The organism is Pseudomonas sp. S3(2024) (assembly GCF_036861315.1).
Lineage (GTDB): Bacteria > Pseudomonadota > Gammaproteobacteria > Pseudomonadales > Pseudomonadaceae > Aquipseudomonas > Aquipseudomonas putida_A.
This window is the reverse complement of the sequence record NZ_JAZAQQ010000018.1, coordinates 1-56,659: the sequence shown is the minus strand read 5'-3', so window position 1 is coordinate 56,659 and position 56,659 is coordinate 1. Positions and strand designations below refer to the sequence as shown.

Genomic DNA, 56,659 nt, shown 5'->3' with positions numbered 1-56,659 from the left:
TTGCCAAGTATTTTGCGTCGCGCTTTAAATTAACTTTCATGTATAGCCTGTCACAAACGTCAATCCGGGGCGCTTTGCGGCGTTGGCGTCAATGCATAAAACCCGCTGCTTTCCGTCCATTGTTGCAAATTGCAATGAATGTAGAAGTTCAGTCTTTTTAAATCGTTGAAATTGAAAGATTTATTTCGTGCTCTCGACTGGCACGGTCGCTGCAATTCATCTCGTGACGAGTTGTAACACCATTTTTCATGCCTGGAGCACTACAACAATGAATAGATCCTCTGATGGGTTTTATCCTGCCTTCGAAGGAGAGTCGAGCAACGTGTCAGGCGTGTCCTGGGGCGCGATTTTCGCGGGCGCAGCGGCGGCCGCAGCACTGTCGATGATTTTAGTGCTGCTTGGCTTCGGTTTGGGATTCTCTGCCGTTTCACCTTGGGCCGGGGAGGGCATCAGCGCCAAGGGTCTGGGGATTTCGACGATTGTCTGGCTGGCGGCGACGCAAATCATCGCCTCCGGTCTGGGTGGCTACATCGCCGGTCGCCTGCGGGTGAAGTGGGCCAACATGCACGGGGATGAAGTGTATTTTCGTGATACTGCCCATGGCTTCCTCGCCTGGTGTGTGGCCACGCTGGTCACCGCAGTATTGGTAGTCGGCTCGGTCAGCAGTGTGATCAGTGGCGGTGTGCAGGCCGGTGCCAGTGTCGCCGGTGGCGCAGCGGCTGCCGCGACTCAGGCTGCCGGTAGCGCAGCGGCCAACACTGACAGCAATCAGTACGGTTACTACATCGACAATCTGTTCCGCGATGACCGTCCAGCATCGGTCAGTGATGATGCCGCCCATGGCGCCGTAGCGCGGATCTTCGCCCAGAGCCTGGCCAACGGCCAACTCAGTCCGGAAGACCGTACCTACCTCGCGCAACTGGTCGCACAACGAACCAATCTGAGTCAGGCCGACGCCGAGAAGCGTGTCGATGAAGTGTATGCCCGCACTCAGAAGGCCATCGCCGACGCCAAAGTCAAAGCCCAACAGGCTGCCGACACCGCTGCGAAAGTTGCTGCCTGGACCTCGCTGTGGATGTTCATCGCGTTGCTGGCCGGTGCGTTCTTCGCCAGTCTCGCCGCCACCTTCGGCGGTCGTCGCCGGGATGCGGTCGAGTACGTTGAAGTCGAGACCTACGCCACCACGACCACTCTGCCTCCAGTCCGTTAACAAGGAGAATCACCATGCGCTCTCTATTACTGTTTTTCCTCGGTGTGCCAATCCCGATCATCATCCTGATCGCCCTTTTCGTACACTGATTCCAATGCTCCATTGAGGCCCATGCCTCGGCCGCTTTCACTTCACGGTGAAAGCGGCTTTTTGCTTTCTGGCGTGCACCATTCGTCTTCTTCAACCGAATCGTTGAACAATCCGACCGCTTTCACTGGCCTGGATCAATATTCGCGTTTGTAACTTCCCCTAACGTAAATGTTCCAGGCCTTCGCTGAGGTTTGAACTACAGTGCTTCACGCGCACTTTGCTGCGCTGACGAAGTACCCGCGAGCCCGCCTGTAATCGAACAATTAAACGGGCCGCACGGTGTAGAGCAGCAAGGAGCTGACGCAATACCTTCCCCCTGAACCTTTTCACGGATGAACTTCGTAATGCACTGCCTAGAACGCACTTTCGATATCCAGCCCCTGACCCAGGCGGATATGACCGTCCACATCAATGGTCAACCGGTGACGGCGGCCATTGGCGAAACCGTCCTGAGCGTTATCCAGTCCCTTGGCGTGCGCCAGGTCGCACGCAACGACCATGGCCAGATCAGCGGCGCCTACTGCGGCATGGGTGTGTGCCAGTGCTGCCTGGTGAAGATCAACGGCCGCCACAAGCGCCGTGCCTGTCAGACCGTGGTGCGCGACGGCATGCAGATCGAAACCCAGGTCAACCGCATCGACGAGCAGGAGGTCGTATGAGCCTGCAACCGGTGATCGTCGGCGGTGGTCCGGCGGGGATGGCGGCGGCCATCGAGCTGGCGCGTCATGGGGTGCGCTGCACCTTGCTCGAAGAGGCCTCGCGTCTTGGTGGCGTGGTCTATCGCGGGCCACTGCGCGACGGCGTGCAACTGGATTATCTGGGGCCGCGCTATTCCGAAGCCCTGAGCAAACTGCACGGTGATTTCCAGGAACAGTCCGGGTTGATCGACGTGCGCCTCAATCATCGCGTGGTCGGCGCCGAAGGCACCCGCGCGCTGGTGGTGCTCGACGGCGACGAGCAGCTGCACGAGATCGAATATCCGCAATTGCTGCTGGCCGCCGGCTGCCACGAACGCAGCGTGCCGTTCCCCGGCTGGACCCTGCCGGGGGTGATCATGCTCGGCGGTCTGCAACTGCAAATCAAAAGTGGTGTGGTCAAGCCGCAGGGGCCGGTGGTCATCGCCGGTACCGGGCCGTTGCTGCCATTGGTGGCAACGCAGCTGCACGCGTCCGGCGTCAAGGTCGCGGGCGTGTATGAAGCCTGCGCCTTCGGCAAGATCGCCCGCGAAAGCCTGGCGTTGCTGAACAAGCCGCAGCTGTTCCTTGACGGTTTGAGCATGCTCGCTTACCTGAAACTGCACGGCATCCCGATGAACTACGGCTGGGGCGTGGTCGAAGCCCACGGCGACGGCGAGCTGAAAAGCGTCACCGTGGCACCTTACTCGGCCAGCTGGGAGCCAGACCTGACGCGCATCGAGCGCTTCGAAGCGCAGACCCTGGCGGTCGGTTACGGCTTCATTCCGCGCACCCAGCTCAGTCAGCAGATGGGCCTCGATCACGGTTTCAGCGACGACGGTTACCTGCGCGCCAATTCGAACAACTGGCAGCAAAGCAACGAGCCGCACGTGCATCTGGCCGGTGACATGGGCGGGATTCGCGGCGGTGAAGCGGCGATGCTTGCCGGCAAGATCGCCGCGACCTCGATCCTCCTGCAACGCGGGGTGATCGAAGAAGAGCTGGCGCGGGTTCGCCGCGACCGTTACCTGGGCAAACTCAAATCCATCGTGCGTTTTCGCGCAGCCGTCGACCGTTACACCGAACGCGGTGTCGGCCAGACTGCTTTGCCGGCCGCCGACACGGTGATCTGTCGCTGTGAACATGCGACCCGCGCTGACATCGATCTGGCGCTGGAGCAAGGCGTGCAGGACATCGCCAGCCTGAAGATGCGCACCCGCGTCAGCATGGGCGATTGTCAGGGACGGATGTGTGTCGGCTACTGCAGCGACCGCTTGCGTCAGGCCACCGGGCGCAAGGACGTCGGCTGGCTGCGTCCGCGCTTCCCGATTGATCCGATCCCTTTTTCCGCGTTCCAGTCCGTCGGCACGGAGGCCGCATCCCATGAGTAAGTTCTATGACGTGATCATTGCCGGCGGCGGCGTGATCGGGGCGTCCTGCGCCTATCAATTGTCCAAGCGCCAGGGCCTCAAGGTGGCGGTGATCGACGCCAAGCGCCCGGGCAACGCGACCCGCGCTTCGGCCGGAGGCTTGTGGGCCATCGGCGAGTCGGTGGGGCTGGGCTGCGGGGTGATTTTCTTCCGCATGATGTCGGCCAACCGCAAGCGCGAAACCCAGGGCGCGGCGGTCGCGGTGGACGCCAGCACGCCGCACATCCTGCCGGAGTCCTTCTTCGATTTCGCCTTGCAGTCCAATGCGCTGTACCCGGCGCTGCATCGCGAGCTGAAGGACAGGCACGGGATGGATTTCAAGTTCGAAAAGACCGGGCTGAAGTTCGTCATCTATGACGACGAAGACCGCCTCTACGCCGAGCACATCGTCAGTTGCATTCCGCACCTCGCTGATCAGGTGCGCTGGCTCGATCAGGCGGCGCTGCGTGAAGCGGAACCGAGCGTCAGCCATGAGGCCCGTGGCGCGTTGGAGTTTCTCTGCGATCACCAGGTCAGCCCGTTCCGTCTGGCCGATGCCTACATGGAAGGCGCGCGGCAGAATGGCGTCGACATCTTCGTCAACACCAACGTCACCGGTGTGTTGCACCACGGCAGCCGCGTGACTGGCGTGCAGACGGCCGAGGAGGGCGTGTTCCACTGCAAGACCCTGATCAACGCCGCTGGTGCCTGGGCGGCGGACTTGAGTGAGTGGGCGACGGGGATTCGTATCCCGGTGAAACCGGTCAAGGGCCAGATTCTGCTGACCGAGCGCATGCCGAAGATCCTCAACGGCTGCCTGACCACCAGCGACTGCTATGTGGCGCAGAAGGACAACGGCGAGATCCTGATCGGCAGCACCACCGAAGACAAAGGCTTCGACGTCACCACCACCTACCCGGAAATCGCCGGACTGGTGCAGGGCGCGGTGCGGTGCCTGCCGGAACTCAAGGACGTCAATCTAAAGCGCACCTGGGCCGGATTGCGTCCGGGCTCGCCGGATGAGCTGCCGATCCTCGGGTCGATGCGTGGGGTGGAGGGTTACCTGAATGCCTGCGGACACTTCCGCACCGGTATTCTGACCTCAGCGATCACCGGCGTGCTGCTGGACAAACTGGTCAATCAGGAAGCGCTGCCGCTGGATATCACACCGTTCCTGGCGGATCGGTTTGAGGTGGCGCCGGTCAAGCAAGAACGTGAATTAGAGCTGGCCTGATCCAATCCCCTGTAGGAGCTGCCGCAGGCTGCGATCTTTTGATTTTGCTTATTAAGATCAAGATCAAAAGATCGCAGCCTGCGGCAGCTCCTACAGAGGTCGAGTTTGCCGATCAATTGTGTAGGAGTGAGCCTGCTCGCGATGGCGGTGTGACTGATAGATTGCAATCGCGAGCAGGCTCACTCCTACAATTGGAATTGCGCTGAAGTCAGACCTTGCGCGCTTCCTCTTCCAGTTGATCCGACTCGAACAACCGCGCCAGTTCCGCTCGGGCTTCCTGAGCGGTTTGCAGGACTTTGGCCGCGTCGTCGTAGACCGCGTGCTGGGCTTCCAGCACCTGTTCGTCATGGTGTTTGAAACGCTTGATCCGCGCATCGGCCTGGGCCTGGGTCAGACCGAGGCCGACCAGGGTACGGCGGCTCATTTCCAGGCTGGAGTAATAGGTCTCGCGAATCGCTTCGGCGCCGACATCGACCAGGCGGTGCACGTGCTGACGGTTACGTGCGCGAGCGATGATCTTCATGTGCGGATACAGCTTGCGCACGATCTCGGCAGTCTTGATGTTGGTCTCCGGATCATCCGTGGCAATCACGAAATACTCCGCCTCGCCAACCTTCGCCGCATTGAGGATTTCCGGGCGCATCGGGTCGCCGTAGAACACCGGCACGCCGCCAAAACTGCGCGACAGTTCGATGGTTTCCACCGAGGTGTCCAGCGCCACGAACTTGATGTTCTGCGCACGCAGAATCCGCGCCACGATCTGGCCCATCCGGCCCATGCCGGCAATCACCACGCGCGGTGCCTCGGTGTCGATTTCGCGGAATTTCTCCGGCACCTCCACTGGCTGCACTTTCGGGCTGACCAATCGTGCACAGATCAACAGCAGCAACGGCGTCAAGGCCATCGACAAGGTGATGGTCAGCACCAGCAAGTCATACAGGCGCGGTTCGAACAGGCCCTGATCGCGCCCGATCTTGAACACCACAAAGGCAAATTCACCGCCGGCGGCGAGCACGATACCCAAGCGAATCGCACTGACTTTGGTCAGCCCACCGGCCAGACGCCCGACCACAAACAGCAGCGGCAACTTCAAGCCGATCAGCAGCAGCGTCAGGCCCAGCACGGTGATCGGCGCACTCAGCAGCAGACTCAGGTTGGCGCCCATGCCGACGCTGATGAAAAACAGCCCGAGCAGCAGGCCTTTGAACGGCTCGATCTGCGCTTCCAGTTCATGGCGATACTCCGAGTCCGCCAGCAGCAGGCCGGCGAGGAAAGCCCCGAGCGCCATCGACACCCCGACCAGATCCATCAGCCACGCCGTACCGATCACCACCAGCAAGGCGGTGGCGGTGGAGACCTCCGGCAGACCGGTTTTCGCCACTACGCGAAATACCGGGCGTAGCAGATAACGTCCACCGACTACCACCACGGCGATCCCGCCGAGCACTTGCAAACCGTGGTTCAGGCTTTCCGCGTTGCTGCTGGCGTGGGCGCTGCCGGCGAGCATCGGCACCAGCGCGATCAATGGGATCGCGGCGATGTCCTGAAACAGCAGAATCGCAAACGCCAGTCGCCCGTGGGGGCTGGTCAGCTCCTTGCGCTCGGCCAGGCTTTGCAGGCCGAATGCGGTGGACGACAGCGCCAGGCCAAGACCGAGCACAATCGCACTGTTCAGCGGCTGACCGAACACGTACAACGCCAGCACGCCGATCACTGCCGCCGTCAGCAGCACCTGCGCCAGACCTACGCCGAACACCGACTTGCGCATCACCCACAAGCGACGGGGTGACAGCTCAAGGCCGATGATGAACAACAGCAACACCACGCCCAGTTCGGAAATATGCGCAACGCTCTGCGGATTGCCAATCAGGCCGAGCACCGACGGGCCGATGATCACCCCCGCCAACAGATAACCCAGCACCGCGCCCAGTTGCAGACGCTTGGCCAAGGGCACGGTGAGCACGGCTGCGAAGAGAAACACGACAGCGGCTTGTAACAGGTTGCCTTCATGGGGCATGGGTTGACTCCTGACAGCGGTACGGCGGGGGGTGACAAGGATAAGGGCTGCGCCGCTCGTCAATCCACCACAAAACCCTGTGGGAGCGGGCTTGCTCGCGAAAGCGCTGGTTCAGTCGATGTTGATGGCGACTGTGACACCGCATTCGCGAGCAAGCCCGCTCCCACAAGGGCGATATCATCAAATCTGTAATAAATTGCATCATTTGGTTACATTGATAGCCTTCACGAATCAATCTTTTCGAGTCCGCCATGGCCATCAACTTCGACCTCAACGACCTGCAAGCCTTTCGCGCCGTGGTCGAGCAGGGCAGTTTCCGCAAGGCCGCCGACACCGTGCGCCTGTCACAACCGGCCCTGAGCCGACGCATCGAGAAGCTTGAAGACGCCCTCGGCGTAAAGCTGTTCGAGCGCACCACGCGCAAAGTCAGCCTGACCCAGGCCGGGCGTGGCTTCATGCCCAGCGTCGAGCGTTTGCTGGATGATCTTGACGTGGCGCTGCTGGGCATCAGTGAAGTCGCATCGACCCGACTCGGTCATGTCACCGTGGCTTGCGTACCCTCGGCGGCGTACTACTTCATGCCGCGGGTGGTCGCTCGCTATCACCAGCAGTTTCCGCGGATCAAGGTCAAAGTCCTCGACTCCAGCGCCCACGATGTGCTCAGCGCAGTGGTCAACGGCGAGGCGGATTTCGGTTTGAGTTTTCTGGGCACGCAGGATGCCAAAGTCGATTTCGAACCGCTTGTGCAGGAGTGCTATGTCGTCGCTTGCCGGCGCGATCACCCTTTGGCCGGACGCAGCAGCGTGACCTGGGACGAGTTCTATCAGCAGGATTACATCTCGCTGGACAAGACGTCCGGCAACCGTTTTCTGCTCGATCAGGCCTTGAGCCGTGTGGTGCCGCAGCGCCCGAGCATCTGCGAGACGCGGCATGTGACGACCATGATTGGTCTGGTGGAGGCGGGGCTTGGCGTGGCGGCGGTGCCGCTGATGGCGATGCCCGGGCCGGATCATCCGATCCTGACGCGGGTGCCGCTGACCGATCCGCAAGTGATGCGCAGTGTCGGCATCCTCAAGCGCCGGGGTCGCACGTTGACCCCGGCGGCATTGGAACTGGAGCGGCTGGTAGTGGAAATGAAAGTCCAGCCGCCAACGCTTAGCGCTTGACCGAATCCAGCCCGGTGGCTTGCACGTCAGCCTGGGCGGCAGGCGCGGCGAGGTAGTCGAGCAGGGCCTTGGCCTCTTTTGGATGCTGCGCGCCGACCGGGATGCCGGCGGCGAAGCGCGTCACCGACTGCACCGACTCCGGAATCTTCCCGACAAACGTCACCCCCGGCACCGGCAGCAATTCGCTGACCTGCTGGAAGCCCAGTTGATAATCGCCGGTGGCAACCACCGAGCCGACCGGGACTTTCGGGATCATCTTCGCTTTCGGTTTCAGTTGATCCTCGACACCGAGTTTGTTGAACAACTCCTTCTCGATGTACACGCCGCTGGCGCTGTCGGAGTAGGCCACCGATTTTGCGTCGAGCAGGGTTTTCTTCAGGCTTTCGACGCTGCTGATGTCCGGCTTCGGCGCGCCTTCACGCACCACCAGACCGATCCGTGAATCCGCCAGTTCGACCCGCGAGGCCGGGTCGACCTTGCCCTGTTTGATCAGGTCATCGAGGGCGTAGCCGACCATGATCACCACGTCGGCGTGCTCACCGCGAGCGAGGCGATTAGGGATGGCTTCCGGCGCCTTGCCCATCGACGGGCCGAGTTGGGTGTCGAGGGTGTTGCCGGTGGCGGCCGCGAATTTCGGGCCGAGGATTTTGTAGGCGGCGGTGAAGCCGCCCGACGTCATCACATTCAGCTGTTCAGCATGGGCCAGGGCGCTGAAAGCGAAGAGGGCGATGGCGCTGAGATTGATCAGTTTTTTCAAGGTGATTGCTCCTTATGCGGCAACCGGTTGCAAACGGCCGCCTGCGCGGCGATAGAGGTACAACGTGGCGCACAACGCACACAGTGCGCCGACGCTCATCCAGTAACCCGGCGCCGCTTTGTCGCCGGTGTACTGGATCAGGAAGGTCGACATCGCCGGGGTGAAACCGCCGAAAATCGCGGTCGCCAGGCTGTAGGCGAGGGAGAAACCGGCTACTCGCACTTCCACCGGCATGATCTCGGTCAGCGCCGGAATCATCGCGCCGTTGTACATGCCGTAGATGAACGACAGCCACAGCAGCGACAGCAACATATGGCTGAAGCTCGGCGCCTGCACCAGGTACGACAGCGCCGGATAGGTGGTGGCCAGTGCCAGCAGCGCCATGGCGATCAGCACCGGGCGCCGGCCGATACGGTCGGACAACATGCCGCCAATCGGCAGCCAGAAGAAGTTCGACACGCCCACCAGCAAGGTCACCAGCAACGCATCGGAAGTGCTCAGGTGCAGCACGGTTTTACCGAAGGTCGGCGCGTACACGGTGATCAGGTAGAACGCGGTGGTGGTCAGCGCGACCATCAACATGCCACCGAGCACCACGCCCCAGTTCTGGCCAAGCGTGCGGAACACTTCCTTCATGCTCGGGCGGTGTTTGCGTGCGGCGAACTCTTCAGTTTCCGCCAGGTTACGCCGCAGGAAAAAAATGAAGGGCACGATCATGCAACCGACGAAAAACGGAATGCGCCAGCCCCAATCGGCAACCACATCCGGCGCCATCCACGCGTTCAGCGCATAGCCCAAGGCTGCCGCGACGATGATCGCCACTTGCTGACTGGCCGACTGCCAGGCAGTGAAGAAACCCTTGCGGCCCGGCGTGGCGATTTCCGACAAATACACCGAAACACCGCCCAGTTCCGCACCGGCGGAGAAGCCTTGCAATAGCCGTCCGACCAGCACCAGCGCTGGCGCAAACAGACCAATGGTCTCGTATCCGGGCACCAGCACAATCAGGATCGTGCCGCTGGCCATGATCGACAGGGTGACGATCAACCCTTTGCGCCGACCGACGTCATCGATGTACGCACCCAGCACGATCGCCCCCAGCGGACGCATCAGAAAGCCTGCGCCGAATACGGCAAAGGTCATCATCAGGGAAGCGAACTCACTGCTCGCCGGAAAGAACACAGCCGCGATCTGCGTGGCGTAGAAGCCGAACAGAAAGAAGTCGAACTGTTCGAGGAAGTTGCCCGAGGTGACCCGGAAAATGGCGCCGGCCCGCGAGCCGCCGTGTGGGATTGAGGCTGTCATAGAAAAATCTCCACCGCTTTTATGACGTGCGCGACGTGGAAGCGGCGCACGGTTGTTATTGCGGCGGATGGTCGCGCAGCTGTAACAGGATGTTAATTGCATTGTTGGCATGGATTGATGCGCAAAGCGGATCAATCCAATTCCTCAAACGAAAAGTGGTGCGTCGGTTCGACGTGCTAACCCGAAGCAATTTGTCAGGCAGAAGTTTTAATTGAAATTGGCCGATTACTAGGCAAGTGCTAACTGCGTAAGTGCAGTTAACGTGGAGCTCGACACCCTTATGTTCTCTTCGGTATAAATTCAGAGAAGGAGTCCTATGAAACCCTTCTCTGAATAACGAATGCTATCGCTAATGACGCTCTTGCTGACGATCAGGGCGCCAAAGGTGTAGCGAATACTCTATGCCCTCTAAAAGAAGACTTAGAAATAAGTTAATTTATATTATGGAAGCTATTGAAGGACTCTCTAATGCGAGTGGAGAAATCGCCGCCGTGCAAATGAATGCCAATTTCCGAAAGTTGATCTCCTCGAGATGATGCGGATAGCCAGTTCAGGCTTGTCACAACTAAGTCATGCGAGTCCCACGTTAAAAATTTTGCATGTACCTGGGGATTGTTTGCTCTAAACATTTCAAATCCGTCCTCTTCAAGCTCATTTTCAAGGCGTTTCGATTCTTGGGTAGTCATTGGCATGCTACTTCGACCATAGCAAACCTTTATCGAAATTGAAGGAGTGCTACGCTTTGCTGCTTTTAATGGAGTAAAAATAGGGCGATCACCGGCATAGCTCACTCTATGGCTGCAAACTAAAATTTCTTCCTTCGCGTTTTTACAAGCTGACTTGGCTAGAGTGTGGTGGTCTGAGGCTGTAAGTAATTTTACCTCAATATTATTTTTATCATGTTTTTCACTCTCAAGAGCGGTCGGTAAGTTTTTTAATCTGGCAGATTGAACTGCAAAATCCCGACTTAACGGATTAGCTAATCCTTTACTTCCAATGGCTAAGGATGAGCAGATGTCGAAAAACTGAGAGGCTATAATGTTGTCTGTAATGCAGGCGGAGGACTCAAATCTGTTAAAGTTAGAAGATAACCAGTTGCAGGAGCCAATAGTGACGCGCCAATTGTCTTCGGCTGTGTCGCTAATTATAAATTTGGCATGAGAGTTGGTTGGCTGGCGATGGATTCTAAACTGTGTTCCTAGTCCAAGCATGCCAATTTCATTTTGAATTTTAGATATGGAGTCGGAAGTGAGTTTGTAGGTTGCCAGTCTGTCTTCAGATTCTGGTGGCGTCTGTCCCCACATGATATCAATCCGAACGGAACGTCGTGCGGCTTCAACTAAATTTTCGAGAACGTCTCGAAGGCACGATTCAGTAATAAAAGTGGAATGGATTATGAGTCGAGATCGTGAGTTATTAATTTCAGATAAAAAGTGTGATTTGTGCTCGTCGGGTTTCCCTATGATTTTTATATTGTGGTTCTGAATGGTCGCTGGTGTGAAAGCTTTTTCTAAAGAATATATTTTATGTACTGTGTGGGTGATACTGGAGTCTGCAATGCCTCCGATAAGCTTAATGAATTCCCTTTGGGTATTAGCTGCACTAATTATCTGTTCGCGAAGTTCATTTGAGATTTCCGGTACGCCAGTAATGCAGTCATTTTCATCTGCTCGCGCGATTGTATAGCGAATATTGTCGGCATAACTGCGCTTAACAGTGTCGCTTTCGAATCCATGTACGTCTTCGTCATCATTTGCAACGCAAGACAGTATGTCAGAGATGTCCGGCTCAAAAACAGGTTTCTCAATTTGTAGCGTTGTTGAAAAGTTACCATATTGAGAAAGCAATCTGTCAGCTTTCCCTTTGGGATAAATTTGATAGGTTTGCCTTTTTTTTCTATCTACTCTATAGCACTGTTGAGTTATGGGGTCGACTATAAAGTTTCTTGTTCTAATGAGCGGCTCTTTGTTTACTGGTAGATCAATTTGCGTTGCGGCTGCTAAACCTCTCTGTGTTACTTGAAATTGATAGTCTTGTTTGGTGCTTAAGATTTCCACCCAGCCTGCCTTCATTAAGGGGATGATTATTTCAGTTATAAGCTGTTTTGGAAGAAGAGTTTTTTCTGATAATTGATTAGATGTTAATGATTCTACTGCTAGGGTTTGCAGTATTAGGTGGTCAACAGCTCCCCAATTGAGGCGTTTCATGATCTTGAATTTGTGAAAGCCATGACCAAATGGGACTTTTACAAAAATAATAGGTTTTCGGTTGTTTATATTTTGTTCGGTCATTCTGGTCTTCTCATTGAGCGCTGAGTAACTGGGTGTGTTTTACGGTTACAAATTTTGATTGCGCAGAAAATAGGTTAAGCTTTTGCATCATTTTTACGAGAAATTGAAAATCTTCGTTGCCATGATATATGCGTTCTTTTCTTATTTTTTGTTCCCATATTTTCAAGAATTCATACGAGCCAACTATCACAAGTTGGAATTTTGCTCTGCTGAGGAGTACGTTCATTCTGCGGCTGTCGAGTAAAAAACCCAGTGCCCCAGAGGCATACGATTCGCCATTGTTTCGAACGAGAGATACAATTACTACATCCGCTTCCGCTCCTTGGAAACTATCCACCGTTTTGCAGAAGCTTGATGCGTCGTCAGGTCTCGAAAATGCACTAATGTTTGGTAGTTGATCAGAATTGTTGGCTATGTCACGCTCAAGTAATCGAACTTGTTGTGAGTAAGGAGAGAGAATGGCAAGTTTCGGTGCTTTTTCTGTATCATTTGTACGTAATTTTTTTAGTAATTTTAGTACGCACTTTCTTTCGAGGCTATTGTTCCATGTTGGCCTCTCTTCGTGTCCGTGGGAACGCAGATTCGCTTGAGCGTCTGGGATTTCAATCCAAGTTATCGCGGCTCGATTTAGTTTTTTGGCTGTCTTGCAAGAACCTTCAAAGAAGAATGGTTTTGGTGTTTTTTTGTAATAATCGATCTTGGCTGGAAAAGTTTTTAGCTTATCATCGTAAAACGCATGCGAGATTAGGTCGGCTATGTCTGGATGCATCCGGTGTTGAAGTAGTAGCGGGCTCGCAATTGGTCTATGCCACAGTTCAGTACCATATCTTTGGAGACTCCTTTGTTTTACGGATTCTTCTTCGTTAATTAGAGTTTCAAATAGTAAGTGAAGTCGTAGGGCCTCGTGGCTGATCTTTTGTAGCTGTTGGTCGTCTAGGTTTTTTATAAAGTTAGGCGTAAATGTTTCTTTGATGAATTCGCCTTTTATTAGGCTGTTATTTACTTCTGTTGAAGTTTCAATTGCTCCCCGTAATTTAGACAGGTTGCTTAGTGTCTTGCGCATTTCGGATGAAGCGTACGGAGGGAGTTGCTTGTGATCCCCAATCATTAGCCGGCGATATGAAAGTAAGAGAGGACTCAATAATTCTATGCCTGTAGCTTTTCCTGTTTCTTCCATTACTGTCCAATCAAATTGGGCTCGCGATTTTATTAGGTCTTCTACCTGTCTGGAGTTTGTGGTAGTGAATACAAGGTTTGCCGCTTTTAAAATTTGGCTCATCAATGAGAAACGCATCGCTCTATTGGATGGTTTCGCGAGCTCTAAAATTCTATCTTTTGTTGATTCGGCAGGAGCTTTCTCAAAAGCTTCGCTTTTGACTAAATTCTCAAGGTTCTGTCTCGAAATGTCATCAAGCTGTGTTGTTGCATCTCGTTCTTCATCTCCGCTTCCCTCTTTTATGCAGCTTACTATCAAAGGTTTTGAATGCTGATCTTCAAGAGCACCTTTAACTTCTTGATATAGATGCTGAACAGTCGAGTGGCTTTGTGCAGTTAATAAAATCCTAGTGTCGGGTTCTGCATCGAAGGTCTGCCTCACTAAAGTTGTCACTAAGTGAGTCTTGCCCACTCCTGGAGGACCTTGAACGAGATGCAATGGGATTGTGGATCTTATCCTTTTCAAGGCTTCTTGTTTGGATGAGTCAAGATCTTGGTAGGCAGCATCTATGATGTTTTCGTCGTGGGAATCCATGCTCGATAGATGAGGGTTTTCAAGCATTGCTATCAATTCTGAGTGTTCGCTGAGAGCATCAATTGATCCAGCTCTTCTGCTTAATTGTTTTGTTGTTCCTTGAGCAGAACCTGGGATTAAATAATAGTTCTGATACTCGGGGTCTGGAGTCATTGCCTGGAACTCGAAAATGTCTTCGCCAGATAACTCTTGATGTTGTTGAAAGATGAGCAGTACTTCCTGCTCTTCTTCGTTGAAGTTTATATTGCTTACGAGGAACCAATTTGGCTCGATTGATTGTGAGTCAAATAGGATTTTTTTTAATCTTTTTGCTGGGCTTTCAATGCCAAGTCCTTGCGCGATATCATCAATGCTATTATCTGATCTACTTTTCAAACGAATAATATTTTGACTAGGATCTTCTCTATCAGGATTGTAAGATAGAATTTCGACAGGGTAGATTTGGGATTTTGCGTAAGCTATTTCTGCCAAATGGTAGGCTGAGAATCCTAGTAGAAGTGTGCGTGAATCTTGGGTGGTCTTAAGTGTGTTACGTAATTCAAGTATTGTGTCTGCCCAAGAATCATATACCTTAGAAAGTTTGCTGCGATCATTATGCGTGAAGCATGAAATTGAGGAGTCGATTTTCTTTGAGGGAACAGAGCCGTCAATTTTTCGGGGGGGAGTGATGTATGCGTGTGTGCAGTAAGCACACTCCCAAGTGCCTTCAGTGTCAGTTCTATCTTTTTTATTTTTCGCTAGAATATAGGTCAGGCTTGATCCCATGAGTACAATTTCTTCTTGTCCTCTGTCATTTTTAAAAATACATAGTATAGGTGATTCCTGTAAGTCATCTTGTATGAATTGTAGAAATTCAGCTATGTTTTGATCAGATATAGGAATGCCGTGGATGCCATAAAATGCCATCTGTACGGCAGAGAAAACGGACATTCGTACGGCACTAGCCGCTGGTGGTGAATTGGGGGGGGTTAGACGGAAAGCAATTCCTAATGCTTCTTCTTGTGATGCGTTTATTTCATCTAGTTTTTTAATGATAGATTGGATTTTTGGTTCTATTATGTCGTGGTTTATTCCTTCGTTTGATATGTTTGTGTCTAGTCGAATTCGTCCTGCAAGTCCACGGATTATATTGATCTCGTCTAGGGTGAGCTCTGTTTTTTCAACTAGTTCTTTTATTGGATAATTTAAATCAAGTACTGATTCAATATCAAGCCTGAGGATTTTTGCGATAAGAACTCCCAGATCTTGCCAGTCACTCAGAAATGAAAAACACGTGGGCTCAAAAGGAACGTTAGTGGAGAATTCTAGGTTTGATTTAATGCGGTTAACTCGAATGGACCATTCAAAGCCAGTTAGTTGAAAGTCATCTTCATCGCTTTCAGCGTTTGTAAGTATTGAATTTAGGTCTAAATTTCTGTGCAGAATGCCTTGGGAGTGGAGCAGTTGAAGTGCTTGTGATATACGTATTATATTTCGCCAAAATCTCGATCTGTTTTTCTTGTTTTTCAGGTTGTTAATCCAGTGACGTATTGTTAGGGTGCCTTCTAATTTTTCAGGGAAGTGAACTTGAAGTGGTTTTCGTTCTCCAGCGCCAAGAACTAAATAGAACCCTTGGTCATCTTGGCTTGACGACATTATTGGGGCAATGAAATCACCAACTCCAGGGCAGCCTCTCAGTCGTTGAAGTTGCCGAACTTCGTATAGCCAAATTTCGTGAAGAGTCCTTTGCGCATCTGGATTTGTTTTTGGCCAAAATTTGATTAATACTGGCGAGTCATTCAACTCTGCTTCTATTAGCTTTTGAGATTCTGCGTCAGATCTTTTGTCTGGTATTTCTCTTAAATTTTGAAATTTTTCTAGAAACTTGTTTTCGGTGCTTGTATGCATATCCTATCCTTAGGCTGACGGTTGAAAAAATCAGGGCGCGCTTAGATTTTGAAGTGCTATATGCCGTTAATAATTTATTACTAAGCAGATTGAGAGGGAGCAAAGTAAACATTTTTCGGCAATCCGTGCGCGTGATGGCTAGATGCTACTCTAGGTTTCTTTTACTGTCATTGCCTTCACTGAGGCTGAAATCACGGATTATCGGCAAACGATTGCACTGAACATGCAGTAGCTCATGGCACAAGGATTTATTCATATGAGCGCGTTGTGTGTTGGCTCCATTGCCGTCGAAGCAACCCTCGCTTCATCAGACGTACGCCAAAAAGGGGGGGAGGAGTTAAAGGATGGGGGCCTGCCAGCCAACGACAATCCCCAGCCAGCCTAGAAAAAAACAAGGAATGATTCCCTGACTCATCAGTCGGAGTACAGGCATTACCCATCTGAAGGAGGTTCACCGATGAACAGCAAAACCCTAATCGCCAGCCTGGCCCTTGTTGCCGGCATTGCCGGGATCAGCCCACTTGTTCAAGCGGCGCAAACCTCAAGCGAACCCACCGTCCAGTCCCCGACCAGCGACCGTGAATTGAAGGTCAACGACCGCGCCCCGGACATTTATCAGCGCAGCGACAAAGCGCTGAAAAACTGGAAACAGAAAGGTTTGAAAGCACCGATCGACCAGGCGCAGTGGGTGCAGATCAACGACAAGTACGTGATGGTCATGATCACCAACGGCACCATCGTTGAGATGCAGCCTGTCGAGCGTTAAGTCTCCCGACTCAAAGGCCCTGCGCATGCACTCGTGCAGGGCTTCCCACCCCGAAATCCTGCTGTGTCTGGCGTTCTCCATTGCAAGATCTGCAATCCGCGGAGTAATAGCATTGCTCTGCGCCATCGGCTTGCCAATCACCGGCATTTCTGGGAAAACGGCCGCCAGTTAAGCAATCGAGTGAATGTCATGACGGATGAACTGCAGGTAATCGATCTCCAGGTGGGCGAGGGCAAGGCTGCCGTCAAAGGCGCGCTGATTACCACCCATTACATAGGCTGGCTGGAAGACGGCAGCGAGTTTGATTCTTCCCACATCCGTGGCAAACCTTTCCAGTGCGTGATTGGCACGGGCCGGGTGATCAAGGGCTGGGATCAGGGGCTGATGGGCATGCAAGTGGGCGGCAAGCGCAAACTGCTGGTGCCGGCGCATTTGGGCTATGGCGAGCGGACGATGGGCAAGATTCCGCCGCATTCGAATCTGGTGTTCGAGATTGAGTTACTAGAGGTTTTGACGCGGGAGGATTGAGGGGGCGAGTGTTGAGACCGTTCGGATGAGGGGCTAAGACCCTCATCCCAATTTCAGTAGTTTGAGCGTTCGTTCGACGGGTCAGGCGAATGTGTCGATATCGTCAAGCGTGTCCTCAATGATTCCCCTCAGAGCAGGGAACTTCCTCTGAACGATTTCGAGTGCGGGCAGAACGGTTTGGATATCTAGCTCGCCATGGCGTCGAGCGATGTGACCAAGAGCGGTGACGGCAGACGCTACAATCGCTTCAGTTTTGTTGGTGAGATATTTCAGGCAGGTGTCTTGAGCCCAGGCCCTGTCGCTTTCATTCAGACCGATAGACACCAGCGCGCAAATGACATTCTCGTCCAGGTCGCTGGCAAGATGTCTTATGGCTTCATCATGGCTGAGTGATGGGTCTTGATAGATGAGGCTCATTTTTTTGCTCCGAGGATATTGCCTTTGTTGTCTACTTTTTTGGCTTTGATCAGTGCATTTTTCATATCTTGATGAAGTTTATCCCATGCCCGTACGTGGCCGTGGTAGACATCTCCGCCCGTGCGGTCAAATACAACTAGCTCATTTGTGTCCGGATCGACACCAATGCGGCGTGGCGATGTGGGTTTTACCTGAACAGAGTTTTCCAGCGTTTCCCGGCCATTAGTAGGTCCCTTACTTTTGACGGGTGTATCTTTTTTTCCGTGGTAACTGGCCGCGTCGAATTCAAGCGCCAGGACAATATAGAGCGGTTTGATGCCTGAATTGGCTGGGAACACCAGAATGAAGTCCTGATATTCCGGTGGATAAACCGGATTAACAATGATTTTGTCCGCCTGTTCTGTCGGCGGATAAATCCATATCTGTGGCGCTTGCGGAGCGCTTTCCAGTGGCGGGATCCCCGTGGTACTGGAAGGGTCAACAACGGGAGTCCAGATCAGTGCTGCCCCATTACCGAAGTCCGCAACTTGTTGGGTTCCTTGCTCGACGAACTTTACGACAGGAATCATCTCCCAATCACTGCGCGTTTGGGTGTTGTATCCGTACCCTTTCAGAGTGCCGTCTGGCTGTTGTGCTACGTGTAGTCGGACACGAGTTCGGCCTTTGTCGAGTGATTTGAGTTGTTCTTCTGTGTACAGAGAACTGTCGCCCAAACTCGATGGCCAAAGCAGTGCGACTATTCCGAGTAGTACTCCTGCGCCAACACCTCCCGTCGCCACGGCTGCACCGCTCACTGCGCTACCACTTGTGTTTGCTGCGGCAGTCAGACCAAGAGCAAGAGTTCCTGCTGAGTTGGGCAAGTGGCTGCCGTAGATTTTTTTCAGCGGTATGTTTCCGACGGCATCTCGTTCGCGGCCGCCTAACAGGGAAAACTCTCCAAAGTCGGCTAGCCTCTCTACTGGTATAAACCCGGCGGTGCTTGTGTGATTAATGACACCATCCGGAAGTTTGCAGCTTTTGGTAAACACACAGCCTTTAACATCGCGCTGATACTTTAGCGGTTGTTTGATCAATCGATTCTCATACGCCTGCTGCCTAGCCAGCATATCGTCATAAGCAGTTTGTCTTGCCTCCCTCTCCGCCAGTTCGCTGGTTGTCATGTAGCGGCTGGTAATGTGGTGACCGTCACCGGCCGGTGGGTTTTGAACCCGGGGTATATCCTTTTTACTGGCCATCAGCGTCCTTTTTACATCGATTCTGAAAACGATGCGGACGCTATATCAAGGGGCTTTTGATAGCTGTAGGACGGGTCTGAAACTTTAGCGATTGTTACAAGTGTAAAAGAATCAGGCTAGGGACATCGCTAGGTTGGCTAATTCACCCAGAGTGGAATTATCGATCTTGCCGTTAAGTAAATTGTTGAGGCGTGGCTGAGTAATTCCCAAGCGCTTGGCAGCATCCTTCTGGGGAAGCTCCCAGGCACGGATTGTCTCGCAAAGCCTGCGCATTAGTTTGGCCCGCAGGCGCATGTTGGCGGCGTCCTGCGGCGTGTCTTCCAGTGCGTCCCAGACGCTTGTAAAGCGCCTGGAATCGGGTGGGTGATTTTTCATGATTAGTTTCTCTTCCTGGGTTTGTTATTAGAAATCCGTTAGCGGAAAGGGCGCCTTCGCGAGCAGGCTCACTCCGACAGATGATTGCTGGCTCTTGGAATTCGAGTACACCGCCGATCCAATGCAGGAGCGCGCCTGCTCTGAAGAACGATGACGCGATTAATCAGGCAACCGTCGCAATCTCGCACAACGTTTCTGCCACCGTCCGTTCCAGTACAGGAAACCGGCATTTCACACGTTGCAGCGCTGGCAGCACAGCCTCCATTTCAAGCCCATCAAGTTTCCCTAAAGCGTTCACGGCCAAGGCCACAATTGTTTCCCGCTCGCTTTCAAACAACACCAGGCATGCGTTCTGCGCCCAGCGTCGATCCCGTTCGTTGAGGCCCATGGCGACTAATGCGGCGACGACGTGGGCATCTGTTTTATTGGTCATGTGAAATTCTCCTTTGCGCCGTTTTCCTTGTGGCGAGGGAGCTTGCTCCCGCTGGGTTGCGAAGCGACCCCAAGCCCCATCGATCCGGTTCGGATCCGGATTTTCGACTGCTGTGCAGTCGAGCGGGAGCAAGCTCCCTCGCCACGGGGACGCTTTTTCAATTGCTGATCGGGGGCTCGAGGTTGTCGAGGGCGCGGTTCACGGCGAGTTCGCCGAGCATGACTACTTGCTGGATGCCGAGCACGGTGTTGCGGTAGGGCGTGTCGAGCAGGCCGGCGAAGTCGCTGAGCATGATGCTGGCCGAGGCCATGGATTCGCAGGCGTGGGCCAGCAGTTCTTCGTTGTCCATGTTCGGGGCGACGACGAACATGTGGCTGGGTTTGCGCTCGGGTGTAGCCTGCGGTTTCAGGTAGTGATCGAGGGCGCGTTCGGCGGCTTCGTGGAGTTTTCTGGAATTGGGGTCGGAGTAGGGGGACGTTGATTCTGGGTCAGGTATTGCGTCCGCTTCAGGCGGATTTGGCGTCACTTTAAACATTTGCTGGGTAACCTCAATGAGGCTGACACGCACTTGCGACTAAACAATAGGTGGCAGCTGTACGCAGGTTAGTCGACCAGTACCCAAGCATTACCGGCGCGCCCGAAGGCGCCCTGCGCACAGCCGCCATTGAGCGCAGGCGTAGAGATGCCTGACTGAATAACAGCTTGCGAACTTGAGATAACACCGAGCGACTAAACCCGATCACTGATCATTCAGTGACGCGAGCCAAGTTACCGATGCCCCCCAAACCGCACAAGCCGGCGGATTCTGGCGTACTTGTAGGCAAAGGCGCAAGGCGATGTAGCCTTGTGGATGATGCCGAAATGATGCTGCGTTTTTCAGTCCGCCATCGCCAGCAGGCTGACTCCCTCAGGGGATTTGTGATGGGCGATGAACCTGAGCACACCACCGGACAATTGTGGGAGCGGGCTTGCTCGCGAAGAGGCCGGCACATCCAGCATCTATTTCATCAGACACACCGCTATCGCGAGCAGGCTCACTCCTACAACGGGAGTGAGGTCGCTTTCAGTTCAGCATCCCGTTCATCCCTTGAATGCTCACCGAACTTGCGATTGCCCAAGCCATCGGCGACCATGCCTGCCATATAGGGGTAGGGGGTATAGGTATGTCGCACATTCATGAACACAAAGACGAGCTGCTCAACCGTGTACGACGCATTGCCGGGCAGGTGCAGGCGGTGGAAAAAGCGCTGGAAGGCGATGCCGATTGCGCCAAGACCTTGCATCTGGTGGCGGCGATTCGCGGGGCGGTCAATGGGTTGATGGAGCAGTTCATTGAGGCTCACACCCGTGAGCACGTGGCGCATCCCGATCTCACCGACGAACAGCGCGCTCAGGGCGCCGAAGATCTGCTGCAAGCCATCCGCCGTTATTCCAAATAGAGCATCCGTATCATGAGCCTGACCCCAAGCGCTGAGCGTTTCAGCCACGATCACCAATTCCTCGGCGCGTCTCACGACGAAAACGCCCGCCGCACCCTGTGGGTGGTGGCGCTGACATTTGTGATGATGATCGGCGAGATCGCCGCCGGTTATTTCACCGGCTCCATGGCCCTGCTGGCCGACGGTTTCCACATGGCGACGCATGCCGGGGCGTTGGGCATTGCTGCTGCGGCCTACGGTTTCGCCCGGCGCAACGCCAACAACCGCCGCTTCAGTTTTGGCACCGGCAAGGTTGGCGATCTGGCCGGTTTTGCTTCAGCCATGGTGCTGGGGCTGGTGTCGCTGGGCATTGCCGGCGAGTCGATTTTTCGCTTGTTTGAACCAACTACCGTGGCGTTCGGCGAAGCGACCGTGATCGCGATTGTCGGGTTGGGCGTAAACATCCTCAGCGCCTTCCTGCTGATTGGCCATCACCGCCACGACCATGGTCATCAGCATGATCACGCGCACGGCCACGATCATCATCACCATCACGACAACAACCTGCGCTCGGCCTACGTCCACGTGCTGGCCGATGCCCTGACCTCGGTGCTGGCAATTGCCGCGCTGCTGGCCGGCCGCTATCTCGGCTGGGTATGGCTGGACCCGGAGATGGGGATTGTCGGCTCGATTGTCATCGCGAAGTGGGCCTATAACCTGATGCGCGACAGCGCTGCGGTGCTGCTCGACACCACCGACGAACCGGTGGCGGCGGAGATCCGCGAGCTGCTGGAAACCTCGGACGACGTGCGCATCAGCGACCTGCATGTCTGGCAGGTCGGCCCGCAGGCGCGGGCGGCGATTGTCAGTGTGGTCGCGGCGGCGGGCGTGACGGCGGAGGCGATCCGCGAACGGCTGGCGCCGGTGCATGAGCTGTCGCACCTGACCATTGAGCTGCGCAACGCTTAAGGCTGCACCGCGCTGAACAGTGGAATCCGCCCATTGAGCGATGGGCGGTAATGCCACGTCAGTTGTTGCAGATTCATACCCTGATCAAGGATTTCTCTGACAGTCGCAGCGGCAATGTTCAACGCCAGCGTCTGCCCCGGACACTGATGCCGGCCGCTGCCAAAGCTGAAACTGCGCCGGTCAGGACGATCCAGCAGAAACCGCTCGGGCTCTTCATTCAACAAAGGATCGCGGTTGGCCGAGGCCAGCAGCACCAGAATCACCTCACCGGCCTCAAGCCGCACGCCATCGATCTCGCAAGTCTGTGCGACAAAGCGCCGAGTGTTCTGCACTGGAGGATCAAAGCGCTGAACCTCGGCCAACAGTGCGTCCACAGAGGCGTCACGCAACTCGGGCTGACGTTGCAGCGCTATCAGTGCATTGCCGATCAGTCCCGCACTGGCCTCGAACGTCTGCGAACAGAGACCGATCAGGTTGGCGATCAGGGTTTCTTCGTCTCCTGCAAATCGCTGCTCGATAGCCTTGAGCAACTCGCTATCGGCTTCGGCCAGCAACTCGATGAAATAGCCGTGCAATTGCTCCGCCGCCGCATGCGCCGCCGCCAGTTGCAGGTCATTGCTCAGCGGCGACAGGCAGGCGACGAAATCCGCGGTCAGTTCACTGATCGCCCGGCCTTGCGCCGGGGTGAAGCCGAGCAGCGCCGCGACCACGCACACCGGGCCGCGAAACATCGCCTTATATAAGCCGTCGGCGTCCGCTGTAATCAGACGCGCGGCCACCAGTGCGCGTACTTGCTCGTCATCTATCAACTGCAGAGACGGCTCGATTGCCGCACGCGGACAGCGCTGACGTTCGCCATCGTTCATCCGCATCAACTGCCCGAACACCTTGCCGGCCAGCCCCGAGGCAATCGCCTTGGGCACCGGTTCCTGCAACGGTCGCACCCGACAATCGGCATGCGTCAGCACCGCACGCACCGCTCGGGCGCTGCTGGCGACCCATAGCTTCAATCCATGATCAAAGGTCAGTCCGCCCTCGGCGCGCAGTTTGGCGTAGTAGGGGTAGGGATCGGCATGCGTCGCAGCGATGATCGGGTCCATGGTTCACAGCCTTGTCGTCGGGAAAGTGATGCGAGTATCTTCAGTTCGCAGCGGCGACGATTCGTCGGGGAGCGAAATATGCACGCAGAACATCAAGACATCGGCGTTTCGCAGGTGGCGGCCGCCATCGCCGAACCGGCACGCACGAAAATTCTCTGCTCGCTGATGGACGGCCACGCCCGCACCAGCACTGAATTAGCGGCCGTGGCGGAAGTCAGCGCCTCCACCGCCAGTGCACATCTGGCCAAGCTCAAGGATCTGGCACTGGTGCGCCTGCATGTGCAGGGCCGCCATCGTTATTACAACCTCGCCGATCAGCGCGTGGCTCAGGCGCTGGAAGCGTTGATGGTGATCGGCCAGAACGCCGCGCCGATCTTCAAACCGCACACCCCGGATCGCCTGCAATTCGCTCGTACCTGCTACGACCACATGGCCGGCACGCTGGCGGTGTTGCTCCACGACCGTATGCTTGAGGCGGGGTGGCTGGTGGAAACCGATGAGCGGGCTTATCGCTTGAGCGGCACCGGCGACGCGTTGTTGGCGAGCTTGGGGATTGAGGTGCAGGACTTGAGTACCTTGCGCCGCAAGTTTGCTTGCCCGTGCCTGGACTGGAGCATGCGCCGGCCGCATTTGGGCGGTTCGTTGGGGGCGGCGTTGTTGCAGATGGCGTTGAAACGCAAGTGGGTGACGCAGGATCTTGATAGTCGGGCGTTGGCGCTCACCGTGGCGGGGCGAAAGGAAATGGGTAAGCGGTTTGGTCTTGAGTTGCCGATAGACGCGAAGATCAAAAGATCGCAGCCTGCGGCAGCTCCTACAGTAAGTCCGTACACCCGATAAATCTCGACCCTGCCCAATCCATGTAGGAGCTGCCGCAGGCTGCATCCTTTGATCTTGAGCTTCTGCCCGACGAGGTGCGCTTCTGGCACCTTGTAACCCCGTGCTCGGACCTATACTGTATATCCACACAGTAAAGAGCCCGCGCCATGCAAATCATCGACAAGCTCAGCATTCTCGCCGACGCCGCCAAGTACGACGCCTCCTGCGCCAGCAGCGGTGCGCCCAAGCGCAGCTCCGAGGGCAAGAGCGGGTTGGGCTCGACCGACGGCATGGGCATTTGCCACAGCTATACACCGGACGGTCGTTGCGTGTCGCTGCTGAAAATCCTCCTGACCAACTTCTGTCTCTACGACTGCCAGTATTGCGTCAACCGCCGCTCCAGCGATGTGCCGCGTGCACGTTTCACCCCCGAGGAAGTGGTCACGCTGACCCTGGATTTCTACCGGCGCAACTGCGTCAGCGGGCTGTTCCTCAGTTCGGGGATCATCCGTTCGGCGGACTACACCATGGAACAACTGGTGCGCGTGGCGAAGCTGTTGCGCGAGCAGCACGAGTTTCGCGGCTACATTCACCTCAAGACCATTCCCGAGGCCGATCCGGCATTGATCGAGGAGGCGGGCCGTTACGCCGATCGTCTCAGCGTCAATATCGAACTGCCCACCGACGCCAGCCTGCAAACCCTGGCGCCGGAGAAGCAGATCGGTTCGATCAAGCAGGCGATGAACACCATTTACACCGGCGTACAAACGGTGCTCAACGAACCGCGTTCGGCAAAATTCGCTCCCGCCGGGCAGAGCACGCAAATGATCGTCGGCGCCGATGACACCGATGACAGCACGATCCTGCACAGCGCCCAGTCGCTGTATGGCAACTACCGCTTGCGGCGGGTCTACTATTCGGCCTTCAGCCCGATCCCCGACAGCCCGAAAAGCGTGCCACTGGCCGCACCACCGCTGATGCGCGAACATCGTTTGTATCAAGCCGATTTCCTCTTGCGCAGCTACGGCTACAGCGCCGATGAGTTGCTCAAGGGCCCGGGTAATCTGGCGCTGGATATCGATCCGAAACTGGCTTGGGCACTGCAGAATCGCGAGGTGTTTCCGCTGGACCTGAACCGCGCCGAACCGGCGCTGATCGCGCGCATCCCGGGCATTGGCCTGCGTACCACCGAACGTCTGGTGCAATTGCGCCAGCAACGGCGCATTCGCTACGAAGATGTGGCGCGCATGCGTTGTGTGCTGGCCAAGGCCAAGCCGTTCATCATCACCAGCGACTACCACCCGCAACAGGCCGAAGTCACCAGCCACATGCTCTATCAGCAACTGCGCGACCGGCCGCAGCCGCAGCAGATGGGGTTGTGGGGATGATCAATCTCGATTGCGACGACCTGTTCGACACCTGGCGCCAGCAGGCACGCTGGCTGCTCAGCCATGAAGTCGACCCGAGTCTGGTGAGCTGGGCGTCGGACGGGGTGAGCGATCTGTTTGCCAGTGACGTTTCGGTGCCCGAGGGACAAGGGCCGTTTCAGGCACGCATCCCCCGTGCACTGCTCGACACCCTGGAGCAAGCCGCGCGCTACCGGGGCGACCAGCGCTGGAGTCTGTTGTATGAAGTGCTGTGGCGAGTCAGCCATGGCGATCGCACGGCGATGATGGCCGGCGACAAACTCGGCAGCGAGTTGCAGCGGCGGATCAAGCAGGTGCAGCGCGAAGCCCACCATTTGCATGCGTTCGTGCGTTTCATCGAACGCCCGCAGGATCAGCCAGGCCCGCAATACGTCGCGTGGCACGAACCGGCCCACGACATCCTGCACAGCGCCAGCGAACATTTCGTCAGGCGCATGGGCCGCCACCGCTGGTTGATCGCCACGCCGCGTGACGGGGTTTATTACGATGGCGAACAGTTGATTCATCAGCGCCAGTGCCCGGTGGAATGGCAGCAACTGGCGCAGAACGTCGATGACCCGCATGGCGAGCTATGGCTGACCTATTACAGCCACATCTTCAACCCGGCGCGATTGAACGAGAAGGTCATGCAAGGGCATTTGCCGGTGCGTTTCTGGAAGAATCTGCCTGAGGGCGAATTGATTCCCGGGTTGATCACCCAGGCGCGGATGGGCAAACAGCAAAATGGTCAGGCCAGCGGGATTGCCGCGCGAGCCGGCAAGCGAATTGCCTTGAAACAGGATGAGCCTGAGCAGGTCGATCAGCGGGTTGCCGACGCCATCAGCAGACCAAAACCGGCAAAGGTCACCCCCGAGACTTTCGCCGCCAGCCAGGATCCTTTCGGGCTCGACAGCCAGCCTTTGGCCGCATTGGCGAGCAGGGCGTAGCTGCCGTGCACCAGAATTACCAGCACCGCGTAAGAGGCCACCAGTTTGAAGAACTGCGGGTAAAAAAGCTGTTCAGTGTCGATGAACTGCGGGAATACGGCCAGAAAGAAGAAGATCGCTTTCGGATTGAGAAACTGCAGGGACGCGGCTTCGAGAAAACGGTAGCCCGGACGAGAAGGGCGAACCTGCTGCAGGCTACGGAAACGATCTGAACGCCAGCTCTTGAAGCCCAAGTACAACAGGTATGCAGCTCCGGCGTATTTCAGCACGGTAAACGCCTCGGCCGAGGCGCTGAGGATCAAGCCGACGCTGGTGGCGCTGAGGGCAGCCACCACGAAAGCGCCCGAGGCGATCCCTAGAATGCCGGGCACTGCGCCGCTCCAGCCCAGGCGCACGGCGTTGGACAGTGTCAGCACCACGCCCGGCCCGGGGCTCAAAATGGTCAGGGCGGCGAACAGTACAAAGAGTCCGTAACTGTGCAAGATGTTGCTCCGTCGATTCGCGTATCTGCGTGCGGGCAGATTGGCGTGGCGGCGACGCGCTGACAAACGCTTTAAATGCAGTGCATATGTGACTAAATTAGACCCATGAAAAATTCACTTCCCCCACTCAATGCGGTTCGCGCCTTCGCTGTGGCTGCTCGTCATCAGAGTTTCAGCCTGGCGGCCGACGAGCTGCATGTCAGCCATAGTGCGGTCAGCCGCCACGTCAAATTGCTTGAAGAACATCTGGGCGTTTTGTTGTTTGAACGGCGCATCAGGCAGTCGCTGCTGACGCCGGCGGGTGAGCTTTTTTATCAGCAAGTCAGCGCCGGTCTGGCGCAGATTGCCGACGCCGCTGCCGAGTTGAGGCGACAGGCAGCGCGACCGACGATCACGATCAATGTCCGGCCGTCCTTCGCCCTGTTATGGCTGACGCCTCGTTTGGCGGACTTTTCGGTGCAGCATCCGCACATCGACACCCAGGTCGTCACGCAGACCCAGTCGCCGGATCCGGCCCGCGACGATTTCGACATTGTCATCCGCCGGGGCCGTGACGATTGGGCGCCGACGCTGGAGGCGCACGCGTTGTTCGAGGATGAATTGGTTATGGTCGCGGCGCCGGCATTGATTGAGCGACTGCCGCTGACAAATCTCGCCGGCCTCAGTGTGCATACCTTGCTCACCGTCAGGGCGCGGCGTGAAGACTGGCACCACTGGGCGAGGCATTTTGGCCAGAGTCAGAGCAGTAGCCAGGTGATCCGCCAGTTTGATTACATGCACCGGGTGCTGGAAGCGGCCGTGGCGGGCGAGGGCATCGCGCTGTGTCCGACTACTTTGCTCGGCACACATTTGTCGAGTGGTCGCCTGATCTGTCCGTTGCCGGATCTGCGCATGCCGCTGCCACGCTATTACTACGGCGTTGCCCCGCAAGCGTCGGCGCACGCCAAAGTGTTGATTGAGTGGCTACAGCAACAGCGCCCATGAAAAAGCCCCCATCGATCACTCGATGGGGGCTTTTGTGCATCAGCAGCCGTCAGATCAAACCTTGACGATCCAGCCTGCTGGCGCTTCGATGTCGCCGGTCTGCACGCCAGTCAGCTCTTTGTAGAGCTTCTGGGTGACCGGGCCGACTTCTGTTTCGCTGTGGAACACGTGCAGGTGGTCGTTGTAACTGATCCCGCCGATCGGGGTGATCACCGCGGCGGTACCGCAGGCGCCGGCTTCCTTGAAGTCCGACAGTTTGTCGATCAGCACGTCGCCTTCAATCACTTCCAGACCCAGACGGGTTTTCGCCAGTTCGATCAGCGACAGACGGGTGATGCCTGGCAGCACGGATGGCGAGTTCGGGGTGATGAACTTGTTGTCGTGGGTGATCCCGAAGAAGTTGGCCGAACCGACTTCCTCGATCTTCTTGTGGGTCAGCGGATCCAGGTAGATGGCGTCAGCGAAGTGCGCTTTCTTGGCCTGGGAGCCCGGCATCAGGCTGGCGGCATAGTTGCCACCGACCTTGGCCGCACCAGTGCCTTGTGGGGCGGCGCGGTCGAAGCTGGAGATCTGGAAGTTGTGCGGAGTCAGGCCGCCCTTGAAGTAGGCGCCGACCGGGATCGCGAACACCGAGAAGATGAACTCCGGCGCGGTGCGCACGCCGATGTTGTCACCCACGCCGATCACGAACGGACGCAGGTACAGCGCGCCGCCGGTGCCGTATGGCGGGATGAAGCGCTCGTTGGCGCGAACCACTTCCTTGCACGCTTCGATGAACTGCTCGGTCGACACGTGCGGCATCAGCAGGCGAGCGCAGCTGCGCTGCATGCGCGCGGCGTTCTGGTCGGGACGGAACAGGTTGATCGAGCCGTCCTTGCAACGATAAGCCTTCAGGCCTTCGAAGCACTGCTGGCCATAGTGAAGGGCAGTCGAGCCTTCGCTGATGTGCAGCACGTTGTCTTCGGTCAGGGTGCCTTTGTCCCACTCGCCATTGCGAAAGTACGACAGATAGCGTTTGTCGGTCTTGATGTAGTCAAAACCCAGCTTGTCCCAATTGATGCTTTCGTTACCCATGACACCCTCTATCACTGAACAACCGTCGAAACGGTTCAAGGCTTCTGACGTTTTTTTTGATGGGCACAACAATACTTCATTCTTGAGCGGTTTCGCAGCCCGGACTATCGGATGACAGGCAGATAAATCGTGTCGGCCTCAAGAATTCGCGAGCAAGCCCGCTCCCACAGGGGGAATGCATTTCCCTGAAGAAGCCGCTCCCACATTTTGGAATACATTTCCCTGTGGGAGCGGGCTTGCTCGCGAAGAGGCCACCACTGCCACCATCCATCACAGGTGCAACGCATGCCCCAAAGCACGCAACGCCGCTTCCTGCGCCGCTTCACCCAGGGTCGGATGCGCATGAATGGTGCCGCCGATGTCTTCGAGGCGCGCACCCATTTCCAGGCTTTGCGCGAACGCGGTCGACAACTCCGACACGCCAACCCCGACCGCCTGCCAGCCGACAATCACATGATTGTCGCGACGCGCGACCACCCGCACGAAGCCGCTTTTTGATTCCAGGGTCATCGCCCGGCCATTGGCAGCGAACGGGAAGCTGGAAACGATGCAGTCCAGCCCGGCAGCCTTGACTTCGTCCGGGGTCTGGCCGACCACCACCAGTTCCGGGTCGGTAAAGCACACGGCGGCAATGGCGGTCGGGTTGAATTCGCGGGATTTGCCGCTGATCAGCTCGGCAACCATTTCACCCTGAGCCATGGCGCGATGGGCGAGCATCGGTTCGCCGCTCAGGTCGCCGATGGCGTAGACGTTGCGCATGCTGGTCTGGCAGCGGCTGTCGATCTTGATCGCCGAGCCGTTCATGTCCAGGTTCAGCGCTTCGAGGTTCCAGCCGTGAGTATTTGGCTTGCGCCCGACTGCCACCAGCACCTGATCGGTTTCCAGATTGAGGGTGTCGCCGTTCGGGTCACGCACCTGCAAGGTGCCGTCGAAACCCAGCACGCTGTGCTTGAGATAAAGCTTCACGCCCAGTTGCTTCAGTGCTTCGTGGACCGGTTGGGTCAGCTCGGCGTCGTAGGCCGGCAGGATGCGATCCTGCGCCTCGACCACGCTGACCTCGGCGCCGAGCTTGCGGTAGGCAATGCCCAGCTCCAGACCGATGTAACCGCCGCCGACCACCACCAGACGTTTGGGCACGGACTTCGGTGCCAGCGCTTCGCTGGAGGAGATGATCGGCCCGCCGATTGGCAGGATCGGCAGGTTGACGCTGGTCGAACCGGTGGCCAGCACCAGATGCTCGCACTGGATCCGCGTGTCGCCGACCTCGACGGTTTTGCCGTCAACCACCTTGGCCCAGCCATGGATGACCTGAACCTTGTTCTTTTTCAGCAACGCGGCGACGCCGGTGGTCAGGCGATCAACGATGCCGTCCTTCCACTCGACGCTCTTGCTGATGTCGAGGGTTGGCGCCGAAACGCTGATACCCAGCGCAGAATGCTGACTGTGATGTTGTGTCTGGTGAAACTGCTCGGCCACGTGAATCAACGCTTTGGACGGAATGCAGCCGATGTTCAGGCAAGTGCCACCCAGCGATTGGCCCTCGACCAGAATCGTCGAAATGCCCAGTTGCCCGGCGCGAATCGCCGTGACGTAGCCGCCGGGGCCGCCGCCGATGATCAGCAGCGTAGTGTTCAGAGATTGCATGCGAGCCTTACTCCACAAACAAAGTGGCAGGTTGTTCGATCAAGCCACGGATGGCCTGGATGAAGAGCGCCGCGTCCATGCCGTCGACCACGCGGTGATCGAAGGAGCTGGAGAGGTTCATCATCTTGCGGATCACCACCTGGCCTTTGACGACCATCGGCCGTTCGACGATTTTGTTCACGCCGACGATCGCCACTTCCGGCAGGTTCAGCACCGGGGTGCTGACGATGCCGCCCAACGCACCGAGGCTGGTGAGGGTGATGGTCGAGCCGGACAATTCGTCGCGGCTGGCCTTGCCATTGCGTGCGGCATTGGCCAGACGCGAGATTTCCGCGGCGCTGTCCCACAGGCTGCGTGCTTCGGCGTGACGCACCACCGGCACCATCAGGCCCACATCGCTTTGCGTGGCGACACCGACATGCACTGCGCCGAGGCGGGTGATGACCTGGGCTTCGTCGTCGTAACGGGCGTTCATCTGCGGGAAGTCACGCAGGGCGACGACCAGGGCGCGGACGAGGAACGGCAGCAAGGTCAACTTGCCCCGGCTGGTACCGTGTTTTTCATTCAGATGCGCGCGCAGCTCTTCAATCGCGGTGACGTCGATTTCCTCGACGTAGCTGAAGTGCGCGGCGCGCTGGGTGGCGTCCTGCATGCGCTGGGCAATCTTGCGGCGCATGCCGATAACCTGAATCTGTTCTTCATCGTGACGCTGAGCGTATGCGGCGGCTGCCGGTGCCGAAGCGTTCGACTGACCTTGCGCCAGATAGGCCTCAAGGTCCTCGTGCAGCACACGGCCGGCCGGGCCGGAACCGCGCACCAGACGCAATTGAATGCCCAGATCCAGCGCATGTTTGCGCACGGCCGGCGAGGCCAGCGGACGTTCATCGGCCTCGCGGGCAACCATCGGGCCCTGGCAAACCGGTGCCGGGCGCGGCCCAGCAGCAGCGGCAGGTTTGCTCTCGGCAACTGCTTCAACTTTCGGAGCAGCAGGCGGCTCTTGCGCAGCAACCGGTGCTGGCGCGGCGGACTCTTTCAGATTCCCGGCGCCTTCAACTTCAATGCTGATCAGCACACTGCCGACCGCCATCACTTCACCCGGCTGACCGCCGAGCGCAATCACCTTGCCGTGCACCGGCGATGGAATATCGACCATTGCCTTGTCGGTCATCACATCCGCCAGCACCTGGTCTTCAACCACCAGATCGCCAACCTTGACGTGCCACTGCGACAGTTCGACTTCTGCGATGCCTTCGCCGATGTCCGGCATCTTGATAACGTGCGTGCCCATTCAGACCTCCATAACCCGTTTCAACGCCGCGCCCACTCGGGACGGCCCTGGGAAATACGCCCACTCTTGCGCGTGCGGGTAGGGGGTGTCCCAACCGGTGACGCGTTCGATCGGCGCTTCCAAGTGATGGAAGCAATGCTCTTGCACCAGTGACACCAGCTCGGCGCCGAAACCGCAGGTACGAGTGGCTTCGTGCACCACCACGCAGCGGCCGGTTTTCTTCACCGACTTGACGATGGTTTCCAGGTCCAGCGGCCACAGGCTGCGCAGGTCGATGACTTCGGCGTCAACGCCACTTTCTTCAGCAGCGACTTGCGACACGTAAACGGTGGTGCCGTAGGTCAATACGGTCACGTCCTTGCCCGGACGAGTGATCGCGGCGACGTCCAGCGGCACGGTGTAGTAACCGTCCGGCACCTGGGCTTGCGGGTGTTTCGACCACGGAGTTACCGGACGGTCGTGGTGGCCGTCGAACGGGCCGTTGTACAGGCGTTTCGGCTCAAGGAAGATCACCGGGTCATCGTTTTCGATGGAGGCGATCAGCAGGCCTTTGGCATCGTACGGGTTGGAGGGCATCACGGTGCGCAGGCCGCAGACCTGAGTGAACATCGCCTCGATGCTCTGGCTGTGGGTCTGACCGCCGTAGATGCCGCCGCCGCATGGCATGCGCAGGGTCATCGGCGCGGTGAACTCGCCGGCCGAGCGATAACGCAGGCGCGCCGCTTCGGAAATGATCTGGTCGGAAGCCGGGTAGACGTAGTCGGCGAACTGAATCTCGGCTACCGGACGCAGACCATAAGCACCCATGCCGACAGCTACGCCGACGATGCCGCTCTCGGAGATCGGTGCGTCGAATACCCGCGAGGTGCCGTACTTGGTCTGCAGGCCTTCGGTGCATCGGAACACGCCGCCGAAGTAGCCGACGTCCTGACCGAACACCACCACATTGTCGTCACGCTCAAGCATCACATCCATGGCCGAGCGCAGGGCCTGGATCATGGTCATGGTGGTCGTGGTCATGGCGGTTTCCAACTGAATATTGTTGTTGTGATCGTTCATGTCAGATCCCCAACTGCTGACGCTGGCGCTTCAAGTGCTCCGGCATCTCTTTGTAGACGTCTTCGAACATGGTTGCGGCGCTTGGAATCTGCCCGCCGGCGAGGGTGCCGTACTGTTCGGCCTGTTTCTGCGCGGCAATCACTTCGGCTTCGAGCTCGGCGCTGACGGCGGCGTGCTCTTCTTCCGACCAGTGGCCGACCTTGATCAGGTGCTGCTTCAGGCGGGCAATCGGGTCGCCCAGCGGGAAGTGGCTCCAGTCGTCGGCAGGCCGGTATTTGGATGGATCGTCGGAGGTCGAGTGCGGGCCGGCGCGGTAGGTGACCCATTCGATCATGGTCGGGCCGAGGTTGCGCCGGGCGCGCTCGGCAGCCCAGGCGGAAGCGGCGTAGACCGCGTAGAAGTCGTTGCCATCGACCCGCAGCGAGGCGATGCCGCAACCGACGCCGCGTCCGGCGAAAGTGGTGGCTTCACCCCCGGCGATGGCCTGGAAGGTCGAGATCGCCCACTGGTTGTTGACCACGTTGAGGATCACCGGCGCGCGGTAAACGTGAGCGAAGGTGAGGGCGGTGTGGAAGTCCGATTCGGCGGTGGCGCCGTCACCGATCCAGGCCGAGGCGATTTTCGTGTCGCCCTTGATCGCCGAGGCCATGCCCCAGCCGACGGCCTGAATGAATTGAGTCGCGAGGTTGCCGGAGATGGTGAAGAAACCGGCGTCCTTGACCGAGTACATGATCGGCAGCTGCCGGCCCTTGAGCGGATCGCGCTCGTTGGACAGCAACTGGCAGATCAGGTCGACCAGCGGCACTTCGCGGGCCATCAGGATGCTTTGCTGGCGGTAGGTCGGAAAGCACATGTCGTCGATGTTCAAGGCCAGGGCCTGGGCGCTACCGATGGCTTCTTCGCCAAGGCTTTGCATGTAGAACGACATTTTCTTCTGACGCTGGGCGACCACCATGCGGTTGTCGTAGATACGCGTCTTGAGCATGGCGCGCATGCCCTTGCGCAGGATTTCGACCGGCACGTTTTCAGCCCAGGGGCCGAGGGCGTTGCCCTGATCGTCGAGCACACGAATCAGCCCGCGCGCCAGGTCGGCGGTGTCGGCAGGTTCGACGTCGATGGAAGGTTTACGCACCGTGCCGGCATCGGTCAGATGCAGGTAGGAGAAGTCGGTTTTGCAGCCTGGGCGGCCCGAGGGTTCAGGGACGTGCAGACGCAGCGGTTCATACGCTTGGGTCATGGCTTCTACGCTCGATCTTGTGAATTTCTTGTAGTGAGCTGGCAATCATTCTTGGGTGAAAGAAATCTTGTCCTACAACAATCATAGGCCCGGCCAAGAAGAATATTTCTCTCTGTTTCGTTGCGCTGGAGACGATTTGCAGATAGAAATTCTGCATAAACATAAAAAACAGGTGGTTTTGTCTCATGCGCAAACTGGACCGTACCGACATCGGCATTCTCAACAGCCTTCAGGAGAATGCGCGCATCACCAACGCCGACCTCGCACGCTCGGTGAACCTGTCGCCGACGCCGTGCTTCAACCGGGTCAAGGCGATGGAGGAATTAGGGCTGATTCGCGAGCAGGTGACGCTGCTGGATGCCGATCTGCTGGGCCTGCATGTGAACGTGTTCATTCACGTCAGCCTGGAGAAACAGGTCGAGGAGGCGTTGCAGCATTTCGAAGAGGCGATTTCCGACCGCCCCGAGGTGATGGAGTGCTACCTGATGGCCGGCGACCCGGACTATCTGATCCGGGTGCTGGTGCCGACGATTCAGTCGCTGGAGCGCTTCATGATGGACTTTCTGACCAAGGTGCCGGGGGTGGCGAATATTCGGTCGAGTTTTGCCTTGAAGCAGGTGCGCTACAAGACGGCGTTGCCGTTGCCGGCGAATGGGTTGACGCTGGGCACCTAGCGCTGACACTTTCGCCGCCTCTGGATCAATACCTTATTGCGGGGAAAGAGCTGAAACTCCGGATGTTTCGTGATCAGTCCACTTTTTGTAGCATCCAGATTTAAGATCGGCATACCCCGAAGCATTACTTCCGCTTTGTTTGGTCGTCGCGGTGACCTCGCGGTCTACCAGCCAATGACATCTGAGTTCGGCGCGAGTAATGCCTACGTAAGCTAAACGCAGTGCCTCATCTGATTGAGCGTTGTCATAAGGCGCTGGAGATTTGTCGCCCAGTTGGGTGAGGTTGTAAATGTCGTTGCGTTTGGATTTCGTCGGGTTATAGAAGCAATCACCGATAACGAAAACAGATTGCGCCTGCAATCCTTTGGACTTGTGAAAGGTCATCAGTTTGACGTTGCGCTGTTTTTTTTGCGCTTCGTGCAATAGGCCTCGTAGGGCTGTTCTGTATGCTTTTTCAACATCGCCAACGCGAAACACCATCAATATGCTATGACCGTCGTCATAGGCTTGTCTGACGAGTCGCAGAATCGTTTCGTCCGGCTCGACGATTTTTTTATCTTTAGCCACGTAGTGCATGTATACGGGTGTCTTTTGATTAACGACTTTTCCGTTCGCTGCAATCCCATGCTTGGCTTTATCGGTTGTGGTGGGACGGACAATTTGTTCGGCAGCATCAATGATTGTCTGATGGGAACGGTAGTTGTTCTGCATGTACAGAGTGTTGCGCGTATGGGCGTGGAAATGCTTATGGAAGTCCATCAGATACTGGGGTGAGCTACCGCGCCAGCCATAGATACTTTGCCAGTCGTCGCCGACTGCCATCAGGCTGTTGCCCAATCCGGGCAGGCCTTGATTACGATTACGGATCTCTTTGCAGCATTGCCGGACCCAGGAAATATTCAAGCCGGACACGTCTTGGAACTCATCAATCATGAGGTGTCGCATGCCGTCTAGCTCGGCTGTTGGAATGCGCTTAATATTTTCCGGATTGTGTTCGCCAAACAGTGCGAATGCCTTGTTGAAGGTAATCAATCTTTTGGGCGACATGCTTTCCAGATAATCATGAAAGCCGCGCCAATAGATCTGCAAGGCGAGGTAGAAAGGCTCGCGTGGGTCGCCCGGCGTAAAATCTAATGAACCGATCGCCTGGACGACATCCAACCCCAGGTTCTCGATGTAGTTGGCTTCGGCAAAGAACACTTCGGTCAGCTTCGTTTCCTTGATAGTCGTGCCCGGCAAGTGATAATCAAAACCGGCATCCTGAACGATCATGTGCTCGGCATTGCCCATCAGTGTCTTTGCGGCCATAACGTTATTGATGAGAATGTATTTTTTCCCCCGATAACATTCTCCAATCATCGCCTGGCGGCTCCAGCTCTCTTGTTTGAGATTCACTGTCTGGCCTTCGCGCCTAGGAATTTCGCCCGACTGGTTTTTCGTGTCCGGCCAACCAAGAATTACCAGTGTTTCCAACTCTTCCAAGTAACCGTGGGCTATGAAGGGTTTTCTTTCGATGTTGAACGTTCGACGCTCGGCCACACCTGGAATTGGCCATAGACCCAACTCTACCCATGCGGCCTCAATTTCATCGCAGACAGCTTCATCCTTATCGGACATCTTGCCGAGAATCTGATTTTTTTTGTTTCGCATGGACTCAGACATAGGATCCGGCTTGACGAAGACGATCGATTGGTAGAGATCCAGGATGTGCTTTTTGAACGTCAGGTCTTTCTCGTAAAGGCTATTGAATACTTGGGAAAGAACCAATCCTTGCTCATTCGTGATCTTTGACGAGAAGGGGTTTTCCAGCTCGTCCTCATCCTCACCTGATTTTTTTGCGCCCAAGAAATCGAAATAGTCGATAGGCGCATCCGAGAACGCTTTCATGAAGCCGAATACTTTGCTGTGAAAGGTGCGTACCAAACTCTTAGTTTGATTCTCACTCAGGTCTTTGCCCCACGATTTGAAAATCTTCACCATCTTTTTCTGCAAGTCTTTTTTAGACTCAGTGGTGAAAGTAGTCACCTGCATGTGATGAAGGGGGATGCCCAGGTGAAAGTGTTTAAGCACAACACGCAAGGCTAACGTCGTGGACTTCCCGGAGCCCGCGCCAGCGATCACTGAAGTACAGGTCGTGTCGGCAAAGATCATTGCCCACTGCTGATCGCTCGGTTGTTCTTTCTCATCAAGTTTTTCCCACACCTCGTCGCGCATTTTCTGCTTGATATCATCGGTGATGGGCATGAGTTCATTGTCAAAAAGGGAGTGATCCTCTCCTGGCAAGGATGCGGCTGAGCGCAGGTCGTTGATCTCTAGAATGGCGCGCCCCTCTGCATAACCCTCAGCGTAGCCGAGAACCTTTCCGGCAAGCAGGCCCGCGTCATTGCCAAGCTTGATTCCTTCTTCTCTACCCTCGAAGAAGGATCGCCCGTCAATGGCTTTGAGTGCCTCAAGGACTTTGGATGACAAGTAGGCGATTGCGCGACGAGAAATAGAAAGGTGGCGATTGAATGTTTCAGGTTCCAGTTTAGGGGGTTGCCCCTGTGGAGAAGTTTGACTCATGGTTTCCCTGCAAAAAGTCTTCTCGACGAAGTGTGACTTCGACGATGTCCGTGTTATTGCTCACCTGCGCATTTGTAGTCGCAGGGAGTCTCCCGTAGCGGTTTAGGTTTCCGGATATTACACGGTAGTGGCATTTTGGCTAGGGCACGGTCCAGAGCGCTCCTTTAAATGAGGGAGCGAATAATCATCTGGGCAATTGAACTCACATTTTGTTGATCGGAATCTTCAGGTAGACAACGCCATTACCTTCCGCCGGCGGCAGGTTGCCGGCCCGCACATTGACCTGAATCGCCGGCAGCAACAGTGTCGGCATGCCCAACCCGGCATCGCGTTTGGTGCGCATCTCGACAAACGCCGCCTCGTCGATCCCGTCATGCACATGAATATTGCTCAGACGCTGCTCCCCGACGGTGGTCTGGCACTGCGCAGCGCGGCCCTCGGGCGGGTAATCGTGGCAGACGTAGAGTTTGACACTGGCGGGGAAGGCCAGCAGTTTGTGGATCGAGTTGAACAGTTGGTGCGCGTTGCCGCCGGGGAAGTCGCAGCGGGCGGTGCCGACATCGGGCATGAACAGCGTGTCGCCGACCAGAATCTGTTCGCCGTCGATCAGGTAGGCCATGTCCGCCGGGGTGTGACCGGGGACGTGCAGGGCGGTGGCCTTGAGGTTGCCGATCTTGAACGATTCGTTCGGTGCGAACAGGTGATCGAACTGCGAGCCGTCAACGCAGAATTCCGGTTCCAGGTTGAACAGCGCCTTGAACACGTTCTGCACCTTGCTGATGGACTGGCCGATCGCAATCTTGCCGCCCAGTTCGCGGCGCAGGTACGGCGCGGCGGACAGGTGGTCGGCGTGGGCGTGGGTTTCCAGCAGCCATTGCACCTGCAAGTGGTGTTCTCGGACGAAGGTGATGATTTTGTCGGCCTGCTCGGTGCAGGTGCGACCGGCAGCGCCGTCGTAATCGAGTACCGGATCGACGATTGCACACTGCCCGCCATCGGCTTCATAGACCACGTAGCTGTAGGTCGAGGAGGCGGGGTCGAGGAAAGCTTCAATCTGCGCGGGCATGGTCACCAACCTGAACCAGGGAAATGGGTTGCAACACTTTATCTAAAAACATAATGTTCGCAGCTTAAGTGACGTTGAAGGCATCGTGCAAATGCAATCCAGTCTGACCGAATGTGAAGTCGCCCAGTTGCGGGCGTCCGCCTCCAAGGCCTGCGCGCTGCTCAAGGCGCTGGCCAATGAGGATCGCCTGTTGATCCTGTGCCAGCTGACCCAGGGCGAGCGCAACGTAGGCGAGCTGGAAAAAATGACCGGCGTGCGCCAGCCGACCCTGTCCCAGCAACTGGGCATCCTGCGTGATGAAGGCCTGGTGGCGACCCGTCGCGAAGGCAAATACATCTTTTACGGTCTGGCCAGTCCTGAAGTGATTCAGGTGATGAAGACCCTGTCCGGGTTGTATTGCGGAGCGGTGCTGAAAAGCCTGGGCCATCAATAAATGTCAGCCACCACACAATCTCTGTAGGAGTGAGCCTGCTCGCGATAGCGGTGTATCAGCCAATATCTTCATAGACTGACATACCGCTATCGCGAGCAGGCTCACTCCTACAATGGATTTATGTGAAGGCCAAGAAATCCTTGCATGCAGCAATAAGGAACAAGCAATGAACGATCAACACTGGGGCCCATCCATCAGTGCCGATATCGTGGTCATCGGCGGCGGCACCGCCGGCATCGGCTTCGTCGCCAGTCTGCTCAAGCGTGATCCCACTCTAAAAGTGACCGTGATCGAGCCAAGCGCCCAGCACTACTACCAACCGGCGTGGACGCTGGTCGGCGGTGGCGCCTACGACGTCAAGGACACCGTGCGGCCGATGAGCAAAGTGATGCCGCGTCAGGCCACCTGGATTCAGGCGGCGGTGACTGGCATCGATCCCGATCAGCGCCAGTTGACCCTCAACGATCAGCGCACCGTCACTTACCAGAACCTGATCGTCTGCCCCGGCCTGCGTCTGGCCTGGGAGAAGATCGAAGGCCTGCAGGAAAGCCTTGGTCAGCACGGCGTAACGTCCAACTACAGCTATCAGCACTCGCAGTACACCTGGAATCAGGTGCAGAAACTGCGCGGCGGCAAGGCGCTTTTCACGCAGCCGGCGATGCCGATCAAATGCGCCGGCGCGCCGCAGAAGGCGTTGTACCTGTCGTGCGATCACTGGCGCAAAACCGGCGTTCTGAACAAGGTCGAGGTTGAATTCAACCTGGCCGGCGCCGCGTTGTTCGGTGTCGCGACCTTCGTCCCGCCACTGATGAAGTACATCGAAAAGTACAACGCGCAACTGGCCTTCAACTCCAACCTGGTCAAGGTCGACGGCCCGGCGAAAACCGCCTGGTTCGAGGTCAAGGATCCTGACGGCAACCTCACCATACAGGCGAAAACCTTCGATCTGCTGCACGTGGTGCCGCCGCAAGTCTCGCCGGATTTCATCGCCCAGAGCCCGCTGGCCGACGCTGCCGGCTGGTGCGAAGTCAATCCACACAGCCTGCAACATCCGCGTTACCCGGAAGTGTTCGGCCTCGGTGATATTTGCGGCACCAGCAATGCGAAAACCGCTGCCGCCGTGCGCAAGCAGGTCGTGGTGGTCGCGGAAAATCTACTGGCCGTGCGCAAGCAACAACCGCTGCCACTGAAGTACGACGGCTACGGTTCGTGCCCGCTGACGGTGGAGAAGGGCAAGGTGATCCTCGCCGAGTTCGGGTACGGCGGGAAGTTGCTGCCGACCTTCGCCCTCGATGCGACCGTGCCGCGCCGCTCGGCGTGGTTCCTCAAGGCGACGCTGCTGCCGTGGTTCTACTGGAACGGCATGCTCAAGGGCCGCGAGTGGCTGACCGGTTTGTCCAAAGTCGACTGAGAACTCCCTATGCTGCTGGCAAGTCTGTTTGGCGTATTGATGGGGCTTATTCTCGGGCTGACAGGGGCGGGTGGCGGAATTCTCGCGGTGCCGGCGCTGGTGCTTGGCCTCGGCTGGAGCATGACCCAGGCCGCGCCCGTGGCGTTGTTCGCCGTCGGCAGTGCGGCGGCAGTCGGGGCGATCGACGGTTTGCGTCATGGCCTGGTGCGCTATCGCGCGGCGTTGCTGATTGCCGCGCTCGGTGCGCTGTTTTCGCCGCTGGGCATTTATTTCGCGCACCAGTTGCCGGAGAAGATCCTGATGATCCTCTTCAGTCTGCTGATGGTCATGGTGGCCTGGCGCATGCTGCGCCGTGAGCGTGCGCAAGAGGGGCCGAGCGACCATGGCCACGCGAGCTGGGGGCAGAAAAACTGCATGCTCAATGAGCAGACCGGGCGTTTCGACTGGACCGCCAAATGCACCGCGACCCTCGCGGCGCTGGGTGCGGTGACCGGTGTGGTTTCGGGCTTGCTCGGCGTTGGCGGTGGCTTCCTGATCGTACCGGCGTTCAAGCAACTGACCGATGTGCAAATGCGCGGGATTGTCGCGACGTCGCTGATGGTGATCAGCCTGATTTCGGCGATTGGCGTGATCGGCTCGTTTCACGCAGGTGTGCGGATTGATGCTCAGGGCGCGGCGTTTATCGTGGCCAGCATTGTCGGCATGATCATCGGGCGCAAGCTTTGTGCGCGGGTGCCGGCGCGGACGTTGCAGGTGGGGTTTGCCAGCGTGTGTCTGGTGGTGGCGGGGTATATGTTGTTGCGTGCCTGAATGTTGGCAGATCAAAAGATCGCAGCCTTCGGCAGCTCCTACAGGAATCGCATTCCCATGTAGGAGCTGTCGAGTGAAACGAGGCTGCGATCTTTCAGGCTGTTACAACACCAGATGCGGCAACCACAGCGAAATCGCCGGAATGTAGGTCACCAGCATCAACACCAGAAACAGCACCGCATAAAACGGCAGCAGCGCCTTCACGGTGCTCTCGATACTGACCTTGCCCACCGCCGAACCGACAAACAGCACCGCGCCCACCGGCGGTGTGATCAGCCCGATCCCGAGGTTGACCAGCATGATCATGCCGAACTGCACTGGATCGACACCGATGCCGAGAATCACCGGCATCAGGATCGGCGTCAGAATCAGAATCAGCGGCGCCATGTCCATCACTGTGCCGAGCAACAGCAGCATGACGTTGATGCACATCAGGATCACGTAGCGGTTGTCCGACAGGGTCAGGAACAGCGTGGTGATTTTCGCCGGAATCTGCATCAGGGTCATGATGTAGCCGAAGCTCGCGGCGAAACCGATCAGGATCATCACGATGGAAATGGTGCGTACCGTGCGGTGCATCAGCTTCGGCAGTTCCCGCCACTTGTAGTCGCGGTAGATGAACATGGTCACGAAGAACGACCACAACACGGCGATGGCCGCCGATTCCGTGGCGGTGAAAATCCCCGAGAGGATACCGCCGAGGATGATCACCATCGCCATCAGGCCCCAGAGGGCTTCGCCGACGATTTTCAACGCCTGGCGCATCGGGATGACTTCACCTTTGGGGTAATCGCGTTTTTTCGCGAAAATCAGGCACAGCACCATCAGGCAGGCGCTCATCAGCAACCCCGGCACGATGCCCGCCATGAACAGCGAGGCAATCGAAACCGTACCACCGGCGGCCAGGGAGTAGAGCACCGAGTTATGGCTTGGCGGAGTGAGCAGGGCTTGCACCGAGCCGCTGACGGTCACCGCGGTGGAGAAATCCCGTGGATAGCCTTTGCGTTCCATTTCCGGAATCAGTACCGAACCCACCGACGCGGTGTCGGCCACCGAGGAACCGGAGATCGCGCCGAAAAAGGTCGAGGCGACAATGTTGACCAGCGACAGGCCACCGCGCACGAAACCCACCAGCACCCCGGCACACGCCACCAAACGCCGCGACATGCCGCCTTCGGCCATGATCGCACCGGCCAGGACGAAGAACGGAATGGCCAGCAGCGAGAACTTGTTCACCCCCGACGCGACCTGGATCATCACCGCCTGGAACGGGATGTCGATCCACCATGCACCGATCAGCGCGGCGGCGCCCAGCGCATAGGCGACTGGCATGCCGATGAGGATCAACAGGATAAAACTGCCCAGCAGAATCAGAGCGTCCATTAAGCGCCACCTTCACTTTCTTCAACCAGATCGAACTGCACGACCCGCCGTTTGCTCTGGTCACCGAGCAAGAGTTTTTCCAGGACGAAAACCAGTGTCAGCAAGCCGCCCACGGGAATCGGCAGATAGGTCACGCCAACCCGCAGATCGGGCAGGGCCGCCATGAACTGGTTCCAGGTGGACAGGCACAACTTGGCGCCCCAGATCGTCATGAAAATGCAGATCGACGCCATGAGCAGTTGCGAGAATATCGCCGCCGCAGATCTCAGCCGGGGTGGCATACGGTCGGTGAGCATGGCCACGGCCATGTGCGCACCGGCGCGGTAACTGGCGGCGGCACCGATGAAGGTGAACACCATCATCAGCAGGATCGCCGTCGGCTCTGGCCAGCTCGAACCGGTGCCCAGCACGTAGCGGGCGAACACGCCCCAGGGAATCATCAGGGAAATCGCCAGAACGGAAAGGCCGGCGACCCAAATGCACGTCATGTAGATCTTGTCGTTGATACGCAGCAGTAGATTCTTCATCGGGTTCCACCGTAACCGGGCGCGCCTGTGTCATCAGGTGCGCCGGGCCTGGTTAATGAGGACGGAGCGGGAGGCGTTACTGAACGGCTTCGATTTTCTTGATCAGGTCGGCGTACTTCGCACCGTACTTTTCCCGCACCGGTGCGGTGGCGTCGTAGAAGGGTTTCTTGTCGACCTCGATGAACTCGACGCCAGCGGCCTTGAGTTTTTCTTCGCTGGCAGCGGACTTCTTGTCCCACAGCACGCGCTCTTCAGCCTGGGCAGCCTTGGCGGCGGTCTTGACAAGCGCCTGTTGATCCGGGGTGAGTTTTTCCCAGGTGATTTTCGACATCACAATCGGCTCTGGCAGGATCAGGTGACCGGTCAGGCTGTAGAACTTGGCGTTCTGGAAGTGGTTGTGTTCGAGCAGGGTCGGCGGGTTGTTTTCCGCGCCGTCGATCACGCCGGTCTGCAAGGCGCTGAAGATTTCCCCGGTGTCCATGGCGATACCGTTACCGCCCATGGCGTTCATCATGTCGATGAACATTGGGTTGCCTTGCACGCGAATCTTCATGCCCTTGAGGTCTTCGAGCTTGCGCACCGGTTTCTTGGTGTAGACGTTGCGCGTGCCGCCGTCCATCCAGGCCAGAGCCACGAGGCCGAATTCGGAGTTGGTGATTTTGTCGAGGATCTCGTCGCCCACTGCGCCATCGATGACGTTACGCATGTGTTGATGGTCGCGGAAGATGAACGGCATGTTGAACACGTTCACGTCCGGCACTACCGGGCCGACGATACCCAGGCTGACGCGAGACAGCTGTACCGCGCCGACTTGCATCTGCTCGATGACTTCCTTTTCAGAACCCAGCACGCCGCCGGGAAAGTATTGGAAGGTCAGCTCGCCGTTGGTCTCCCTGGTCAGGGTCTTGCCCATGTTTTCTTCGGCCACCACGGTTGGATAACCGGCGGGATGGATGTCAGCGAATTTGAGTTGCAGGGCCTGGGCGGCGCCAGTGAAGGTGAACATCAGCGGGAGTGCAGCGGCCAGCAAGGTGCGTTTGAAGTTCATGGGGGTGAGTCTCCAGTCTTGTTATTGTTGTGTTCAAGGCGCAGCGGTGCAGCAGAGGCGGGTGTTACAGGGAATCGTCGAACAGCGGTTCTTCCAGGCCTTTGACCCCGGGGTTGAGGGCGAACACGCCGCCGGCCAGGGATTGCGGGTCGTGATCGTCGCCGGGACGAATCGAGGTCACGAAGAGGGTGTCCAGGCGGCTGCCGCCGAAGGCACACATCGTCGGTTTCTTCACCGGCACTTCAACCGAGAAATCGAGGCGGCCGTCCGGGGCAAAACGGTGAATCAGTCCGGCGTCGTTGGCGCAGATCCAGTAGCAGCCTTCGGCATCCACGGCAGCGCCATCCGGTCGGCCGGGGAAGTGGTTCATGTCAACAAAGATCCGCCGATTCGACGGTGTGCCGGTCTCGGTGTCGTAATCGAAGGCCCAGATCAATTGCACGTGCGGATGTGAATCGGACAGGTACATCGTCTTGCCGTCAGGGCTGAAGCCGAGGCCGTTGGGCACGATGAACCCGTCGAGTTGCGCTTCGATCACACCAGACTGCCCGGCGCCGTAGCGGTAGAGCCGGCCTTCGGATGCGTTCAGGCCCATGTTCAGCACCATGCTGCCGGCCCAGAAACGGCCCTGGCGGTCGCAGCGACCATCGTTGAGGCGCATGTCACGTCGGCTGTGCTCGACGGCGGCGAGCCATTCGCTGTCGAGGCTGCCATCGCTGTGCGGGTGCAGATGAAAAAAGCCGCTCTCCATGCCGGCAACCCAGTCGCCACTGCTGTGACGGGCGATGCAGGCGAGCATTTGCGGGGTTTTCCAGGCATGCACATGGCCGGTGTCAGCGCTCCAGCGTTGCAGCCCGCCGTTGGGAATATCGACCCAATACAGCGCGTTTTCCTGCGGCACCCAGACCGGGCTTTCGCCCACGGCGTTGCGCGCATCGACGATCAATTCGGCTTGCATACTCATTCCTTTGCGTCGTTGGCAGAGTGTTCAGTCGCCGAAGGGGCCGGCCGCGACGAACGCGCCGCCCTGATAGACCCGCGCCGGGTCATCGGCGGCGGGCATTGGCTGCGCTTCGACTTTTTCGCGGAACACTTCGGAGTTGTCCTTGGCTTCAAAACCGAGGTGGCTGGCGAAGCGGTTGTCCCACCAGACGTCCTTGTTGGCGGACATTCCATAGACCACGGTATGGCCAACGTTTGGCGTGTACAGCGCGCGCTCGAGCAATTGGGTGAGGTCGTCGAAGCTCAGCCAGGTGTGCATCATTCGGCGGTTCTGCGGCTCGGGGAACGAGGAGCCGATGCGGATGCTGACGGTCTCGATGCCGTAGCGATCAAAGTAGAAACTGGCCATGTCTTCGCCGTAGGACTTGGACAATCCGTAGTAGCCGTCGGGGCGGCGGGCGCAGCTGGCGTCGAGCGGCTCGTCCTGTTTGTAGAAGCCGATGACGTGGTTGGAACTGGCGAAGATCACGCGCTTCACACCATGGCGGCGTGCAGCTTCGTAGATGTGAAATACGCCGCAAATGTTGGCGCCGAGGATTTCTTCGAAGGGCCGCTCCACGGAGACACCGCCGAAGTGCAGGATTGCGTCGACGCCTTCGACCAGTTGGTGCACCGCCTGTTTGTCGGCAAGGTCGCAGGGGACGATTTCTTCGCGATCATCAATGGCTGGGGCGAGGGCGGCGATGTCCGACAGGCGCAGGACATGGGCATAAGGGCGCATACGTTCGCGCAGGACTTTGCCCAGGCCACCGGCAGCGCCGGTCAGCAGCAGACGGTTGAACGGGGCGCGGGGAATAGAGGTAGACGTCATGGCAATCCCTTACACGTTGTTATTAGGTTTGTTGTAGGTTGTCGTATGACTTCGCTGAAGTATCGGTAGGGTTTCCGGAACTTGTCAACGCGACTTTTGGGGTAAATGACGGAAGGGGCTCATTCACTTTTCAATCACCGCGACGCCTTCGTTGCAATGCAATCCCCTTGTGGGAGCGGGCTTGCTCGCGAAAGCGGTGTGTCATTGAAAGATGAATTGACTGACCCGACGCATTCGCGAGCAAGCTCGCTCCCACAGGGAAACCCGGTGTGAGGACTGGCTTTACAACAACGAAATCGGATAGCTGACAAAGATCCGGTTCTCGTCGAACTCATTGGTGCTGAAGTCCCGGCGGATCGTCGCGTTGCGCCATCTCACGTTGAGGTTTTTCAGCGGCCCGCTCTGCACGGTGTATCCCAGTTCCGACTCGCGACCCCATTCCTTGCCGTCGGTGATCGTCCCGGTGTGCACGTTGTCGCCGCTGATGTAACGGTTCATCAGGGTCAGGCCGGGAATGCCGAGGGCGACGAAGTTGTAGTCATGACGCAACTGCCAGGAGCGCTCTTTGGCGTTGTCATAACTGGCGTTGTAGCTGTCGTTGGCCAGGGTGCCGCCGCTGGTGCCGTTGACCCGCATCCACGCGTCGTCGCCGCTGAGTTTTTGCAGGCCGACATAGAAGGTGTTGCCGCCGTAGCGGGCCGACAGCATGGCAAATGCAGTCTTGTTATCGAGGTCGCCGGCCTGGGCGCTGCCGTCTTCCTTGCCGGTGAAGAAACCGAGGTTGGCGCCCAGCGTCCAGTCACCCAGCGGCTGGCTGTGGCTGAGGTTGAAATACTGCTGCTGGTAGATGTCGCTGAGTTCGGCGTACCACACGCCGACCAGGGTGCGCTTGTCGTTGAAGGTGTATTCGCCGCCGCCGAAGTTGAAACGGTCGGAGGTGAAGGCGCCGCGGCCGTTCATCGACATGTCTTCCATGCTGGCATCGTTGCGCGGGCTGTTGCCACGGAACTGCCCACCGTAGAGGGTCAGGCCGTTGATTTCGGTGGAGGTGATCTGGCCACCGCGAAAGGTCTGCGGCAACGAGCGGCCATCGTCTGAGCGCAGGATCGGCAGCACCGGCATCCATTCGCCAACCTTCAATTCGGTCTTCGACACCTTGGCCTTCAGCGCCACGCCGAGGCGACCGAAGTTGTCCGCCGGACGCCCGTCATCGTGAATCGGCAACAGTTGCGTACCGCCGGTGCCCTTGCCGCCATCGAGTTTTTGCGAATACATCCCCAGCACATCGAGACCGAAGCCGACGGTGCCTTGGGTGAAGCCGGATTTGGCATCAAGGATGAAGTTTTGCGTCCACTCTTCAGCCTTGCCCTGCGGGTAGTTCGGGTTGACGAAGTTGCGATTGAAGTAGGCGTTGCGCAGGTTCAGCGTGGCTTTGCTGTCTTCGAGGAAGCCTTCGGCGTCTGCGCTCATCGGCAAAACCAGGGCGAGGCTGCTGCAGCCGATCAAACTCAGGGTGGAACACGGGCGGGGGAAGGAAATACGGGACGTGCGAACGGAATTGCAGACGAATGTGCTCACTGTGACGCTCCCTGTTGTTGTTTTTATTATTTGTCATACGTCGTCGTACAACATGGTTGCGGATAGTTGCGAGGTTTTGCGCAAAAGTCAACAGGGCTTGTTACGATTATTTTGCACGATTTGGCAGCCCTCCAAATGCTGCGAAGAGGGCTGTTTTCGGCGGGTTTACCGGTTATAGAGCGCCTCTGTGTTGTCGATCAGCGGGTTTTTCTCGGTCAGGACGATCCGGGCGATCTGGTCCTTGCGCATGAATGTCACTTTTGGATGGGACTGCGCATAGCGGATAAAACGTTCCATCGCCTCGACCATCGCCGGGGTGCCGCCGATGCGGTCGTGCAGACTCACTGACATCATCCGCCGCTTGCTCGCGCCCTCGGCGTACAGGCGATCAAATTCCAGCACCAATTGCTGATAAAACTGCTCGGCGGAGAAATGCCGACCCTCGATCAACACGATGTCGTTGTTGCGCAAGGTATACGGCACCACGGCGAATTTGCGCCCACGGACCATGGTCACGAACGGTTCGTCGCGGCTGACATCATCGATGTGGTAGCTGAAGTTGAGGTCTTGCAGGACCTTCAGCGTGTTGGCGCTGCGCCGCAACCAGTTGGCGTTGTAGCCCACCGAGCGCTGGCCGGTAAGTCTCTCGACCGCGTTGACACCGTCGCCGATGAACTGTTTTTCCTGGTCGTAACTCATTTTGTAGGAATCGGCCCAGCGCATGCCGTGGGCTGCCAGTTCGTGGCCGCGCTCGGCAATCGCTTTCGCCAGTTCCGGGTGCTTGAGCGCCGCTTCGCCGACCACATGCGAGGTGACCTTGATCCCGGTGCGATCCCACAGGTCGAGCATCCGCCACAAGCCTTCCTTGTAGCCATAATCAAACCAGGTCTGCGCCGGCAGATCAGGGTAACCCTTGGGCAATGGGCTGCCGGAAAACGGACTTTCCGCACCTTCGGGCTGGCCGCCGGTTTCGAACTGCATCGACACCGAGATCACCAGTTGCGAGCCGTCCGGCCACGGGCGTTCCTGGGCGAAGGCGAGGGCGGGCAGCAACAGGGCGGCGGCCAAAAGGTTTTTCAGCAGGCGTGGGGAGCGTTGCCAGTGGGGCGTGGTCATAACGGGCACCTTGCAGGTTGAGAAGGGCTGCAAGGGTGGCAGTTGCCCGGCGCGGGAAAAATCCGTTGCGGGCGAGAGGACCTTTAAACAGAATTTACGAATCCACCGCCAACCCTGTGGGAGCGGGCGTGCCCGCGATAACGGTCTGCCGGTCACCCTGTTGCCGAGCCGACTGCCGTCATCGCCGGCAAGCCAGCTCCCACAGGATTGTGGGTTTGCCGCAAGATTTGCGGCAAACTCCCGGCAACACAAGCACAAGGCCTTTCAATGGATCGATATGCCCCGCGCGACTGGCAGCCTCACGAGAAGCCCAGTCTGCCCGGTTCCCCCTCGACGCCGCTACACTCCAACCCCAAGCGCCTGGCCTATGCGCTGGTCGGGTTGCTGGTGGCGGTGACCGGTGGTTTGGGCAACTCGCTGGTGGTCGCTAACCTGCCTTACCTGCAAGGCGCGCTGGGCGCGACCACGGCGGAGATGGCCTGGCTGCCGGCTGCGTACGTGATGACCAACGTGTCGATGAACCTGCTGCTGGTGAAGTTTCGCCAGCAGTTCGGCCTGCGCGCGTTCACCGAAGTGTTTCTGGTGCTGTATGCGCTGGTAACCTTCGGTCATCTGTTCGTCAACGACCTGAGCTCGGCCATCGCGGTGCGGGCGGCGCACGGCATGGTCGGTGCGGCGCTGAGTTCGTTGGGCCTGTATTACATGATCCAGGCATTTCCGGCCAAGTGGCGGCTGAAGGCGCTGGTGCTGGGCCTCGGCGCTTCGCAATTGGCGTTACCGCTGGCGCGATTGTTCTCCGAAGACTTGCTGCAGATTGCCGAATGGCGCGGCTTATACCTGTTCGAATTGGGCATGGCCTTGCTGTCGCTGGGCTGCGTGCTGCTGCTCAAGTTGCCGCCCGGTGACCGCTTCAAAACCTTCGAGCCGCTGGACTTTCTGACCTTCGCCATTCTCGCCAGCGGCGTGGCACTGCTTTGCGCGGTGCTGTCGCTGGGGCGGATCGACTGGTGGCTGGAGGCCAACTGGATCGGCTATGCGCTGGCGGCCTCGATTGCCCTGATCCTCGCGGGCTTGGCGATCGAACACAATCGCAGCAATCCGATGCTGATGACCCGCTGGCTCGGCAGCGGCACGATGATCCGCCTGGCGCTGGCGGTGACCCTGATTCGCATGGTCACCTCGGAACAGTCCACCGGCGCCGTCGGTTTCATGCAGAACCTCAACATGGGTTATGAGCAGTTGCACAGCCTGTATGTGGTGATGCTGATCGGCAGCGTCGCGGGGCTGGCGACCAGCGCCCTGACCATCGACCCCAAGCACCTGCTGATGCCGTTGATCATCTCGCTGGCGCTGATGGCCACCGGTTCGGTGATGGACAGTTTTTCCAACAACCTGACCCGTCCGCAAAACCTGTATTTCAGCCAGTTCCTGCTGGCCTTCGGCAGCACGTTTTTTCTTGGGCCGACCATGGTTTTCGGCACCCGCAACGTGCTGACCAATCCGCGCAATCTGGTGAGTTTTTCGGTGTTGTTCGGGATCTGCAACAACCTCGGCGGCCTGCTCGGCGCGGCGTTGTTGAGCACGTTCCAGATCGTGCGCGAGAAATTCCATTCCAGTCACCTGGTCGAGCACCTGACGCTGTCCGATCCGCTGGTGGCCGCCCGCGTACAGAGCGGCGGGTCGGCCTATGGCTCGTTGCTGGCCGACCCGAGCCTGCGCAATCTGGCCGGGATTCGCAGCCTGTCCAACGCGGCCACTCGCGAAGCCAACGTGCTGGCCTATAACGATGTATTCATGCTGATCGCCGTGATTGCGGTGCTGACCATGATCTGGCTGTCCATTCGTGCGCTGTGGCTGATGAGCACCACCAAAGCCGTCGACCCCGCGCCTTCCGTACCTCCTGACGGTGCTTCCAATTCATGACCGAACCCACCACCACAACCACCAATGCCATCGCCGCCACCCCGGAAGGCGTGGCACCGCCGTCATCACCGAACACCGAGCCGCGCTCGTTGCGGGTGCGGATCATCTCGTCACTGGGCTTTGCCGCGATTGCCATCGTCGGTGTGCTGATCGTGCTCTACGCCTGGCAGTTGCCGCCGTTCAGCAGTGCGGTCGAAACCACTGAAAACGCCCTGGTGCGTGGCCAGGTGACGATCATCGGCCCGCAGCTCAGCGGTTACGTGTTCGAGGTGCCGGTGCAGGACTTCCAGTACGTGAAGGCCGGCGACCTGCTGGTGCGCCTGGATGACCGGATTTATCAGCAGCGCCTCGACCAGTCGCTGGCGCAACTGGCGGTGCAGAAGGCCGCGCTGGCCAACGTGGTGCAGCAACGCAACAGCGCCGAAGCGACGATCAAACTGCGTCAGGCGGTGGTGGCCGACAGCGAAGCACAGTTGCGCAAAAGCGAGGCGGATCTGCGGCGTAACAAGGAGCTGGTGAGTGACGGCTCGGTGTCGAAACGCGAGATGGACGTGACGCTCGCGGCCAATGCGCAGAGCATTGCGGCGGTGGCGCAGGCCAAGGCCAATCTGGAAATCGCCCGGCAGGATCTGCAGACGGTGATCGTCAATCGCGGTTCGCTGGAAGCCTCGGTGGCCAGCGCTGAAGCAGCGGTGCAACTGGCGCGGATCGACTTGTCGAACACCCGCATCGTCGCCCCGCGCGACGGCCAGCTCGGACAGATCGGCGTGCGCCTCGGCGCTTACGTCAACTCCGGGGCGCAACTGATGGCGTTGGTGCCGAACCAGAAATGGGTGATCGCCAACATGAAGGAAACCCAGATGAACAATGTGCGCGTCGGGCAGCCGGTGCGCTTCACCGTTGATGCGCTGAACCACCGCAAGTTCACCGGCCATGTGCAGCACATTTCGCCCGGCACCGGTTCGGAATTCGCCCTGTTGCAGGCCGACAACGCCACCGGCAACTTTGTGAAAATCGCCCAGCGCGTGCCGGTGCGGATCACCATTGATGAGGGGCAGCAGGAAGAGGAACGCTTGCGTCCGGGGATGTCGGTGGTGGTCAGCATCGACACCGCAGCGGGCGACACACAACCGCATTGACCTGCGCAGATCAAAAATGTGGGAGCGGGCTTGCTCGCGAAAGCGGTGTGTCAGGCGATATTTTCGTATCTGATACACCGCCTTCGCGAGCAAGCCCGCTCCCACAGTCTAATTGGGTTTATCCAGCAATCATCGGCGGCAGGGTACCGAGCAGGGAGACCGCAGCAACAGCCCCCATCCCCAACAACCACTCCAGCACCACACTGCGCTTGAGCGCGCCCATCCGCTGTTCGCAATCATCAATCCGCAAGCGATTGAACAGCGCCAGCGCGAGCATGCCCAGCACCAGCAAGGCCTTGATCAGCAGAATCAAGGCAAACCCTGCAAAGAGCGGCGTCGGCCACCATTGCCCGGTCAGCACGCGCACGTTGATCAACCCGGTGATCAGCAGCCCGCCGACGATCGCATAACCGACACCGCTGAAGCGCTGCAGGATCCGGCTCATCGCTTCACTCGGTTGACGCAGGATCAACACCAGCAGCAACAGCCCGCCGAGCCACGCCGCCACGCATGTCAGATGAACGATCTGATTGAGAATCAGCAGTTGCCCGCTGAGGCCGTCGAGCATTGCGCCGTGACCGACCGGCGCCAATGTCGCCAGCAATAGCGCACTCAAGCCTAGGCGCAGCAGCACATTCGAACGCCACGGCGTGAACAGCAACGCCAGCAACAGCGCGTTGATCAGCAGATGCCAACGCCAGACCTGACCGAAAAACGTATTGCCCAGCACCACGCCAATCGTGTCCGGATCGAACGCTGCCGCCGCCGAACCGGCCATGCTCGCGGTGATCAACAGTGCCCAGGTGACACCGCTGACCAACGCAATCGCGGTCAGCCAACGCGCCAGTCGCGCCAGATGCCGATCCAATGTCGGCACTGGTGCCTTGAGCAGCAGCGGCCGGAACAGCCAGGCGCCGAACAGCATCAACACCGCGCTGAAATGCACAAAGCGGCACAGCACCAGCGCTTCACTCATGAATTACTGGCCAACCTTGAACTGGTAGGCGCCTTCGCTCTTGTGTGTGTCGACCGACACTGCGTGCCATTCGACCTTGTACTCACCGGCACTCAGAGGTGCGGCCGGGGTGACGATCAGGGTTTTCTTGTCGGCTTCGGTGGTCAGCGGTTTGATCGCGACCGGGGCGCCGTCGTGGGTCAGGCTGACTTTGGTGAAACTGGCTTCGACGCCTTCAGAAAAGGTCAGGCGCAGATCGGCCGGCGTGGCGACGGTGCTGTCGGCGGCCGGGGTGGCACTTTTCAGGTGGGCGTGGGCGAAAACCGAAGATGCGGCGAACAGCGAAGCGAGCAGGGCAGTGGTGGTCAGGACGTTCTTGAACAGCATCGCGGATACCTCTGAGGCAGGACAAAGAAGCGCCAGTTTAGCCATGCGCCGACCTTCATACGAAGTTTTGTTTGCAGCGGTCGCCCCGAGGCCAGAGCGGATGCTAGTCTTCAACAACGTCGTCGTCAGGGAGCCCTCATGGGCAATCACAAGATCGAGATCCGTCGCAGTAACGTCGAGAAAATCCTGTTGGCGGCGGAAAAAGTCTTCGCCGAAAAAGGTTTCGGCGGCACCGCCATGGCCGACATCGCCGCCGAAGTGCAGCTGCCGCGTTCCAACCTGCATTACTACTTCTCGACCAAAAGCGAACTGTACAGCGCGGTGCTGTTCGACCTGCTGGAAGTGTGGAAGCAGGACGCACTGTGCTTCGAGATGTTCGATGACCCGCGGGTGGTGCTCAGCAGCTACATCCGCGCCAAGATGAACCATTCGCGCAGCCGGCCGCACGGCTCGAAAGTCTGGGCCAACGAGATCATCCACGGCGCCCCGACCTTGGGTGAAGCGCTGGATCTGAGCCTGTACGACTGGGCGAAAATGAAGGAAGCGAAGATCCGCCAGTGGGTCGAGGACAAGCGGATTCTGCCGGTGGAGCCGTCGAGCCTGCTGTACATGATCTGGGCTTCGACCCAGCATTACGCCGACTTCGACCATCAGGTGAATATTCTCAACGAGCATCAACCGCTGTCGGACATGCAGTTCGAGCGGGCGGTGCAGACGGTGACCAGTGTGATTTTGCGCGGGATCGGGTTGGAGCCCTGAAGCAAGAGCTGACCCTCACCCCAACCCTCTCCCGGAGGGAGAGGGGGCCGACCGAGGTGTCTTGCGAGTTACATCGACCTGAAAAATCCAGTCGAATATGGACTCAAAAAGCCGTCCGAGCATGTGCATGCAACGATTTTGGATTCAAAGCCGTCCGTGCCTGTGCATGTATCGATTATGGATTCAAAGTAAATCGCTCAAGTCGGTGGATTTCTGAAATATCCCCCAATCAGTCCCCTCTCCCTTTGGGAGAGGGTTAGGGTGAGGGGGCTGTTGGATCAGCCGGCGATCTAGACGGCAACGTGGTAAGGATTCCTCGGATCATGATTCCAGTCCAGAAACGGCTTGCCGGTCTCCATCGGCACCATCTCGATACAGTCCGCCACCGGACAAGTGATCTGGCACAAGTTACACCCCACACACTCCTCATCGATCACTTCATATTTATGCGTCCCGTCAGCCTGTTTCAAGCTGCTGATCGCTTGGTGTGAAGTGTCTTCGCAAGCAATGTGGCAGCGCCCGCAACCGATGCACGCGTCCTGGTCGATCTTGGCGATCACCTGGTAGTTGATGTCGAGGTACTTCCAGTCGGTGGTATTGCCCACTGCGCGCCCGGAAAACTCGGCGATGTTGGCGTAGCCTTGGCTGTCCATCCAGCGCGACAGCCCGTCCTTCATCTCCTCGACAATCCGGAAACCGTGGAGCATCGCCGCCGTGCACACCTGCACCGCGCCACTGCCCAGCGCGATGAACTCCGCCGCGTCACGCCAACTGCCGATGCCGCCAATGCCGCAGATCGGCAGGCCTTGCGTCTGCGGATCACGGGCGATCTCGGCAACCATGTTCAACGCGATCGGCTTGACCGCCGAGCCGCAGTAACCGCCGTGTGTACTTTTGCTGCCGACGGTGGGCAGGGCGACCATGTGTTCCAGGTCGACGCTGGTGATCGAGTTGATGGTGTTGATCAGCGACACCGCATCGGCGCCACCGCGATGTGCAGCACGGGCGGCGACGCGGATGTCGGTGATGTTCGGCGTCAGTTTGACGATCACCGGTAGCGAGCAATAGGTCTTGCACCACCGAGTGACCTGCTCGACGTACTCCGGCACCTGACCGACCGCCGCGCCCATGCCGCGCTCGGGCATGCCGTGCGGGCAACCGAAATTCAGCTCGATGCCGTCGGCACCGGTGGCTTCCACCAGCGGCAGGATGTGTTTCCACGATTCCTCGACGCACGGCACCATCAGCGAGACGATCAGCGCACGGTCCGGCCAGTCCTTCTTGACCTGTGTGATCTCGCGCAGGTTGATTTCCAGCGAGCGGTCGGTGATCAGTTCGATGTTGTTGATGCCCAGCACTTCGCGGTTGTTGCCGTAGTGCGCCGAGTAGCGCGACGAGACGTTGACCGCTGCCGGGTCCTCGCCGAGGGTTTTCCAGACCACGCCACCCCAGCCGGCCTCGAAGGCGCGGACCACGTTGTAGGCCTTGTCGGTCGGTGGCGCGGAGGCCAGCCAGAACGGATTGGGCGCTTTGATACCGGCGAAGACTATCGAGAGATCGGCCATTTACGCAGCCTCCACGTTGAGCATCAGTTGCGCGTTGATCGCCTCGGCGGCGAGTTTACCGTGCTGTACGGCTTGCACGGTGAGGTCCTGATCGAGGCTGGTGCAGTCGCCGCCGGCATACACGCCGGGAATGCTGGTGCGCAGGTTGTCATCGACCTGAATCCGTTCGCCCTGACGTTTGAGTTCACGGGCCAGCGGGTCGGCGAGGGCGCTGCTGTCGAAGGCCTGACCGATGGCTTTGAAGATCGCGTCGGCGGCCAGTTCGAAGGTCTCGCCAGTGGTTTGCAGGCGACCGTCGACCAGTTGTGTACGGGCAAAACGCATGCCGCGCACCTTGCCTTGCGCGTCGAGCAGCACTTCCTCCGGTTGCGCCCAGGTCAGCAGGCGCACCTGATTGGCTTTGGCGATGTCTTGTTCGTGACCGGTGGCGCCCATGTCCGCCGCGCCCCGGCGATACACCAGATTCACGTCACGCGCTCCGAGGCGGGCCATTTGTACGGCCATGTCGATCGCGGTGTTGCCGGCGCCAAGGACGATGCAGCGTTCGGCCAGTGGCAGTTGCGTCAGGTCATCGGCCTGGCGCAGTTCACGGATGTAGTCGGTGGCGGCGAGCAGGCCGGGCGCGTCTTCGTGGGCCAGACCGAGCTGTTTGCTGGCGTTGAGGCCGAGGCCGAGGAACACCGCGTCGAACTGCTGATGCAGCTCGCTGAGGGTCAGATTCTCGCCGAGTTTCTGCCCGTGACGGATTTCGATGCCGCCGATCTGCAGGAGGAAATCCAGCTCCTTCTGCGCGTAGTCGTCGACCAGTTTGTACTTGGCGATCCCGTATTCATTGAGGCCACCAGCCTTCTCCCGTGCTTCGAAAATCACCACGTCATGCCCGTGCATTGCGCTGCGGTGGGCGCAGGACAACCCCGCTGGCCCGGCGCCGACCACGGCGATGCGCTTGCCGGTGCTCGCCGCACGCTGGAACGGGTGCTCGGTGAAGTGCGCGTTGTCCACGGCGTAGCGTTGCAACAGGCCGATCAGCACTGGCGCGCATTCCTGGGCGTTGTTGCGCACGCAGGCTTGCTGACAAAGGATTTCCGTCGGGCAGACCCGGGCGCAACTGCCGCCGAGGATGTTCGCCGATAGAATTTTCTGCGCCGCACCGGGCACGTTGTCCTGATGGATGTTGCGGATGAACGACGGAATGTCGATCTCGCTCGGGCACGCGTTGACGCACGGCGCGTCGTAGCAATACAGGCAGCGCGAGGCTTCCAGATGCGCCTGCCGGGCGTTGAGCGGTGGCGCCAGATCGGTGAAATGACCGGCGAGGGCTGCCGCGCTTTCGTGCGGATGCGGGAGATGGTTCAGGGTCTCGATCACGGTTTTTGCCTCACGGTTATTGAGGTTCTCTGCCTCTGATGGGCAGTGGTTTTTGTGGTGTCTGAACTGGCGCTATCGCGAGCAGGCTGTAGTGGTTCAGTTTTTTTAAACCACTCCGTAGGAGTATTAGGCCGCCTGCTGCTCAAACAGCGCAGGCGGCAATTGGTTCGAGGC

Annotated in this window: 49 protein-coding genes and 1 pseudogene; 20 read left to right on the top strand and 30 right to left on the bottom strand. The window is 58.0% G+C overall.

Annotated elements, in window-relative coordinates:
• Window positions 1-268 precede the first annotated feature (268 nt).
• From VLA07_RS26590 to hcnC, 4 genes are all read left to right on the top strand, one after another.
• Window positions 269-1,210 carry a hypothetical protein gene (locus tag VLA07_RS26590; protein WP_027613238.1) on the top strand — a complete coding sequence of 314 codons (942 nt, stop codon included), beginning with the start codon at window positions 269-271 and terminating at the stop codon, window positions 1,208-1,210.
• A gap of 434 nt (window positions 1,211-1,644) precedes the next feature.
• Complete coding sequence (gene hcnA, locus VLA07_RS26585) at window positions 1,645-1,959, top strand: cyanide-forming glycine dehydrogenase subunit HcnA (protein WP_333992542.1); 315 nt, start codon at window positions 1,645-1,647, stop codon at window positions 1,957-1,959.
• Window positions 1,956-3,365, top strand: coding sequence for a cyanide-forming glycine dehydrogenase subunit HcnB (gene hcnB / locus VLA07_RS26580; RefSeq protein WP_098968199.1), 1,410 nt, complete (start codon window positions 1,956-1,958; stop codon window positions 3,363-3,365). Before hcnA ends, hcnB begins: the two co-directional genes overlap by 4 nt.
• On the top strand, window positions 3,358-4,617 hold the full coding sequence (gene hcnC, locus VLA07_RS26575; protein ID WP_333992539.1) for a cyanide-forming glycine dehydrogenase subunit HcnC: 1,260 nt from the start codon (window positions 3,358-3,360) through the stop codon (window positions 4,615-4,617). Before hcnB ends, hcnC begins: the two co-directional genes overlap by 8 nt.
• A 208-nt stretch (window positions 4,618-4,825) precedes the next feature.
• Here hcnC and VLA07_RS26570 read toward each other — a convergent pair whose 3' ends face one another.
• A complete protein-coding gene (locus tag VLA07_RS26570) occupies window positions 4,826-6,634 on the bottom strand; it encodes a monovalent cation:proton antiporter-2 (CPA2) family protein (protein ID WP_096795893.1) in 1,809 nt (602 codons plus the stop codon).
• A 251-nt stretch (window positions 6,635-6,885) separates the two neighbouring features.
• On the opposite strand from VLA07_RS26570, the gene VLA07_RS26565 reads away from it, so the two are divergent.
• On the top strand, window positions 6,886-7,800 hold the full coding sequence (locus VLA07_RS26565) for a LysR substrate-binding domain-containing protein (protein WP_204894768.1): 915 nt from the start codon (window positions 6,886-6,888) through the stop codon (window positions 7,798-7,800).
• Here the strand turns inward: VLA07_RS26565 and VLA07_RS26560 are convergent.
• From VLA07_RS26560 to VLA07_RS26545, 4 genes are all read right to left on the bottom strand, one after another.
• Window positions 7,790-8,557 carry a substrate-binding domain-containing protein gene (locus VLA07_RS26560; protein WP_027613232.1) on the bottom strand — a complete coding sequence of 256 codons (768 nt, stop codon included), beginning with the start codon at window positions 8,555-8,557 and terminating at the stop codon, window positions 7,790-7,792. The two genes, VLA07_RS26565 and VLA07_RS26560, sit on opposite strands and share 11 nt — an antisense overlap.
• Before the next feature lie 12 nt (window positions 8,558-8,569).
• Window positions 8,570-9,862, bottom strand: coding sequence for an MFS transporter (locus VLA07_RS26555; RefSeq protein WP_330207943.1), 1,293 nt, complete (start codon window positions 9,860-9,862; stop codon window positions 8,570-8,572).
• A gap of 431 nt (window positions 9,863-10,293) precedes the next feature.
• Window positions 10,294-12,153, bottom strand: coding sequence for a phospholipase D-like domain-containing protein (locus VLA07_RS26550; RefSeq protein ID WP_225138574.1), 1,860 nt, complete (start codon window positions 12,151-12,153; stop codon window positions 10,294-10,296).
• A 10-nt stretch (window positions 12,154-12,163) separates the two neighbouring features.
• Window positions 12,164-15,790 (bottom strand): AAA domain-containing protein, encoded by a 3,627-nt coding sequence (locus tag VLA07_RS26545; protein ID WP_333992534.1) that lies wholly within the window; start codon window positions 15,788-15,790, stop codon window positions 12,164-12,166.
• Between the two features lie 457 nt (window positions 15,791-16,247).
• Here VLA07_RS26545 and VLA07_RS26540 point away from each other — a divergent pair, with 457 nt between their 5' ends.
• A complete protein-coding gene (locus tag VLA07_RS26540) occupies window positions 16,248-16,556 on the top strand; it encodes an RcnB family protein (RefSeq protein WP_007965617.1) in 309 nt (102 codons plus the stop codon).
• A 189-nt stretch (window positions 16,557-16,745) separates the two neighbouring features.
• On the top strand, window positions 16,746-17,084 hold the full coding sequence (locus VLA07_RS26535) for an FKBP-type peptidyl-prolyl cis-trans isomerase (protein WP_333992533.1): 339 nt from the start codon (window positions 16,746-16,748) through the stop codon (window positions 17,082-17,084).
• 81 nt (window positions 17,085-17,165) lie between these two features.
• Here VLA07_RS26535 and VLA07_RS26530 read toward each other — a convergent pair whose 3' ends face one another.
• The 5 genes from VLA07_RS26530 to VLA07_RS26510 all read right to left on the bottom strand — a co-directional run bounded on the left by VLA07_RS26530 (window position 17,166) and on the right by VLA07_RS26510 (window position 20,079).
• Window positions 17,166-17,501, bottom strand: a complete 336-nt coding sequence (locus VLA07_RS26530; RefSeq protein ID WP_333992531.1) for a hypothetical protein — start codon at window positions 17,499-17,501, stop codon at window positions 17,166-17,168.
• The gene (locus VLA07_RS26525) at window positions 17,498-18,736 is read right to left on the bottom strand and encodes an S-type pyocin domain-containing protein (protein ID WP_333992530.1); all 1,239 of its coding nucleotides are present in this window, start codon (window positions 18,734-18,736) and stop codon (window positions 17,498-17,500) included. The genes VLA07_RS26530 and VLA07_RS26525 overlap by 4 nt, the downstream gene beginning before the upstream one ends.
• Before the next feature lie 111 nt (window positions 18,737-18,847).
• Window positions 18,848-19,111: a helix-turn-helix domain-containing protein gene (locus VLA07_RS26520; RefSeq protein WP_333992528.1), complete on the bottom strand. Its 264-nt coding sequence runs from the start codon at window positions 19,109-19,111 to the stop codon at window positions 18,848-18,850.
• A gap of 163 nt (window positions 19,112-19,274) precedes the next feature.
• On the bottom strand, window positions 19,275-19,544 hold the full coding sequence (locus tag VLA07_RS26515) for a hypothetical protein (RefSeq protein WP_330207941.1): 270 nt from the start codon (window positions 19,542-19,544) through the stop codon (window positions 19,275-19,277).
• A gap of 157 nt (window positions 19,545-19,701) precedes the next feature.
• The gene (locus VLA07_RS26510) at window positions 19,702-20,079 is read right to left on the bottom strand and encodes a DUF6124 family protein (protein ID WP_333992526.1); all 378 of its coding nucleotides are present in this window, start codon (window positions 20,077-20,079) and stop codon (window positions 19,702-19,704) included.
• 628 nt (window positions 20,080-20,707) lie between these two features.
• Here VLA07_RS26510 and VLA07_RS26505 point away from each other — a divergent pair.
• Together VLA07_RS26505 and dmeF are read left to right on the top strand one after the other, a co-directional pair.
• Window positions 20,708-20,983 (top strand): metal/formaldehyde-sensitive transcriptional repressor, encoded by a 276-nt coding sequence (locus VLA07_RS26505; RefSeq protein WP_003223990.1) that lies wholly within the window; start codon window positions 20,708-20,710, stop codon window positions 20,981-20,983.
• Window positions 20,984-20,995: 12 nt separating this feature from the next.
• Window positions 20,996-21,931 (top strand): CDF family Co(II)/Ni(II) efflux transporter DmeF, encoded by a 936-nt coding sequence (dmeF, locus tag VLA07_RS26500; protein WP_333992523.1) that lies wholly within the window; start codon window positions 20,996-20,998, stop codon window positions 21,929-21,931.
• Here the strand turns inward: dmeF and VLA07_RS26495 are convergent.
• Window positions 21,928-23,031 (bottom strand): cytochrome P450, encoded by a 1,104-nt coding sequence (locus VLA07_RS26495; protein WP_333992521.1) that lies wholly within the window; start codon window positions 23,029-23,031, stop codon window positions 21,928-21,930. The genes dmeF and VLA07_RS26495 overlap by 4 nt on opposite strands.
• A gap of 78 nt (window positions 23,032-23,109) precedes the next feature.
• Here VLA07_RS26495 and VLA07_RS26490 point away from each other — a divergent pair, with 78 nt between their 5' ends.
• From VLA07_RS26490 to VLA07_RS26480, 3 genes and pseudogenes are all read left to right on the top strand, one after another.
• Window positions 23,110-23,868 (top strand): ArsR/SmtB family transcription factor, encoded by a 759-nt coding sequence (locus VLA07_RS26490; RefSeq protein ID WP_333992520.1) that lies wholly within the window; start codon window positions 23,110-23,112, stop codon window positions 23,866-23,868.
• 146 nt (window positions 23,869-24,014) lie between these two features.
• Window positions 24,015-25,235, top strand: coding sequence for a putative DNA modification/repair radical SAM protein (locus VLA07_RS26485; protein WP_139055924.1), 1,221 nt, complete (start codon window positions 24,015-24,017; stop codon window positions 25,233-25,235).
• Window positions 25,232-26,050: pseudogene (locus VLA07_RS26480) on the top strand (TIGR03915 family putative DNA repair protein); the annotation flags it as partial. The gene VLA07_RS26485 and the pseudogene VLA07_RS26480, both read left to right, overlap by 4 nt.
• Before the next feature lie 23 nt (window positions 26,051-26,073).
• Here the strand turns inward: VLA07_RS26480 and VLA07_RS26475 are convergent.
• Entirely contained in the window at window positions 26,074-26,682 is a 609-nt protein-coding gene (locus VLA07_RS26475) for a LysE family translocator (RefSeq protein WP_333992518.1), read from the bottom strand.
• Window positions 26,683-26,787: 105 nt separating this feature from the next.
• Between VLA07_RS26475 and VLA07_RS26470 the strand changes: the two genes are divergently transcribed.
• Window positions 26,788-27,666, top strand: a complete 879-nt coding sequence (locus VLA07_RS26470; RefSeq protein ID WP_333992516.1) for a LysR substrate-binding domain-containing protein — start codon at window positions 26,788-26,790, stop codon at window positions 27,664-27,666.
• 54 nt (window positions 27,667-27,720) lie between these two features.
• Here VLA07_RS26470 and VLA07_RS26465 read toward each other — a convergent pair whose 3' ends face one another.
• The 5 genes from VLA07_RS26465 to VLA07_RS26445 all read right to left on the bottom strand — a co-directional run bounded on the left by VLA07_RS26465 (window position 27,721) and on the right by VLA07_RS26445 (window position 33,968).
• Complete coding sequence (locus VLA07_RS26465) at window positions 27,721-28,740, bottom strand: branched-chain amino acid aminotransferase (protein ID WP_027613221.1); 1,020 nt, start codon at window positions 28,738-28,740, stop codon at window positions 27,721-27,723.
• Between the two features lie 270 nt (window positions 28,741-29,010).
• Window positions 29,011-30,384, bottom strand: coding sequence for a dihydrolipoyl dehydrogenase (lpdA, locus tag VLA07_RS26460; protein ID WP_333992513.1), 1,374 nt, complete (start codon window positions 30,382-30,384; stop codon window positions 29,011-29,013).
• 7 nt (window positions 30,385-30,391) lie between these two features.
• The gene (locus VLA07_RS26455; RefSeq protein ID WP_333992512.1) at window positions 30,392-31,672 is read right to left on the bottom strand and encodes a dihydrolipoamide acetyltransferase family protein; all 1,281 of its coding nucleotides are present in this window, start codon (window positions 31,670-31,672) and stop codon (window positions 30,392-30,394) included.
• Window positions 31,673-32,731, bottom strand: a complete 1,059-nt coding sequence (locus VLA07_RS26450) for an alpha-ketoacid dehydrogenase subunit beta (protein WP_003224000.1) — start codon at window positions 32,729-32,731, stop codon at window positions 31,673-31,675.
• A 1-nt stretch (window position 32,732) separates the two neighbouring features.
• Window positions 32,733-33,968 carry a 3-methyl-2-oxobutanoate dehydrogenase (2-methylpropanoyl-transferring) subunit alpha gene (locus VLA07_RS26445; RefSeq protein WP_003224001.1) on the bottom strand — a complete coding sequence of 412 codons (1,236 nt, stop codon included), beginning with the start codon at window positions 33,966-33,968 and terminating at the stop codon, window positions 32,733-32,735.
• A gap of 185 nt (window positions 33,969-34,153) precedes the next feature.
• Here VLA07_RS26445 and bkdR point away from each other — a divergent pair, with 185 nt between their 5' ends.
• Entirely contained in the window at window positions 34,154-34,642 is a 489-nt protein-coding gene (bkdR, locus tag VLA07_RS26440) for a Bkd operon transcriptional regulator BkdR (RefSeq protein ID WP_008059350.1), read from the top strand.
• A gap of 33 nt (window positions 34,643-34,675) precedes the next feature.
• Here the strand turns inward: bkdR and VLA07_RS26435 are convergent, their stop codons facing one another.
• Entirely contained in the window at window positions 34,676-37,204 is a 2,529-nt protein-coding gene (locus VLA07_RS26435) for a UvrD-helicase domain-containing protein (protein WP_333992496.1), read from the bottom strand.
• A gap of 202 nt (window positions 37,205-37,406) precedes the next feature.
• A complete protein-coding gene (locus VLA07_RS26430) occupies window positions 37,407-38,270 on the bottom strand; it encodes an MBL fold metallo-hydrolase (RefSeq protein ID WP_333992494.1) in 864 nt (287 codons plus the stop codon).
• Between the two features lie 91 nt (window positions 38,271-38,361).
• On the opposite strand from VLA07_RS26430, the gene VLA07_RS26425 reads away from it, so the two are divergent.
• The 3 genes from VLA07_RS26425 (at window position 38,362) to VLA07_RS26415 (ending at window position 40,924) form a co-directional block, all read left to right on the top strand.
• Window positions 38,362-38,703, top strand: coding sequence for an ArsR/SmtB family transcription factor (locus VLA07_RS26425; protein ID WP_007965280.1), 342 nt, complete (start codon window positions 38,362-38,364; stop codon window positions 38,701-38,703).
• 166 nt (window positions 38,704-38,869) lie between these two features.
• Window positions 38,870-40,114: an NAD(P)/FAD-dependent oxidoreductase gene (locus VLA07_RS26420; RefSeq protein ID WP_247268547.1), complete on the top strand. Its 1,245-nt coding sequence runs from the start codon at window positions 38,870-38,872 to the stop codon at window positions 40,112-40,114.
• 9 nt (window positions 40,115-40,123) lie between these two features.
• Complete coding sequence (locus tag VLA07_RS26415; RefSeq protein WP_103369163.1) at window positions 40,124-40,924, top strand: sulfite exporter TauE/SafE family protein; 801 nt, start codon at window positions 40,124-40,126, stop codon at window positions 40,922-40,924.
• Between the two features lie 102 nt (window positions 40,925-41,026).
• Here the strand turns inward: VLA07_RS26415 and VLA07_RS26410 are convergent, their stop codons facing one another.
• The 7 genes from VLA07_RS26410 to VLA07_RS26380 form a co-directional block, all read right to left on the bottom strand.
• Window positions 41,027-42,307, bottom strand: coding sequence for a TRAP transporter large permease (locus VLA07_RS26410; protein WP_027613212.1), 1,281 nt, complete (start codon window positions 42,305-42,307; stop codon window positions 41,027-41,029).
• A complete protein-coding gene (locus VLA07_RS26405; RefSeq protein ID WP_098968224.1) occupies window positions 42,307-42,834 on the bottom strand; it encodes a TRAP transporter small permease in 528 nt (175 codons plus the stop codon). Before VLA07_RS26405 ends, VLA07_RS26410 begins: the two co-directional genes overlap by 1 nt.
• 76 nt (window positions 42,835-42,910) lie before the next feature.
• Window positions 42,911-43,882 (bottom strand): TRAP transporter substrate-binding protein, encoded by a 972-nt coding sequence (locus VLA07_RS26400; RefSeq protein ID WP_135295485.1) that lies wholly within the window; start codon window positions 43,880-43,882, stop codon window positions 42,911-42,913.
• Window positions 43,883-43,946: 64 nt separating this feature from the next.
• A complete protein-coding gene (locus tag VLA07_RS26395) occupies window positions 43,947-44,840 on the bottom strand; it encodes an SMP-30/gluconolactonase/LRE family protein (RefSeq protein WP_333992491.1) in 894 nt (297 codons plus the stop codon).
• A gap of 30 nt (window positions 44,841-44,870) precedes the next feature.
• On the bottom strand, window positions 44,871-45,695 hold the full coding sequence (locus VLA07_RS26390; RefSeq protein ID WP_135295487.1) for an NAD-dependent epimerase/dehydratase family protein: 825 nt from the start codon (window positions 45,693-45,695) through the stop codon (window positions 44,871-44,873).
• Between the two features lie 282 nt (window positions 45,696-45,977).
• Window positions 45,978-47,273 carry an OprD family porin gene (locus VLA07_RS26385; RefSeq protein WP_333992488.1) on the bottom strand — a complete coding sequence of 432 codons (1,296 nt, stop codon included), beginning with the start codon at window positions 47,271-47,273 and terminating at the stop codon, window positions 45,978-45,980.
• A gap of 165 nt (window positions 47,274-47,438) precedes the next feature.
• Window positions 47,439-48,389, bottom strand: a complete 951-nt coding sequence (locus tag VLA07_RS26380; RefSeq protein ID WP_330207195.1) for a polysaccharide deacetylase family protein — start codon at window positions 48,387-48,389, stop codon at window positions 47,439-47,441.
• A 267-nt stretch (window positions 48,390-48,656) separates the two neighbouring features.
• On the opposite strand from VLA07_RS26380, the gene VLA07_RS26375 reads away from it, so the two are divergent.
• On the top strand, window positions 48,657-50,312 hold the full coding sequence (locus VLA07_RS26375; RefSeq protein WP_333992486.1) for an MFS transporter: 1,656 nt from the start codon (window positions 48,657-48,659) through the stop codon (window positions 50,310-50,312).
• Window positions 50,309-51,451: an HlyD family secretion protein gene (locus VLA07_RS26370; RefSeq protein ID WP_027613204.1), complete on the top strand. Its 1,143-nt coding sequence runs from the start codon at window positions 50,309-50,311 to the stop codon at window positions 51,449-51,451. The genes VLA07_RS26375 and VLA07_RS26370 overlap by 4 nt, the downstream gene beginning before the upstream one ends.
• Window positions 51,452-51,569: 118 nt before the next feature.
• On the opposite strand, the gene copD is transcribed toward VLA07_RS26370, so the two are convergent.
• Entirely contained in the window at window positions 51,570-52,427 is an 858-nt protein-coding gene (gene copD, locus VLA07_RS26365) for a copper homeostasis membrane protein CopD (RefSeq protein ID WP_333992484.1), read from the bottom strand.
• A gap of 3 nt (window positions 52,428-52,430) precedes the next feature.
• On the bottom strand, window positions 52,431-52,793 hold the full coding sequence (gene copC / locus VLA07_RS26360) for a copper homeostasis periplasmic binding protein CopC (protein ID WP_333992483.1): 363 nt from the start codon (window positions 52,791-52,793) through the stop codon (window positions 52,431-52,433).
• 138 nt (window positions 52,794-52,931) lie between these two features.
• Here copC and VLA07_RS26355 point away from each other — a divergent pair, with 138 nt between their 5' ends.
• Window positions 52,932-53,552, top strand: a complete 621-nt coding sequence (locus VLA07_RS26355) for a TetR/AcrR family transcriptional regulator (RefSeq protein WP_096795914.1) — start codon at window positions 52,932-52,934, stop codon at window positions 53,550-53,552.
• 290 nt (window positions 53,553-53,842) lie between these two features.
• Here VLA07_RS26355 and preA read toward each other — a convergent pair whose 3' ends face one another.
• Window positions 53,843-55,117: an NAD-dependent dihydropyrimidine dehydrogenase subunit PreA gene (gene preA, locus VLA07_RS26350; RefSeq protein WP_333992480.1), complete on the bottom strand. Its 1,275-nt coding sequence runs from the start codon at window positions 55,115-55,117 to the stop codon at window positions 53,843-53,845.
• Entirely contained in the window at window positions 55,118-56,485 is a 1,368-nt protein-coding gene (locus VLA07_RS26345; RefSeq protein ID WP_098968233.1) for an NAD(P)-dependent oxidoreductase, read from the bottom strand.
• Window positions 56,486-56,659 lie beyond the last annotated feature (174 nt).

Excerpts from the sequence above, each read along its gene's own strand:
- VLA07_RS26590 (WP_027613238.1), top strand. The coding sequence starts at position 269 with ATGAATAGATCCTCTGATGGGTTTTATCCTGCCTTCGAAGGAGAGTCG.
- hcnA (WP_333992542.1), top strand. The coding sequence starts at position 1,645 with ATGCACTGCCTAGAACGCACTTTCGATATCCAGCCCCTGACCCAGGCG.
- hcnB (WP_098968199.1), top strand. The coding sequence starts at position 1,956 with ATGAGCCTGCAACCGGTGATCGTCGGCGGTGGTCCGGCGGGGATGGCG.
- hcnC (WP_333992539.1), top strand. The coding sequence starts at position 3,358 with ATGAGTAAGTTCTATGACGTGATCATTGCCGGCGGCGGCGTGATCGGG.
- VLA07_RS26570 (WP_096795893.1), bottom strand. The coding sequence starts at position 6,634 with ATGCCCCATGAAGGCAACCTGTTACAAGCCGCTGTCGTGTTTCTCTTC.
- VLA07_RS26565 (WP_204894768.1), top strand. The coding sequence starts at position 6,886 with ATGGCCATCAACTTCGACCTCAACGACCTGCAAGCCTTTCGCGCCGTG.
- VLA07_RS26555 (WP_330207943.1), bottom strand. The coding sequence starts at position 9,862 with ATGACAGCCTCAATCCCACACGGCGGCTCGCGGGCCGGCGCCATTTTC.
- VLA07_RS26550 (WP_225138574.1), bottom strand. The coding sequence starts at position 12,153 with ATGACCGAACAAAATATAAACAACCGAAAACCTATTATTTTTGTAAAA.
- VLA07_RS26545 (WP_333992534.1), bottom strand. The coding sequence starts at position 15,790 with ATGCATACAAGCACCGAAAACAAGTTTCTAGAAAAATTTCAAAATTTA.
- VLA07_RS26540 (WP_007965617.1), top strand. The coding sequence starts at position 16,248 with ATGAACAGCAAAACCCTAATCGCCAGCCTGGCCCTTGTTGCCGGCATT.
- VLA07_RS26535 (WP_333992533.1), top strand. The coding sequence starts at position 16,746 with ATGACGGATGAACTGCAGGTAATCGATCTCCAGGTGGGCGAGGGCAAG.
- VLA07_RS26530 (WP_333992531.1), bottom strand. The coding sequence starts at position 17,501 with ATGAGCCTCATCTATCAAGACCCATCACTCAGCCATGATGAAGCCATA.
- VLA07_RS26525 (WP_333992530.1), bottom strand. The coding sequence starts at position 18,736 with ATGGCCAGTAAAAAGGATATACCCCGGGTTCAAAACCCACCGGCCGGT.
- VLA07_RS26520 (WP_333992528.1), bottom strand. The coding sequence starts at position 19,111 with ATGAAAAATCACCCACCCGATTCCAGGCGCTTTACAAGCGTCTGGGAC.
- VLA07_RS26515 (WP_330207941.1), bottom strand. The coding sequence starts at position 19,544 with ATGACCAATAAAACAGATGCCCACGTCGTCGCCGCATTAGTCGCCATG.
- VLA07_RS26510 (WP_333992526.1), bottom strand. The coding sequence starts at position 20,079 with ATGTTTAAAGTGACGCCAAATCCGCCTGAAGCGGACGCAATACCTGAC.
- VLA07_RS26505 (WP_003223990.1), top strand. The coding sequence starts at position 20,708 with ATGTCGCACATTCATGAACACAAAGACGAGCTGCTCAACCGTGTACGA.
- dmeF (WP_333992523.1), top strand. The coding sequence starts at position 20,996 with ATGAGCCTGACCCCAAGCGCTGAGCGTTTCAGCCACGATCACCAATTC.
- VLA07_RS26495 (WP_333992521.1), bottom strand. The coding sequence starts at position 23,031 with ATGGACCCGATCATCGCTGCGACGCATGCCGATCCCTACCCCTACTAC.
- VLA07_RS26490 (WP_333992520.1), top strand. The coding sequence starts at position 23,110 with ATGCACGCAGAACATCAAGACATCGGCGTTTCGCAGGTGGCGGCCGCC.
- VLA07_RS26485 (WP_139055924.1), top strand. The coding sequence starts at position 24,015 with ATGCAAATCATCGACAAGCTCAGCATTCTCGCCGACGCCGCCAAGTAC.
- VLA07_RS26470 (WP_333992516.1), top strand. The coding sequence starts at position 26,788 with ATGAAAAATTCACTTCCCCCACTCAATGCGGTTCGCGCCTTCGCTGTG.
- VLA07_RS26465 (WP_027613221.1), bottom strand. The coding sequence starts at position 28,740 with ATGGGTAACGAAAGCATCAATTGGGACAAGCTGGGTTTTGACTACATC.
- lpdA (WP_333992513.1), bottom strand. The coding sequence starts at position 30,384 with ATGCAATCTCTGAACACTACGCTGCTGATCATCGGCGGCGGCCCCGGC.
- VLA07_RS26455 (WP_333992512.1), bottom strand. The coding sequence starts at position 31,672 with ATGGGCACGCACGTTATCAAGATGCCGGACATCGGCGAAGGCATCGCA.
- VLA07_RS26450 (WP_003224000.1), bottom strand. The coding sequence starts at position 32,731 with ATGAACGATCACAACAACAATATTCAGTTGGAAACCGCCATGACCACG.
- VLA07_RS26445 (WP_003224001.1), bottom strand. The coding sequence starts at position 33,968 with ATGACCCAAGCGTATGAACCGCTGCGTCTGCACGTCCCTGAACCCTCG.
- bkdR (WP_008059350.1), top strand. The coding sequence starts at position 34,154 with ATGCGCAAACTGGACCGTACCGACATCGGCATTCTCAACAGCCTTCAG.
- VLA07_RS26435 (WP_333992496.1), bottom strand. The coding sequence starts at position 37,204 with ATGAGTCAAACTTCTCCACAGGGGCAACCCCCTAAACTGGAACCTGAA.
- VLA07_RS26430 (WP_333992494.1), bottom strand. The coding sequence starts at position 38,270 with ATGCCCGCGCAGATTGAAGCTTTCCTCGACCCCGCCTCCTCGACCTAC.
- VLA07_RS26425 (WP_007965280.1), top strand. The coding sequence starts at position 38,362 with ATGCAATCCAGTCTGACCGAATGTGAAGTCGCCCAGTTGCGGGCGTCC.
- VLA07_RS26420 (WP_247268547.1), top strand. The coding sequence starts at position 38,870 with ATGAACGATCAACACTGGGGCCCATCCATCAGTGCCGATATCGTGGTC.
- VLA07_RS26415 (WP_103369163.1), top strand. The coding sequence starts at position 40,124 with ATGCTGCTGGCAAGTCTGTTTGGCGTATTGATGGGGCTTATTCTCGGG.
- VLA07_RS26410 (WP_027613212.1), bottom strand. The coding sequence starts at position 42,307 with ATGGACGCTCTGATTCTGCTGGGCAGTTTTATCCTGTTGATCCTCATC.
- VLA07_RS26405 (WP_098968224.1), bottom strand. The coding sequence starts at position 42,834 with ATGAAGAATCTACTGCTGCGTATCAACGACAAGATCTACATGACGTGC.
- VLA07_RS26400 (WP_135295485.1), bottom strand. The coding sequence starts at position 43,882 with ATGAACTTCAAACGCACCTTGCTGGCCGCTGCACTCCCGCTGATGTTC.
- VLA07_RS26395 (WP_333992491.1), bottom strand. The coding sequence starts at position 44,840 with ATGCAAGCCGAATTGATCGTCGATGCGCGCAACGCCGTGGGCGAAAGC.
- VLA07_RS26390 (WP_135295487.1), bottom strand. The coding sequence starts at position 45,695 with ATGACGTCTACCTCTATTCCCCGCGCCCCGTTCAACCGTCTGCTGCTG.
- VLA07_RS26380 (WP_330207195.1), bottom strand. The coding sequence starts at position 48,389 with ATGACCACGCCCCACTGGCAACGCTCCCCACGCCTGCTGAAAAACCTT.
- VLA07_RS26375 (WP_333992486.1), top strand. The coding sequence starts at position 48,657 with ATGGATCGATATGCCCCGCGCGACTGGCAGCCTCACGAGAAGCCCAGT.
- VLA07_RS26370 (WP_027613204.1), top strand. The coding sequence starts at position 50,309 with ATGACCGAACCCACCACCACAACCACCAATGCCATCGCCGCCACCCCG.
- copD (WP_333992484.1), bottom strand. The coding sequence starts at position 52,427 with ATGAGTGAAGCGCTGGTGCTGTGCCGCTTTGTGCATTTCAGCGCGGTG.
- copC (WP_333992483.1), bottom strand. The coding sequence starts at position 52,793 with ATGCTGTTCAAGAACGTCCTGACCACCACTGCCCTGCTCGCTTCGCTG.
- VLA07_RS26355 (WP_096795914.1), top strand. The coding sequence starts at position 52,932 with ATGGGCAATCACAAGATCGAGATCCGTCGCAGTAACGTCGAGAAAATC.
- preA (WP_333992480.1), bottom strand. The coding sequence starts at position 55,117 with ATGGCCGATCTCTCGATAGTCTTCGCCGGTATCAAAGCGCCCAATCCG.